Annotated in this window: 58 protein-coding genes and 1 tRNA gene (1 of these 59 only partly in view); 20 read left to right on the plus strand and 39 right to left on the minus strand. The window is 62.4% G+C overall.

Features of this window, described 5'->3' with window-relative positions:
* Positions 1 to 201: 201 nt before the first annotated feature.
* A complete protein-coding gene (locus Q1V51_RS00260; RefSeq protein WP_300551801.1) occupies positions 202 to 945 on the minus strand; it encodes an outer membrane lipoprotein carrier protein LolA in 744 nt (247 codons plus the stop codon).
* Between the two features lie 66 nt (positions 946 to 1011).
* Positions 1012 to 3429 (minus strand): DNA translocase FtsK 4TM domain-containing protein, encoded by a 2418-nt coding sequence (locus Q1V51_RS00265; RefSeq protein WP_300551596.1) that lies wholly within the window; start codon positions 3427 to 3429, stop codon positions 1012 to 1014.
* Between the two features lie 109 nt (positions 3430 to 3538).
* Here Q1V51_RS00265 and Q1V51_RS00270 point away from each other — a divergent pair, with 109 nt between their 5' ends.
* Entirely contained in the window at positions 3539 to 4813 is a 1275-nt protein-coding gene (locus Q1V51_RS00270) for a UbiH/UbiF/VisC/COQ6 family ubiquinone biosynthesis hydroxylase (protein ID WP_300551598.1), read from the plus strand.
* Positions 4814 to 4815: 2 nt separating this feature from the next.
* Here the strand turns inward: Q1V51_RS00270 and Q1V51_RS00275 are convergent, their stop codons facing one another.
* The 5 genes from Q1V51_RS00275 to Q1V51_RS00295 form a co-directional block, all read right to left on the minus strand.
* On the minus strand, positions 4816 to 5361 hold the full coding sequence (locus tag Q1V51_RS00275; protein WP_300551600.1) for a DsrE family protein: 546 nt from the start codon (positions 5359 to 5361) through the stop codon (positions 4816 to 4818).
* Positions 5362 to 5394: 33 nt separating this feature from the next.
* Positions 5395 to 5694: a DUF971 domain-containing protein gene (locus Q1V51_RS00280; protein ID WP_300551601.1), complete on the minus strand. Its 300-nt coding sequence runs from the start codon at positions 5692 to 5694 to the stop codon at positions 5395 to 5397.
* The gene (locus Q1V51_RS00285; protein ID WP_366522675.1) at positions 5694 to 5897 is read right to left on the minus strand and encodes a Trm112 family protein; all 204 of its coding nucleotides are present in this window, start codon (positions 5895 to 5897) and stop codon (positions 5694 to 5696) included. The genes Q1V51_RS00280 and Q1V51_RS00285 overlap by 1 nt, the downstream gene beginning before the upstream one ends.
* 14 nt (positions 5898 to 5911) lie before the next feature.
* Positions 5912 to 6823, minus strand: a complete 912-nt coding sequence (gene trxA, locus Q1V51_RS00290; protein WP_300551603.1) for a thioredoxin — start codon at positions 6821 to 6823, stop codon at positions 5912 to 5914.
* A 75-nt stretch (positions 6824 to 6898) separates the two neighbouring features.
* On the minus strand, positions 6899 to 7399 hold the full coding sequence (locus Q1V51_RS00295; protein ID WP_300551605.1) for a YbaK/EbsC family protein: 501 nt from the start codon (positions 7397 to 7399) through the stop codon (positions 6899 to 6901).
* A gap of 131 nt (positions 7400 to 7530) precedes the next feature.
* On the opposite strand from Q1V51_RS00295, the gene Q1V51_RS00300 reads away from it, so the two are divergent.
* Positions 7531 to 7605: transfer RNA gene (locus tag Q1V51_RS00300), tRNA-Gly, on the plus strand.
* Positions 7606 to 7669: 64 nt separating this feature from the next.
* Here Q1V51_RS00300 and Q1V51_RS00305 read toward each other — a convergent pair.
* From Q1V51_RS00305 to Q1V51_RS00315, 3 genes are all read right to left on the minus strand, one after another.
* Complete coding sequence (locus Q1V51_RS00305; protein ID WP_300551606.1) at positions 7670 to 7816, minus strand: hypothetical protein; 147 nt, start codon at positions 7814 to 7816, stop codon at positions 7670 to 7672.
* Positions 7817 to 7976: 160 nt separating this feature from the next.
* Positions 7977 to 8363, minus strand: a complete 387-nt coding sequence (locus Q1V51_RS00310; protein ID WP_300530161.1) for a helix-turn-helix transcriptional regulator — start codon at positions 8361 to 8363, stop codon at positions 7977 to 7979.
* Positions 8364 to 8370: 7 nt separating this feature from the next.
* Positions 8371 to 9384: a LysR family transcriptional regulator gene (locus tag Q1V51_RS00315; protein WP_300551607.1), complete on the minus strand. Its 1014-nt coding sequence runs from the start codon at positions 9382 to 9384 to the stop codon at positions 8371 to 8373.
* A 157-nt stretch (positions 9385 to 9541) separates the two neighbouring features.
* Between Q1V51_RS00315 and Q1V51_RS00320 the strand changes: the two genes are divergently transcribed.
* From Q1V51_RS00320 to Q1V51_RS00340, 5 genes are all read left to right on the plus strand, one after another.
* Positions 9542 to 10084 carry a hypothetical protein gene (locus Q1V51_RS00320; protein WP_300551609.1) on the plus strand — a complete coding sequence of 181 codons (543 nt, stop codon included), beginning with the start codon at positions 9542 to 9544 and terminating at the stop codon, positions 10082 to 10084.
* Complete coding sequence (locus Q1V51_RS00325) at positions 10081 to 10668, plus strand: GNAT family N-acetyltransferase (RefSeq protein ID WP_300551611.1); 588 nt, start codon at positions 10081 to 10083, stop codon at positions 10666 to 10668. The genes Q1V51_RS00320 and Q1V51_RS00325 overlap by 4 nt, the downstream gene beginning before the upstream one ends.
* Positions 10665 to 11225, plus strand: a complete 561-nt coding sequence (locus Q1V51_RS00330) for an isochorismatase family protein (RefSeq protein WP_300551613.1) — start codon at positions 10665 to 10667, stop codon at positions 11223 to 11225. Before Q1V51_RS00325 ends, Q1V51_RS00330 begins: the two co-directional genes overlap by 4 nt.
* Positions 11225 to 11473 (plus strand): hypothetical protein, encoded by a 249-nt coding sequence (locus Q1V51_RS00335; protein WP_300551614.1) that lies wholly within the window; start codon positions 11225 to 11227, stop codon positions 11471 to 11473. The genes Q1V51_RS00330 and Q1V51_RS00335 overlap by 1 nt, the downstream gene beginning before the upstream one ends.
* A gap of 642 nt (positions 11474 to 12115) precedes the next feature.
* Positions 12116 to 17047: an NAD-glutamate dehydrogenase gene (locus tag Q1V51_RS00340; RefSeq protein WP_300551616.1), complete on the plus strand. Its 4932-nt coding sequence runs from the start codon at positions 12116 to 12118 to the stop codon at positions 17045 to 17047.
* Here the strand turns inward: Q1V51_RS00340 and Q1V51_RS00345 are convergent.
* From Q1V51_RS00345 to htpX, 7 genes are all read right to left on the minus strand, one after another.
* Positions 17044 to 17910: a dienelactone hydrolase family protein gene (locus Q1V51_RS00345; protein WP_300551617.1), complete on the minus strand. Its 867-nt coding sequence runs from the start codon at positions 17908 to 17910 to the stop codon at positions 17044 to 17046. The genes Q1V51_RS00340 and Q1V51_RS00345 overlap by 4 nt on opposite strands.
* Before the next feature lie 54 nt (positions 17911 to 17964).
* Positions 17965 to 19560: a bifunctional phosphoribosylaminoimidazolecarboxamide formyltransferase/IMP cyclohydrolase gene (gene purH / locus Q1V51_RS00350; protein ID WP_300551619.1), complete on the minus strand. Its 1596-nt coding sequence runs from the start codon at positions 19558 to 19560 to the stop codon at positions 17965 to 17967.
* 43 nt (positions 19561 to 19603) lie between these two features.
* Positions 19604 to 21538: a polysaccharide biosynthesis protein gene (locus tag Q1V51_RS00355; protein WP_300551620.1), complete on the minus strand. Its 1935-nt coding sequence runs from the start codon at positions 21536 to 21538 to the stop codon at positions 19604 to 19606.
* Positions 21535 to 23301: a heparinase II/III family protein gene (locus Q1V51_RS00360; RefSeq protein ID WP_300551621.1), complete on the minus strand. Its 1767-nt coding sequence runs from the start codon at positions 23299 to 23301 to the stop codon at positions 21535 to 21537. Before Q1V51_RS00360 ends, Q1V51_RS00355 begins: the two co-directional genes overlap by 4 nt.
* A gap of 5 nt (positions 23302 to 23306) precedes the next feature.
* Positions 23307 to 23966, minus strand: a complete 660-nt coding sequence (gene rpe / locus Q1V51_RS00365; protein ID WP_300551623.1) for a ribulose-phosphate 3-epimerase — start codon at positions 23964 to 23966, stop codon at positions 23307 to 23309.
* A gap of 72 nt (positions 23967 to 24038) precedes the next feature.
* Positions 24039 to 25337, minus strand: coding sequence for an RsmB/NOP family class I SAM-dependent RNA methyltransferase (locus tag Q1V51_RS00370; RefSeq protein WP_300551625.1), 1299 nt, complete (start codon positions 25335 to 25337; stop codon positions 24039 to 24041).
* A 49-nt stretch (positions 25338 to 25386) separates the two neighbouring features.
* Positions 25387 to 26283: a zinc metalloprotease HtpX gene (htpX, locus tag Q1V51_RS00375; protein WP_300551627.1), complete on the minus strand. Its 897-nt coding sequence runs from the start codon at positions 26281 to 26283 to the stop codon at positions 25387 to 25389.
* 66 nt (positions 26284 to 26349) lie between these two features.
* Here htpX and Q1V51_RS00380 point away from each other — a divergent pair, with 66 nt between their 5' ends.
* Positions 26350 to 26592 (plus strand): DUF1674 domain-containing protein, encoded by a 243-nt coding sequence (locus Q1V51_RS00380; protein WP_300551629.1) that lies wholly within the window; start codon positions 26350 to 26352, stop codon positions 26590 to 26592.
* A gap of 8 nt (positions 26593 to 26600) precedes the next feature.
* On the opposite strand, the gene pyrF is transcribed toward Q1V51_RS00380, so the two are convergent.
* Both pyrF and Q1V51_RS00390 read right to left on the minus strand, forming a co-directional pair.
* Complete coding sequence (gene pyrF / locus Q1V51_RS00385) at positions 26601 to 27290, minus strand: orotidine-5'-phosphate decarboxylase (protein WP_300551631.1); 690 nt, start codon at positions 27288 to 27290, stop codon at positions 26601 to 26603.
* A gap of 43 nt (positions 27291 to 27333) precedes the next feature.
* Positions 27334 to 28161 (minus strand): SDR family oxidoreductase, encoded by an 828-nt coding sequence (locus tag Q1V51_RS00390; protein WP_300551633.1) that lies wholly within the window; start codon positions 28159 to 28161, stop codon positions 27334 to 27336.
* A gap of 181 nt (positions 28162 to 28342) precedes the next feature.
* Here Q1V51_RS00390 and Q1V51_RS00395 point away from each other — a divergent pair, with 181 nt between their 5' ends.
* The gene (locus tag Q1V51_RS00395; RefSeq protein WP_300551635.1) at positions 28343 to 29575 is read left to right on the plus strand and encodes an argininosuccinate synthase; all 1233 of its coding nucleotides are present in this window, start codon (positions 28343 to 28345) and stop codon (positions 29573 to 29575) included.
* Between the two features lie 212 nt (positions 29576 to 29787).
* The gene (locus Q1V51_RS00400) at positions 29788 to 30930 is read left to right on the plus strand and encodes a HAMP domain-containing sensor histidine kinase (RefSeq protein ID WP_300551637.1); all 1143 of its coding nucleotides are present in this window, start codon (positions 29788 to 29790) and stop codon (positions 30928 to 30930) included.
* Here Q1V51_RS00400 and thpR read toward each other — a convergent pair.
* Entirely contained in the window at positions 30927 to 31466 is a 540-nt protein-coding gene (thpR, locus tag Q1V51_RS00405; protein ID WP_300551639.1) for an RNA 2',3'-cyclic phosphodiesterase, read from the minus strand. The genes Q1V51_RS00400 and thpR overlap by 4 nt on opposite strands.
* A 188-nt stretch (positions 31467 to 31654) precedes the next feature.
* Between thpR and Q1V51_RS00410 the strand changes: the two genes are divergently transcribed.
* Positions 31655 to 32419, plus strand: coding sequence for a Bax inhibitor-1/YccA family protein (locus Q1V51_RS00410; RefSeq protein ID WP_300551641.1), 765 nt, complete (start codon positions 31655 to 31657; stop codon positions 32417 to 32419).
* 80 nt (positions 32420 to 32499) lie between these two features.
* Here Q1V51_RS00410 and Q1V51_RS00415 read toward each other — a convergent pair whose 3' ends face one another.
* Entirely contained in the window at positions 32500 to 32790 is a 291-nt protein-coding gene (locus Q1V51_RS00415) for a DUF2794 domain-containing protein (protein WP_366522676.1), read from the minus strand.
* Between the two features lie 357 nt (positions 32791 to 33147).
* Here Q1V51_RS00415 and Q1V51_RS00420 point away from each other — a divergent pair, with 357 nt between their 5' ends.
* From Q1V51_RS00420 to Q1V51_RS00440, 5 genes are read left to right on the plus strand one after another with little or no spacing between them, the layout of a single operon-like run.
* A complete protein-coding gene (locus Q1V51_RS00420; protein WP_300551645.1) occupies positions 33148 to 33885 on the plus strand; it encodes an ABC transporter ATP-binding protein in 738 nt (245 codons plus the stop codon).
* Entirely contained in the window at positions 33882 to 34625 is a 744-nt protein-coding gene (locus tag Q1V51_RS00425; protein ID WP_300551647.1) for an ABC transporter permease subunit, read from the plus strand. The genes Q1V51_RS00420 and Q1V51_RS00425 overlap by 4 nt, the downstream gene beginning before the upstream one ends.
* Complete coding sequence (locus tag Q1V51_RS00430) at positions 34622 to 36463, plus strand: Gldg family protein (RefSeq protein ID WP_300551648.1); 1842 nt, start codon at positions 34622 to 34624, stop codon at positions 36461 to 36463. The genes Q1V51_RS00425 and Q1V51_RS00430 overlap by 4 nt, the downstream gene beginning before the upstream one ends.
* A complete protein-coding gene (locus Q1V51_RS00435) occupies positions 36460 to 37509 on the plus strand; it encodes a DUF4340 domain-containing protein (RefSeq protein ID WP_300551649.1) in 1050 nt (349 codons plus the stop codon). The genes Q1V51_RS00430 and Q1V51_RS00435 overlap by 4 nt, the downstream gene beginning before the upstream one ends.
* Positions 37499 to 37876, plus strand: a complete 378-nt coding sequence (locus Q1V51_RS00440; protein ID WP_300551651.1) for a VOC family protein — start codon at positions 37499 to 37501, stop codon at positions 37874 to 37876. Before Q1V51_RS00435 ends, Q1V51_RS00440 begins: the two co-directional genes overlap by 11 nt.
* Positions 37877 to 37879: 3 nt before the next feature.
* Here Q1V51_RS00440 and Q1V51_RS00445 read toward each other — a convergent pair whose 3' ends face one another.
* Both Q1V51_RS00445 and Q1V51_RS00450 read right to left on the minus strand, forming a co-directional pair.
* Complete coding sequence (locus Q1V51_RS00445; protein ID WP_300551653.1) at positions 37880 to 38704, minus strand: LOG family protein; 825 nt, start codon at positions 38702 to 38704, stop codon at positions 37880 to 37882.
* A 33-nt stretch (positions 38705 to 38737) separates the two neighbouring features.
* Positions 38738 to 39190, minus strand: a complete 453-nt coding sequence (locus tag Q1V51_RS00450; RefSeq protein WP_300551655.1) for an MmcB family DNA repair protein — start codon at positions 39188 to 39190, stop codon at positions 38738 to 38740.
* 91 nt (positions 39191 to 39281) lie between these two features.
* On the opposite strand from Q1V51_RS00450, the gene Q1V51_RS00455 reads away from it, so the two are divergent.
* Positions 39282 to 39695 carry a metallopeptidase family protein gene (locus Q1V51_RS00455; protein WP_300551656.1) on the plus strand — a complete coding sequence of 138 codons (414 nt, stop codon included), beginning with the start codon at positions 39282 to 39284 and terminating at the stop codon, positions 39693 to 39695.
* A 15-nt stretch (positions 39696 to 39710) separates the two neighbouring features.
* On the opposite strand, the gene Q1V51_RS00460 is transcribed toward Q1V51_RS00455, so the two are convergent.
* From Q1V51_RS00460 to ffh, 6 genes are all read right to left on the minus strand, one after another.
* Entirely contained in the window at positions 39711 to 40415 is a 705-nt protein-coding gene (locus tag Q1V51_RS00460; RefSeq protein ID WP_300551657.1) for an NAD-dependent deacylase, read from the minus strand.
* A gap of 154 nt (positions 40416 to 40569) precedes the next feature.
* Positions 40570 to 40968: a 50S ribosomal protein L19 gene (gene rplS / locus Q1V51_RS00465; protein ID WP_300530229.1), complete on the minus strand. Its 399-nt coding sequence runs from the start codon at positions 40966 to 40968 to the stop codon at positions 40570 to 40572.
* Positions 40965 to 41702 carry a tRNA (guanosine(37)-N1)-methyltransferase TrmD gene (gene trmD, locus Q1V51_RS00470; protein WP_300551658.1) on the minus strand — a complete coding sequence of 246 codons (738 nt, stop codon included), beginning with the start codon at positions 41700 to 41702 and terminating at the stop codon, positions 40965 to 40967. The genes rplS and trmD overlap by 4 nt, the downstream gene beginning before the upstream one ends.
* Before the next feature lie 112 nt (positions 41703 to 41814).
* Positions 41815 to 42246, minus strand: coding sequence for a ribosome maturation factor RimM (gene rimM / locus Q1V51_RS00475; protein WP_300551659.1), 432 nt, complete (start codon positions 42244 to 42246; stop codon positions 41815 to 41817).
* 111 nt (positions 42247 to 42357) lie between these two features.
* A complete protein-coding gene (gene rpsP / locus Q1V51_RS00480; protein ID WP_300551661.1) occupies positions 42358 to 42849 on the minus strand; it encodes a 30S ribosomal protein S16 in 492 nt (163 codons plus the stop codon).
* A gap of 36 nt (positions 42850 to 42885) precedes the next feature.
* Positions 42886 to 44448 carry a signal recognition particle protein gene (gene ffh / locus Q1V51_RS00485; protein WP_300551662.1) on the minus strand — a complete coding sequence of 521 codons (1563 nt, stop codon included), beginning with the start codon at positions 44446 to 44448 and terminating at the stop codon, positions 42886 to 42888.
* 220 nt (positions 44449 to 44668) lie between these two features.
* Between ffh and Q1V51_RS00490 the strand changes: the two genes are divergently transcribed.
* On the plus strand, positions 44669 to 45598 hold the full coding sequence (locus Q1V51_RS00490; RefSeq protein WP_300551663.1) for a carbon-nitrogen hydrolase family protein: 930 nt from the start codon (positions 44669 to 44671) through the stop codon (positions 45596 to 45598).
* Here the strand turns inward: Q1V51_RS00490 and Q1V51_RS00495 are convergent.
* The 6 genes from Q1V51_RS00495 to Q1V51_RS00520 form a co-directional block, all read right to left on the minus strand.
* The gene (locus tag Q1V51_RS00495) at positions 45595 to 45795 is read right to left on the minus strand and encodes a hypothetical protein (protein ID WP_300551665.1); all 201 of its coding nucleotides are present in this window, start codon (positions 45793 to 45795) and stop codon (positions 45595 to 45597) included. The two genes, Q1V51_RS00490 and Q1V51_RS00495, sit on opposite strands and share 4 nt — an antisense overlap.
* 122 nt (positions 45796 to 45917) lie before the next feature.
* A complete protein-coding gene (locus Q1V51_RS00500) occupies positions 45918 to 46238 on the minus strand; it encodes a hypothetical protein (protein ID WP_300551666.1) in 321 nt (106 codons plus the stop codon).
* Positions 46239 to 46383: 145 nt separating this feature from the next.
* On the minus strand, positions 46384 to 47664 hold the full coding sequence (locus tag Q1V51_RS00505) for a dicarboxylate/amino acid:cation symporter (protein WP_300551668.1): 1281 nt from the start codon (positions 47662 to 47664) through the stop codon (positions 46384 to 46386).
* A 74-nt stretch (positions 47665 to 47738) separates the two neighbouring features.
* Complete coding sequence (locus Q1V51_RS00510; protein ID WP_300551670.1) at positions 47739 to 48044, minus strand: hypothetical protein; 306 nt, start codon at positions 48042 to 48044, stop codon at positions 47739 to 47741.
* A gap of 101 nt (positions 48045 to 48145) precedes the next feature.
* Positions 48146 to 48667, minus strand: coding sequence for a carboxymuconolactone decarboxylase family protein (locus Q1V51_RS00515; protein WP_300551672.1), 522 nt, complete (start codon positions 48665 to 48667; stop codon positions 48146 to 48148).
* A 143-nt stretch (positions 48668 to 48810) separates the two neighbouring features.
* Complete coding sequence (locus Q1V51_RS00520; RefSeq protein ID WP_300551674.1) at positions 48811 to 49356, minus strand: peroxiredoxin; 546 nt, start codon at positions 49354 to 49356, stop codon at positions 48811 to 48813.
* A gap of 125 nt (positions 49357 to 49481) precedes the next feature.
* On the opposite strand from Q1V51_RS00520, the gene Q1V51_RS00525 reads away from it, so the two are divergent.
* Positions 49482 to 50381 (plus strand): hydrogen peroxide-inducible genes activator, encoded by a 900-nt coding sequence (locus Q1V51_RS00525; RefSeq protein WP_300551676.1) that lies wholly within the window; start codon positions 49482 to 49484, stop codon positions 50379 to 50381.
* Here the strand turns inward: Q1V51_RS00525 and Q1V51_RS00530 are convergent.
* The 4 genes from Q1V51_RS00530 to Q1V51_RS00545 all read right to left on the minus strand — a co-directional run bounded on the left by Q1V51_RS00530 (position 50368) and on the right by Q1V51_RS00545 (position 54202).
* The gene (locus Q1V51_RS00530) at positions 50368 to 50751 is read right to left on the minus strand and encodes a hypothetical protein (protein ID WP_300551678.1); all 384 of its coding nucleotides are present in this window, start codon (positions 50749 to 50751) and stop codon (positions 50368 to 50370) included. The two genes, Q1V51_RS00525 and Q1V51_RS00530, sit on opposite strands and share 14 nt — an antisense overlap.
* A gap of 4 nt (positions 50752 to 50755) precedes the next feature.
* Positions 50756 to 52825: an ATP-binding protein gene (locus tag Q1V51_RS00535; protein WP_300551679.1), complete on the minus strand. Its 2070-nt coding sequence runs from the start codon at positions 52823 to 52825 to the stop codon at positions 50756 to 50758.
* A gap of 91 nt (positions 52826 to 52916) precedes the next feature.
* A complete protein-coding gene (gene arsC / locus Q1V51_RS00540; RefSeq protein ID WP_300551680.1) occupies positions 52917 to 53267 on the minus strand; it encodes an arsenate reductase (glutaredoxin) in 351 nt (116 codons plus the stop codon).
* Positions 53268 to 53353: 86 nt separating this feature from the next.
* The gene (locus Q1V51_RS00545; RefSeq protein ID WP_300551682.1) at positions 53354 to 54202 is read right to left on the minus strand and encodes a CoA ester lyase; all 849 of its coding nucleotides are present in this window, start codon (positions 54200 to 54202) and stop codon (positions 53354 to 53356) included.
* Between the two features lie 34 nt (positions 54203 to 54236).
* Here Q1V51_RS00545 and Q1V51_RS00550 point away from each other — a divergent pair, with 34 nt between their 5' ends.
* Positions 54237 to 54663 carry the start of a PfkB family carbohydrate kinase gene (locus Q1V51_RS00550; RefSeq protein WP_300551683.1) on the plus strand. Its footprint extends 440 nt past the window's final position, so the window shows 427 of its 867 coding nt (coding positions 1-427); its start codon is at positions 54237 to 54239; its stop codon lies beyond the right edge, outside the window.

Genomic DNA, 54663 nt, shown 5'->3' on the forward strand with positions numbered 1-54663 from the left:
GGGCGCAATGCCATGCACCAGTTTTCCAGCGCAGCGCCGGGAGGGGATCAATCCGGCGCGACTTCTGGGTCGGATCCGCAAGCGGGGGGACGACGCCGATCCATTTCGCCCATCAGTCAGCGTTACAATAACGCCACAGCAGATTTATTTCTGCAAATAAAAAATCCGAAAGAAATTGCCTGTGTCAATTTTGCATCAAAATTAGCGGCGGCCGCGGCGCGAATCGCGCTCATCCTCGGGGTCCGGAATAATGAACAGGCGCGGGCTAAGTCGCACATCCGTCTCGTGATCCTGCAGAATGATTCGCGTCATCTCGCCCAGGGCATCCGTGACGAACCATTCGCGCAACTCATAGCTCGGCTCCTCGAAAACGAACTGGATCTGACCGTCCATTTCGCCATTCGGGTCGCGTACCGTGAGATAGATCAGCCCAAATTCGCGCACGATCTGAGTAATTTCCGCATCGGCGGCGATATCGATCTCGTCCTTCAGCAGCCACCAGAGCGGGGTTGAGCGCAGCGGAGCGCGATCGACCGTTTCCAGCTTGCTGTCCTCCATCGCCACCGTGGTGCCGTCGGCAATCACCGTGATCGGGCTGGGATCATCATATTCAAACCGCAAACGGCCCGGGCGAGAGATCGACAACAGGCCCTCAAACCCCGCACCGCTCGGGGAGATCTGAAGGAAGCGCGCGCGCAGCGTCTGCATCGAATTGAGATAGGCATTGATCCCCGCAATCGCCGCCTGCTCGTTAAACACAGCCTCCGGCGCCAGCGTCGCAGCAGCGGGCTCGATACCAGTCTCGTCCGGCTGGTTTGCCACAGGGGTCGTAGTCTCCTGCACCAGAGCGGCCGCAAGCACCGGCACAGGGGCCGGATCATGAAGGGTTGCCGGTCCCGGTTCGGAGACCTGGATCAACAGGGCGGAAAGCAAGGTCGTAAACATGTCCGCCAAGCTGACCTGCTATTGCGGCGGGAGCAAGACCTGTGTGTTCATGGCCGGGTCAGGAAATCACTCGCCCGGTTCCGGCAGGAAGATCTCGCGGCGGCCAGCATGGTCGGCCGGGCCGATCATGCCCTCTTCCTCCAGGCGCTCAATCAGCGTTGCGGCGCGGTTATAGCCGATCGAGAGGCGGCGCTGGATATAGCTGGTCGAGGCCTTGCGGTCGCGCGCAACCAGGGCCACGGCCTGGTCAAACAGGGCGTCGCCGGAGCCTTCCTCTTCCATGCCCGGAATACCATCCTGGTCGTCCTCGCCGCCGGCGGTGACGGCCTCGAGATATTCCGGAGCACCCTGCTTCTTCAGGAAGCTGGCGACGTCCTCGACCTCGCGGTCAGAGACGAAGGGCCCGTGCAGGCGGCGCAGGCGGCCGCCAGAGGCCATGTAGAGCAGATCACCCATGCCGAGCAGCTGTTCCGCGCCCTGCTCGCCGAGAATGGTGCGGCTGTCGATCTTCGAGGTGACCGAATAGGAGATGCGGGTGGGGAAATTGGCCTTGATCGTGCCGGTGATGACGTCGACCGAAGGGCGCTGGGTGGCGGTGACGAGGTGAATACCGGCGGCGCGGGCCATTTGCGCCAGGCGCTGCACGGCGGCCTCGATCTCCTTGCCGGCGACCAGCATCAGATCGGCCATCTCGTCGATGACAACGACGATATACGGCATTTTCTCGGCTTCGATGGTCTCGGTTTCGAAGACTGGCTCGCCGGTTTCCTTGTCATAACCGGTCTGGACCGTGCGCGAGAGCGTCTCGCCCTTGGCCTGGGCTTCGGTCACGCGTTCATTGAAACCGGAGACATTGCGCACCCCGATCTTGGACATGCGCAGATAGCGGCTTTCCATCTCCCGTACGGCCCACTTCAGCGCCACCACAGCCTTTTTCGGCTCGGTGACAACAGGTGTCAGGAGGTGGGGAATGCCGTCATAGACCGAAAGTTCGAGCATTTTCGGGTCGATCATGATCATGCGGCACTCTTCCGGCGGCAGCCGGTAGAGCAGCGACAAGATCATGGCGTTGATGCCGACGGACTTGCCCGAACCGGTGGTCCCCGCGATCAAGAGGTGCGGCATGCGCGCGAGGTCGGCCACAAAAGGCTCACCGCCGATTGTTTCGCCGAGGGCGAGGGGCAGTTCCGCCTTGTGGTCCTCGAAGGCCTTGGCGTTGAGCAGGGCGCGCAGGAAGACGGTTTCGCGCTGGGCGTTGGGCAGTTCGATGCCGATCGCATTGCGGCCGGGGACGACGGCGACACGGGCGGCCGTGGTCGACATGGAGCGGGCAATATCATCGGCCAGATTGATTACGCGGGAGGATTTCACGCCCGGCGCCGGCTCGAATTCATACAATGTCACCACCGGGCCCGGGCGCACCTGGACGATCTCGCCCTTGACCCCGAAATCGGACAGCACACCCTGGAGCAGTTCGGCATTCTGGCGCAGAGCCGCCTCATCAACAGCATCATTGCGCACTGCCGGCTTGGTCAGCAGGTCGAGGCGGGGAAGTTTGAAGCCCTTGGACTTGGCGAAGGGCAAGGCACCCTGGGCTTCGCGGGCGTCGCGGCCGGACGGTTTGGCCTTCTTGGTGGCCTTGACCTTGACGTTTGAGGCCGGCGTCGCGGGGCTGTCGAGCGGCTCGTCCTCGATCGGATCGAAATCATTTTCATCGGCGGCCCGCATGGCCTTGCGCAGTGGCGCGTCCTCGCGCGCGCTGTCACCGCTGACCGGGTCCCGGCGCTCGACGGGGTCGCGGTCGCCGGAAAACATGCCGGCCGCGGCAGGTGCCAGTCCGCGGACGCGATCGCCCCAGACCCGCACCGTCGCCCAGGCGAGACCGGCGACATCGGCAGCGGAGGTGACATCGCTCGAGCGCAGTCCGAAGGTGAAGAAGATGCTGACACCGAGCAGGATCAAGCCGAAGACGGCGGCGATCAGGTTGGCGGCGGGCAGGTCAAGTGCCTGCGGTCCGCTGGCAATCCAGCCGAGCAGGATGTCACCGGCGGCACCACCAAGCCCGGCTGCAAAGGTCCAGCTTGCGGGCACCGGCAGGGCGGAAACCGCAATGGCAAAGCCGAGCGTACCGAGCAGGCCGAAGAGCCAGCGTAGCGGGGCGATCGAGCCCGAGCGCGGCCGCGGCATGCGCCAGATCAGGATGATACCCCAGACGATCCACGCGATCGCCGGACCGGCGGCGGCCCAGCCCAGGGTTTGCAGGGCGATATCGGACACGCCGGCACCATGGATGCCAAGCCAGTTCCGTACCTCACCTTCCGAGGCCACATTCCAGCTCGGATCGAGCGCATTATGCGTCAGCAGCGCGATCAGCAGGCAGGTGCCGGTGGCGAGCATGACAAATCCAGCGATCATATCGCGGGCACGCAGACGCCAGGCGGGCGGGCTGGCCGGTACGGACGAGTTGGAAACAGACTTCGACATAGCTCGGGATTTACCCTGCTGTGGGTTCAAAAGGGGTTAACAGAAGATAAAGCAGGCCGCGACGCCATGACCGCTTTTCTTGGGGCTGAAAGCGACTAATCTCCGCGCCATGACAGACAAGACACTTTTCGATGGCGATGCGGTCATTATCGGTGGCGGGCTGGCCGGGCTGACCCTGGCGCTGGGGCTGGAACAGGCGGGTCTGACGGTCGCCGTCGTCGACACCTTGCCGCTGGAAGACCGGTTGGCGCCGGAATATGACGGCCGGGCTTCGGCTCTTGCCTATACGTCCTGGCGCATGTTCGAGGCGCTTGGCGTTGCTGACCATCTCCGCCCCCACACGGAACGTATTGAACACATTCTGGTCTGTGATGGCCGGCCCTATGGCGGATCTCGCCCCGGCGGTCCCGGCCCCCACACCCTGCATTTTGACCGCCAGGAAATCAGTGACGGCCCCGATGGCGAGCCGCTCGGTTGGATGGCTGAGAACCGCCACACGCGACACGCACTGGTGAAGGTGCTCAAAGAGCGTGACCGGATTATGGCCATCGCCCCGGCCAAGGCGGCCGGATACGAGATTTTCCCCGATCATGGCGAGGTGACGCTGGAGAGCGGCGATACGCTTTGCGGTAAGCTGATCATTGCCTGTGACGGCAAGTTCTCGCGCACACGGGCCCAGGCCGGTGTTCGATCCTCAGGCTGGAATTACGGCCAGAAGGGTGTTGTCGCCACGGTGCGCCATGAACAGCCCAGCCAGGGCGTGGCCTATGAATATTTCCTGCCGGGCGGGCCTTTTGCTATCCTGCCACTTCCTGACAACCGGGCCTCCCTGGTCTGGACCGAGCGGGACAGGGTTGCGGATGCGCTGATGGCGGCCAGCGACGAGGTTTTCCAGCACGAGCTTGATAATCGCTTCGGTGATTTCCTCGGCAAGGTCGAGCCGGTCGGCCCGCGTTTCGCCTATCCGCTGGGTCTGCGTTATGCCGAGCGCTTCTGCGCGGAGCGTCTGGCTTTTGTGGGCGATGCTGCGCGCGGAATTCACCCGATTGCCGGCCAGGGCTTCAACCTGGGCATCCGCGATGCCGCGGCGCTTGCCGAGGTCTGTGGCGAAGCCAAGCGCACCGGACACGATATCGGCGCGTTGACGACGCTGAAACGCTATGAGGACTGGCGCAAGTTCGACAGCGCCACGCTGGCGGTCGGTACGGATCTGTTCAACCGGCTGTTTTCCAACGACATCGATCCGATCCGATCGGTCCGCGGCCTGGGCCTGTCGATCGTCAACAAGATCCCGCCAGCTCGCCGCTTCTTCATGCGACAGGCGGGTGGTGAGACCGGGGATCCGCCGAAACTGCTCAAGGGCGAGAAGCTCAGCGCTGCCTGAGGCTAGAACGGGTTCAGGGTATAGCCGTCCTGCTGCAGGATGGCGTGCGCCGTCATGGCAGACAGTGCCATGGTCACGCCGGGCAGTAATTCATCATTGTCGACGCCGTAATAGACGGCACTTTGACCACAGACATAGATCTCCACGCCATTCTCGATGAGTGCTGCGATCAGGGCTGCATTGGCGTTCTCTGCCCCGTCATGCCGTGCGCCATAGGTCGCGGTGTCGGCCACGTCGTGTATAGCACCACCATGGATGACGAGCGCGAGCCGCATGTTCTCGGCGGGGACCCCTGCCGCCGCATGCATGTTCAGGAAGCGGGCCGCAGTCACCAGGCGACGGTTGAGGCTGCCGGCCTCGCCCTCATCGGCAATGTCATAGCTGTGCCGGAACACCATGCCCTCGGGGATGGGCATTTCGTTTTCAATTGGGGCATGCGGGCCAAAACCCTCGATCAGCGGACCGGTTGAGAAGGTGTCGAAGCCTTGCGCCTGTACCGCTGCGCTGGTGAGCAAGGCGGCGGCAAGTGTGAGCAGGATTGAACGCATATTTCCCCCTTGAGGCCCGTGCCGGGCCCAATGTCAGGCTGCCTGGCCCAGGGCGTAAAGATAGTCCCAGGTGAACAGGCCGCTGTCATGGCCGTCATCAAAGACCAGGCGAACCGCATAGCGGCCCACCGGTTCGGCTGCCGTGACGAGCACGTTTTCCTTGCCGGTGACGGTCACTTTCTGATCCGGGCTATGGCCCTGGACCTCGGCTGACGGGCTTTCCACCCGCAGCGTCTCGAACGGGATGGCAAACTCCGCCCCGTCATCAAAACGGACATTCAGTGTCTTGTCCGCACGTGAGAAATTTAGGGATTGCGGCCAGGGACGGCTCATCAGCTGTCCTCCAGCTGACGCGCCTCTTCCGGCAGCATGATCGGAATGCCGTCACGGATCGGGTAGGCGAGGCCGGCGGCCTTTGAGACCAGTTCCTGGGCATCGGCATCGAATTCCAGCGTGGTGCGGGTCACCGGACAGACGAGGATCTCAAGCAGTTTGGGATCCACTTTCTGTTCCGGCGTGGTGTTGGTGTCGCTCATGATTTTGATCCCGGTCAGGCGAAGAGAATGGAAGACAGGCGGCGGCGGCCCTCGCGGGTGATTTCGCTCATCGGACCCGCCGCTTCGAAGACTTTCAGCAACAAGGTGCGTGCGGCCTGCTCATTCCATTCGCGGTCAAGCGCGGTGATCGCAAGCAACTGGTCTACGGCACCTTGCTGGTCATCTGCGGCCAGCAGGGCCTCGGCAAGCTCGAAACGGGCGTCCAGATCGGTACCGTTTGCGGCGACCTTGGCCTTGAGCGCCGCGGTTTCATCATCATCGGCCGGATCGCCACCGGCCAGTTCCAGCGCCGAGCGCACGCCGGCGACGGCCGGGTCGGACTGCTTGTCTTCGGGGATCTGGGCGAGGATCTGTTCAGCCTTGTCCGGCTGTCCGGCCTTGATGAAGACGCGGGCCATGCCGGCCAGCGCTGCAACATGCTGCGGATCGGTCTGCAATACACCGGAGAAGGCCTGGGCGGCCCCTTGCAGGTCACCGGCTTCAAGCGTTTTAAGACCAGCCTCGACCATGGCCTGGATCTCTGCCTCGCTGGGGCCTTCACCGGAGACGCGGCGGATGAAATCCTTGATCTGGCTGTCGGGCAGGGCGCCCATGAAGCCATCGACCGGCTGACCGTTCTTGAAGGCGAATACCGCCGGGATCGACTGCACGCGCAATTGCTGGGCGATGCCGGGGTTTTCATCGATATTGATCTTGACCAGTCGCACCGCGCCTTCCGCTTCGCGGACGGCCGCTTCAATAGCCGGTCCGAGCTGGCGGCAGGGGCCACACCAGGGCGCCCAGAAATCGACCAGGACCGGGACGTCCTTGGACGGTTCGACAACATCCTGCATGAAGGCCTGATCGGTGGAGTCCTTGACCAGTTCGTTGTTCATATTGTCGGCCGTGCCGTCCGTCAGCGTCATAACGCGATCCTCATTGAAGTCCCTTGGCCCTCTAAGTGGCCTTTCTGACCCCGCGGTGCAAGGCGGCGAAGCGTTCTATAGCAGAGCGCTGAAGTCGAACACGGCCGGTTCATGGCCGGTCAGGCGCGCGAATTTGAGCAGGTCCTGCGGCTTGATCGCGGTGGTCGCGGTGTTTTCCAGCGGATGGAAATTGACCGGATCATGCTGCATCAGCGCCTCATCGACAATGAAACGCACGCGCTGCTCGGTATCATTGAGCAGGGCAAAGGCAGTGACCGAGCCGGGCTGCACGCCCAGCGTCTCGTAAAGCAATTCCTCGCGACCAAAGGAGAGGCGCTGGCAATCGAAATGCTTGTGCAGCTGATTGATCCGGATCTCGCTTTCACCGAGAGCGGATATCAGCACAAGCCGGTCCTTCTTGTCTTTAAGGAACAGGTTCTTGGAATGTCCGCCTGGCAGCGCCGCCTTGATGTCGCGGCCCTCCTCCACGGTGAAGATGGGACGGTGCTCCGTTGTCACATGGTCGATGCCGTGACGGTCGAAGAAGCTGAAAAGATCGGCGCGGGTAATAGGCATGTGTGCTTTTCAAGCCTGCTTGCGGGCGCGGATCAAGCCATGTGCAAAAAGGACTCACCGAGGCTCTTGCAATCTCACCGGCTTTGCGCGATATACCCCGCTCCCCAGCGGGCCCCGGCTCGCGAGCATGAGCGGGCGTAGCTCAGGGGTAGAGCGTCACCTTGCCAAGGTGAATGTCGTGAGTTCGAATCTCATCGCCCGCTCCATTCTCTTCCCAGACAGAATGTTGAGTAACAGTCAGACGCTTTCGCGCCGACGCGCGTGGTTGTCCTAGAGCGGTGTGCGATCCAGGCTCTGGGCCGGTCGCTTGCGCTTGGCCTGCTTATCCATTTCACGCAGCTGGAAATGCGGATGCACCAGGCCCACAAGGGCGTAGAGCGGTTGCGGGGTCCGGGCGTCACGCTTGGCACGTCTCATGGCAGGTCTCCTTTCTCTCTATCTTTCCAGCCTGGCGACCGAGTGGGGCGCCACGAGGACGCGATTGGGGTGATTTCGTGAGGCGGCCTTGTGCTGTGGCCAAGAAAAAGCCGCGGAGCGAGATGCTCCGCGGCCTGTTTCCTGATCGTGAAACCCGATGCTATTCGGACAGCGAGCGCAGCAGGTCGATCACCCGGCGGCGGACCGTCTGGTCCTTGATGCCGGAAAACGCCGAGGCCAGGGCGAGACCGTCCGGGCTGGCGATAAAATCATAGAGTGTATCGCTCTCAGAGCCCTTGAGCTCGGAATCGCCACTCTCGTCGAGGCCTTCGAAGAAGTAGGCGACCGGAACTTCCATCACCTTGGCGACATGGAACAGACGGCTGGCGCCGATACGGTTGGTACCGCGCTCATACTTCTGGACCTGCTGGAAGGTGACGCCCAGCTTCTCGCCCAGCTCTGACTGGCTCATATCGAGCATGCTGCGACGCAAACGCAGACGAGCGCCCACATGCTGGTCGATACTGGTCGGTCCTCTAGCACTCATGTCATCCTCACTTTTGTGGTCTTATGACTTCTATGTCGCTGAATTCACTCGGATGACAAAACTCGTCTCTGAACCAAGGATTGTTTTTCCGTTCAAAGATTTCGCTAATCCAGTCACCCACACACTTAATTCGACCCACTCTGTGATTCTCCGGCATATATCTCAGCCAGAACCGGACATCCTGTTTGAAGTCATAGTCCAGAATCACGAGTTCATCGGGATAAAGTGCTGCTAAATAAGTAGGCGCCATGGCGATTCCTCCACCATGCCGCATTGTTTCGAACAAGACCGAACTGATGTCCGTACGAAAGTTATAGTTTATGTACGAGTCGACCGCCTCGACCCGGTCGCCCCACAACTCAAGGTCTCGATCATACTGCTGCAGCTTGAGAAATCTTAGGTTGAGCGCTTCATGCGCGGACTGCGGTGCGCCGTATGTATTAATAAATTCGCGCGACGCGAAGGGCATGAAGTGAAGCGATCCCAGCGCATCGGTGCGCGCATCCATATCCTTCTCAGGTACGAATGTAATCGACAGATCGGGGGCCCGGCCAAACGGTGCGCCATTGGGGTGCCCGTTTAAGGTCAGGTCGATACCGGGGTGAACGCGCATGAAGCGCGGGATGTGACGGGCCAGCCAGTAGGTCGACAATCCATCGGACACCTGGAGCCGGACCTCTCCGGTCGCCGACTTGTCGCTTCCGGCCACACGGGATTCCAGCTGCTGCGCCGAGCGCTGCATGGTGCGGGCATAATCAAGGGCGATTTCGCCGGCCTCGGTGAGGCTGACACCATCCGCGCGACGCACAATAAGTTGTGCCCCGAGGCGGCTTTCCAGTTGCCGCATCCGCTTGGATACTGTCGGCTGCTGGCAGCCGAGCACATTGGCCGCTGCGCTCATCGAGCCGGTGGTCGCAACGGCATGAAAGATCTGCAAGTCTTCCCAGTCGAAGACATTGCGTCTCAGGTCGATGGTTGTTTGCTGACTATCCACTATTCCAACTTCACTCAGGCCGTCCAATCGCCGAGCTGTTAACCATAGGACATGTCCTAACGAGCGTAGTCCTATGGAAGACTCAGTAGTCCACTCTAATCAAACAGCGGGATTTATTCAATTTCCGGTCGAAAGACTGGACCGGGTTCTTGGTCAATACGGATTTGAAAAAGTTAACGCTGAGGTGGTTGAGCCCTTTCATTCCCTGGCCGATGAATTGATCGAGGGCGAGATCGCCGATGCGGCGTCGATTGCCCGGGTCCAAAGCTGGACCGGCCGCTCCCTGCACCTGCGCTACAAGAAGGGCCGCCCCGACGCCTTGCTTGCCTCGATACCGCTCAGCGCGGCGGGCCGAGACGCGCTGCTCGACGGCCGTTTCGGCTTTGCCAATGCGCGGCGCGAATGGGTTTGCGGCCTCGATGAACGCGCTGAAGCGCTTTTGTCCTGGGGCATGGCCGGCCGGACACCGCTGGCTCAGCTCGCAGCCCTGAGGGGTCTCCTCGCCGGCTGGTTCCATTTCTATTCCGACGTTCCTGTCTATGCCCGCGCCCGCAGCCTGCAAGGTCAGGCGTTGATGAAGCGGCTGCTTTTCACACCGCTTGGAAACCCCGACGGCACGTCGCCGCTCTGGGGATCGACCCGCTTTCCCGCGGGTATTGCCCGCCGCCTTGGCACGATGCGTATGGCGGCGGAGGCCGAAGCGCCGGAACAGGAGGCAAGTGTATGACTGCGCCCGGAAATCCCGATGTAAATGTAACTGTCGCCCGAACCCTGGACCAGGTTGTCATGGCCATGACCCTGCGCGGGGTGATCTATCTCGGCGAACAGCTCGCCCCGTATACCGAAGAGTATGATGGCAATGACTTTGCTGCGGCGTCGCACCTGATCGCCTGGCAAGGCTCCGAGCCGGTCGGGGTGTTGCGCCTGCGCTGGTTCGCCGGTTTCGCCAAGGTCGAGCGCGCCGCTGTGCTCGAACCCTTCCGAAAGCATGGCGTGATGCGGGTGCTGATGCAGGAAGCCCTGCGCTACTCGGCCCGCCGAGGCTATACGCGCGTCCTTGGCCACGCCCAGCTTGACCGGGTCAAATACTGGCGCACGCACGGTTTTCGTATCCGCAAGGACCGGCCGGCCTTTGCCTTCTCCGACTACGAATATGTCGAGATTGAACGCATCGTCGAGCTGCCCGCCAATGCCATTTCGGCCGATACGGACCCGATGGTGCTGATCCGCCCGGATGGTGCCTGGGACGAACCCGGTCCGTTCGACCGCTCACTGGAACGCCTGCGCCGTGAAAAGGAGGCCGCGGCATGAGGCCCACACTCATCTTGCTCGACTGCCAATGCGAATGCGGAGGGGTGGCTGATCCGTCGCAACAACGGGTTATTGAGCGTATCACGCGCTTGCTCTCGACTGCGCGGCATCGCGGCTGGACCGTGATGCACAGCCAGTTCCAGGCCCCGGCTTCGCTGAATCCGATCCGCCTGCTTCCGGCAGCACCGATCCCGGCGCTCAAGCCGCTGGCGCGAGAACCCGTCTTCGTTCGGTCTGCTCTGTCGGCATATTCCGACCGCGATTTCGAGCCGCTGGTACAGCGCCAACAGGCCAGCCCGGTTTTCCTGGTCGGGTTTTCCGCACCGTTCTCGGTGCTCGCAACTGTCTTCGACTCCGTCGCGCGCGGTCAGCGCTTGACGGTCATACCAGAAGCCGTCGGCACATCACCGCTGGGGGCTCAAACCACCTCGAACGTCACCGCAGTGGCGCTCGAGCTGATCGGCCGGCTCACCCGGACCATCCCGTGGGATGCGGTGAAACGGGACTGGATCCAGGCCGAAGCATCAATCGCCAAGAAACAAATGGGACTGGGATAATGGCAGATACAAAAGACACGAAAACGATCCGCGTTGGGGTAGAACCGGGCACGGACCGCGATCGCCTGGCGCGTGCCGAACAGGCACTCGACAAGGCGCATACCGAGATTACGGCGCTCGATTTCGACGCCGAAGATCTGAAATACCTGATGGAGATCATCCGCCTCGGTGTGCGTCGTGCCCGCGTCGCTACCAACGAGCTCGCCATGACACCGGCCTCCGGTCCGGCTTCAACGCGCCACCACTAGCCCCGCTCATCATCCATGGGCGTGCGTTCTTTTCGTCGCGGGCTCTATTCCAATACCGAAGAACCCGCCCGCGACCTGCGTGCGGGTTCCTCTCTGGGTAGGCCTTTCGGGCTGATCACGCAGCTGTGACAGGATTTGGGGTGTAATCTCGTGATCGCATGCCCATATGGGCTGGAGCGACGGACGACGCGCCCGCCGCGTGCCTAATGCGAGGAAAGAATAATGGCGCGATTTATCTCTGTAGCGATTGCCGGGTTGATTATGACCAGTGTTATCGCGACCTGGTCTTGGATTCAGCCAACCAGTCTCTACATAAGTTAATAGGATACGGACCCGGGCGGCTTGATCCCCCTCCCCCCAAGACTTGCCGTCCGGGTTCGGTCTCCTGAACAGGCCTCTAACGTGCGTCCCCCCAGCCTGCCGATTGAGGTCTGCAGGCGCCGCCGGGTTCCCCTGTCCCTACCCGGCGGTGCCGCCCCGCCAAATTCCCCTAGTTTTTGCCGAAGTCTTTGCTGCAACGCACAAATTTGTGCGGCGCAAAGACATGGCTGGATTGCACTATTTGCGGTCCACAGCGCTTGCACCCGCCGAAAACAGGTCTAGGGTCGCCAAAGGATCCAATATCTCTAGGAGAAAGGTGCCATGGGGGCGGTCGTCGGAGTTGCGCACGCTTATTCGCGAGCGGAGTTCATGGAGGCGGCGCGCAGGCGCTGGCAAGAGCGTTTCGGCGCTGAATGCGGAGAGATCGGGAACTCCTTCTTTTCCCAGATATTCGACGACGCCTTGTCAGAAGACCTCGAGCGCGTGTCCGTAGAAGACCTTGCAGCGCTTGCGCTCGACTTCTGGGAATTCGGCGTGCGCCGGCCAGGCGACGACATCCTTGTTCGCATGCGCCCGGCAGTCCGGGTCGATGGCACCGAGATGCCGCGCTCCATTCTGGAGATTGTCGGCCGGGACCGGCCCTTCATCGTCGACAGTGTCATGGCCGAGATCGGTGCCCAGGGGCACGACATTATCGCCATGTTCCACCCGATCGTACAATGCCGCCGCGGCAGTGATGGCGATCGGGTCGAGACGGGTGGCCGGATTCTGCCGGAATCCATGATCCAGGTCCATTTACCGCCGCTCGACGAGCTGTCCCAACGCACGCTGATCGAAGGCGTCTCCGCGACGCTCGATGATGTCCGCGTCGCCGTGGAGGACTGGACCGATATGCGCGCGCAGATGGATGAGGCTATTGCCCATCTGGAAAACGCCACCACTCGCACGGCTCCCGAAGAATTGCAGGAATCGCTGGATTTCCTGCGCTGGCTCCGCGATGACCATTTCGCCTTCCTGGGCTGTAGGGTCTATGACTTCGAGGTCAATGAAGACGGTTCGATGGCGGACCGGCACCCGCGTGTGCGCGAGGAAACCGGCCGCGGCGTGCTGCGCGATCCCGATCGCCACGTCCTGCGCAAGGGTTCGGAACCGGCGGTGCTGACCCCGGCGATCGAAACCTTCCTGCGCGAACCGACACCGCTAATCGTGGCCAAGGCGAATATGAAGTCGCGCGTCCACCGTCGCGTCTACATGGATTATATCGGCGTCAAGCGTTACCGCGAGGACGGCGCCGTCATCGGCGAGGCCCGCTTTGTCGGCCTGTTCACCGCCGAAGCCTACGACCAGAGTGCCAGCGCCGTACCGCTGATCCGCCGCAAGGTCCGCCGCGTTCTCGAGCGCGCCGGCAAGACGCCGGGCACGCACAATGCCAAGAAGCTGCGCAATACGGTCGAGAACTATCCGCGCGACGAGCTGTTCCAGACCGATGAGGATGATCTGCTGGAAGTCAGCCTTGGCGTGCTGCACCTGAACGACCGGCCGCGCACCAAGCTCTTCCTCCGCCGCGACCAGTTCGACCGTTTCGTCTCCGCTCTGCTTTATGTGCCGCGCGACCGCTATAATTCGAAGGTCCGTGAACAGGCCGGCGAGCTGATCCGCGAGGCCTTCGATGGCCGTCTGTCGGCCTATTATCCGCAATTTGGCGACAGTCCTCTGGCCCGGGTCCACTTCATCATCGGCCTGAACCCGTTTGATCACCCCGAGCCCGATACCGAGGAGCTTGAACGCCGCGTCGCGCGTCTCGCTCGGACCTGGGAAGATGATTTCGAGACCCACGTCCGCCGCAATGCACCGGAAAAGGTACGTCTGCGCGCGCGCGCCTATGATGGTGCTTTCAAGGCCGGTTATCGCGAGCTTTATGATCCGGAAGAAGCGCTCGCCGACGTGCTCAAGATCGAGTCGCTGGATAATCCGCAACAGGTCGCCGTGCGCGTCTATCGGGAGCCGGAAGATGGCGATCATGAGCTGCGCCTGAAAATCTACCGCATTGAAAAGCCTGTCTCTTTGTCGCGCGTCATGCCGGTATTGGAGAATCTGGGTCTCCTTGTGGTCCAGGAAACCGGCTTCCCGGTAGACCGGCGCGGTGCCGATGGCGCCTCGAATGACCGTGCCTATGTGCATGATTTCGAGATGAAGTCCGAGGCCATTCGTGGCCGCGACCTGAATGAGATCGGTCCCGTGCTGGAAGAGGCGCTGCTGGCCATGGCCGAGCGCCGGGCCGAGGATGACGGGTTCAACCGCCTGATCGTCGAGATTGGCGTGAATTACCGCGAGGCGGCGTTCCTGCGCACCTGCGCGCGCTATCGCCAGCAGACCGGCCTTGATCCGTCACAGGCGATCCAGGAAGAGGCGCTGGCGACCTATCCGGATATTGCCCGCGGCCTGCTGGAGCTGACCCGGGTCAAGTTCGACCCGACCGCCTTTGATGACGACAGTGCTCGTGAGCAAGCGATCGAGGCGACCAGCGAGCGGCTGCGCGAGGCGCTCGATGCGGTGCCCAGTCTCGATCATGACCGGGCCTTGCGCCGCATTTTCCACCTGATCGAAGCCACTTTGCGCACCAATTTCTACCAGCGCGATGCCGACGGTCAGCCGAAATCCCGGATTTCGATCAAGATCGCCAGCGAGGAGCTGGAAGAATTGCCGCTGCCCAAGCCCTATCGCGAGATCTTCGTCTGGGCACCGGACGTGGAAGGCGTGCATATCCGCTTCGGCCCGGTCGCCCGTGGCGGCCTGCGCTGGTCGGACCGGCGCGATGATTTCCGCACGGAGGTGCTTGGCCTGGTGAAGGCGCAGCAGGTGAAGAATGCCGTCATCGTCCCGGTCGGATCCAAGGGCGGTTTCTATCCCAAAATGCTGCCGCGCGGCGGTTCGCGCGATGAGGTCTTCGAGGCCGGTCGTGAAGCCTACAAGACCTTTATCCGCGGCCTTCTCGACCTCACCGACAATATCGTCGATGACGTCGTCATTCGTCCGGCCGACACGCTCGCCTGGGATGCGGAAGACCCCTATCTCGTGGTTGCGGCGGACAAGGGAACGGCGACTTTCTCCGACACCGCCAACGGCTTGGCGGAGGACGAGTTCGATTTCTGGCTCGGCGATGCCTTCGCTTCGGGCGGTTCGGCCGGTTACGACCACAAGAAAATGGGGATCACGGCCCGCGGCGCTTGGGAGTCGGTGAAACGCCACTTCCGCGAGCTCGGCAAGGATATCCAGAGCGAACCCTTCACCGTCATCGGTGTGGGTGACATGTCCGGCGACGTGTTCGGCAATGGCATGCTGCTGTCGAAACAGATCCGCCTGGTCGCCGCCTTTGATCACCGCGATATCTTCATTGATCCGGATCCGGCCGACCCGGAACGGCTCTGGGATGAGCGCAAGCGCTTGTTCGACCTCGGCCGGTCCTCCTGGCAGGATTATGACAAGTCGCTGATTTCCAAGGGCGGCGGGATTTTCCCTCGGGCGTCCAAGGCGATCACGCTGACCCCGGAGATCAAGGCGCTGACCGGTCTCAAGGCGGAGGCGGTAAGCCCGACGGATCTGATCACGGCGCTGCTCAAATCGCCCTCCGAACTCCTCTGGTTCGGCGGTATCGGGACCTATGTCAAAGCTACCCATGAGCAGCACTGGGAGGTCGGTGACAAGACCAATGATGCGCTGCGTATCAATGCAGTCGAGGTCGGCGCCAAAGTCATCGGGGAGGGCGCCAATCTGGGCTTCACCCAGGAAGCGCGCATCGAGTTCTGCAAGCATGGCGGCCGTGCCAATGCGGATTTCGTCGACAACTCGGCAGGCGTCGACAGTTCTGACCATGAGGTCAATATCAAGATCCTGCTGCGCCCGATGGTGCGCGGCGGTGAAATGGCTCGTGATGTCCGGGATTCGCTGCTGGAGTCGATGACGGACAATGTCGCCGACAATGTGCTCAAGCATAATTACGAGCAGACCCTGGCGCTGACCCTGGCCGAGCGGACGGCGGTCGCTGACCTCGATGCTCATGAGCGTTTCATGAGCCGGCTCGAAGATCAGGGCCTGCTCGACCGTGAAGTCGAATTCCTGCCCAATAGCGAAGCCGTACGGGCGCTCAAGGAGCGTGGTGCCGGATTGACCCGGCCCGAACTCGCGGTGCTCCTGTCCTATGCCAAGATCACCTTGTTTGATCAGCTCGTGGCCTGTGATGTGCCGGATGATCCGCATTTCACCGATATGCTGGTGAACTACTTCCCGAATGCGCTGCACAAATTCTCAGACAATATGCAGGGGCACCGGCTGAAGCGCGAGATTATCTCGACCGTTCTGGCCAATGAGATGATCAATCTGGGCGGGCCGACCTTCATCCACCGGGCGATCGACTCCACCACCGCGACGGTTCCGTCCATTGCCCGCGCCTTTGAAGCCGGCCGGCAGATTTTCGGCTATGCCGATCTGACCGACCGTATCAACAAGCTGGACAATATCGCGCCGGCCTCGGTGCAGATGCAGCTCCATGAAGAAATCATCCGTCTCCTGCGCCGTCAGACCTACTGGATCGTGCGCCGCAACCGCAATCACAACCCGACCAAGCCGGAGCCGATCTCTAGCGTGATCGAGGCCTATCGCCCGGGCGTGCAGCAATTGCGCTCCATGGTGCATGAGATCATTTCCAATCATGAGCGCAAAGGTGTGGCAGCGCGTCGTGACGGATTTGTCGAGGCCGGGGCGCCGGAAGACCTGGCCCAGGCCGTGGCGGAACTACGTCCGCTGACGTCCTCGACCGATGTCATCGACATGGCTCTGACCAGCGACTGGCCGCTCGCTTCGACGGCTTACCTCTATCACGCCATGGGGGCCCGCTTCCGCTTTGACCGCCTGCGCGGCAAGGGTCAGGAAGTTGTCTCTGAGTTGCACTGGGATCGTCTCGCCGTACGTCGCCTGATGGAGGACTTCTACGCCAGCCAGCAGGCCTGTACGGCCTCCGCGATGCGCTTTGCCCTGCAGGCGGGCGGATCGCTGGCGGCTGGCGTCGAGAACCCGGATCGTGACTGGGCCGATGCGCTCGTTGAAGCCTGGAACATGATCAATGAGGAAGAGGCCGGACGGGTCGATATGGTGCAGCGCCAGCTCGACAGCTCCGGTCCCTGGACCCTGTCCAAACTGGCTATCGCCTCGACCCAGCTGGGCGAGATGGCCGCCGTCGCGGAACCGCAGGGCTAGGACGGCTCGAAATAGCGATTGAGCAAAGTGGTGACATGGGCCCGGGCCCGTGCCGCCGCTTCTGCATCGTAACGGATGCGCGGATCATTCGGCGGATTGGGTTCGTCGAAGGCGTGGCTCAGACCGCCCCAGACCTGGTATTCCACCGCACCACCCTCTGCCTTGGCGTCGGCCAGGACATCGACACAGGCCTGCGTCGGCACCACCTGGTCGGAGCCGGACAGCACGGCATGCACCGGGATTGCCCCGGGCAATGGGCCAGCATCATGACGGGCGAGAAAGCCGCAATAGGGATAGAAGGCGATGGCCAGCCGGACGCCCGGAAGGCCGGGTTCGACACCTGTCAATGAAGGCGCGGCGCGACCTTCGGCGTTGAAGCTGACCGCATCGAGCACGGCCCAGCCGCCATGGCTCCATCCGATCAGGGCGAGGCGTTCTGCATCGATGCCGGGCTCGGCCGCAGCCAGCTCGATCGCGGCGCGCACATCGGCGGCGCGCTCCTGACCCCACAGGCGCTGAGCCGTGCAGACCTGGGTCATGGCCCCGAAGCGTCCGATCCCGCGCGCTTCGTTGGAGCCGACCTTGAGCACGGCATAGCCCGCATCCAGGGCGGCCCGGGCATAGTCTTCCTGCAATTGCCGCAATCCGCCGCAACCATGAAACATGATCAGGGCCGGTACGGCGTCTGTCGCGTTTTCAGGCAGGTAGATACGGGTGCTTGGTGTGATCAGGTCGACCTGTTGGCTCAGTGTGCGCTTCGGTACGGACCAGCCCGTCGCATTGCCAACGGCACAGCCGGACAGGCCCAGAACAATGAGAAGCAAAGGGCTTGCAGCCCACAGGATCCAGCGCGGCGGTTTCATGAGCGAAAACCTGCCGCGCCGACCTCAGCGGGTCAATGTAAGCTTCATTTACGCCTAGTGGCGGAAATGGCGCATGCCGGTGAAGACCATGGCGATGCCAGCTTCGTCCGCCGCGGCGATGACTTCTTCGTCGCGGATCGAGCCGCCCGGCTGGATGACCGCCGTGGCGCCGGCTTCGGCGGCGGCGTGCAGGCCGTCCGCAAACGGGAAGAAGGCGTCAGAGGCACAGACAGAGCCCTGCGTGCGCGGCGTGTCCCAGCCGTTTTCCTCGGCCGTGGCTTGGGCCTTGCGCACCGCCAGGCGGGCAGCTTCCAGGCGGCTGGTCTGACCCATGCCGATACCGGCGGTGACACCGTTCTGGGCGTAGACGATGGCGTTCGATTTGACGTGTTTGACAACTTTCCAGGCAAACAGCAGATCGCGCAGTTCCGCCTCGCTCGGTGCGCGCTGGGTGACGGTCTTGAGCTGGTCAGCGGTGACGCTGCCGATATCGCGTTCCTGGACCAGGAGACCGCCGGCTACCGTCTTGGTCAGCCAGCCGGACTGGGCCGCGTCCGGCATGCCGCCGGTCAGCAGAACGCGCAGGTTCGACTTGGCCGAAAGTACGGCGAGGGCATCCTCGTCCGCGGCCGGAGCGATCACCACTTCGGTGAAGATTTTCACCAGCTCACCGGCGGTTTCCGCGTCCAGCGGGCGGTTCATGGCGACGATCCCGCCAAAGGCCGAGATCGGGTCGGCGGCGAAGGCTTTCTCATAGGCGCCGGTCAGGGTGTCGTGCTGGGCCACGCCGCACGGATTGGCGTGTTTGACGATGACGACGGCGGCCCGGTCGGCCGAGTCGAACTCACCGGCCAGTTCAAAGGCCGCGTCGGCATCAGCCAGATTGTTATAGCTCAGCGCCTTGCCCTGGGCCTGGCGGGCGGTGGCGATGCCCGGCCGGGTTTCGCTCGAGGCATAGAAGGCCGCGCGCTGGTGCGGGTTCTCGCCATAGCGAAGCGCTTGCTGCAAGCCGCCGCCAAAGGCTCGGAAGTCCGGTGCCGGCGTGTCGAGCTGTTCGGCAAACCAGCCAGAGATCGCCGCATCATAGGCGGCGGTGCGGGCATAGGCCTTGGCGGCCAGGCGCTTTCGCAGCTCCAGCGAAGTCGAGCCGTCATTGGCGTCCATATCGGCCAGGACCTGGTCGAGATCCGCGCCATCGACACAGACATTGACCCAGGCATGGTTCTTGGCCGCCGCACGGATCATGGCCGGGCCGCCGATATCGATATTCTCGACGCAGGTGGCTTCGTCGGCACCGCGCGCGACCGTGTCCTCGAACGGGTAGAGATTGACGTAGAGCAGGTCGATATGGGGGATGGCGTGCTCGGCCATTGCCTCACGGTCTTCCGGGTGGTCACGGCGCCCCAACAGCCCGCCATGCACGCGCGGATGCAGCGTTTTCAGGCGGCCATCCATCATTTCCGGGAATTCGGTGACCTCGGCGACATCACGGGCCTCCAGGCCCGCCTCGGTCAGGGCGCGCAGCGTGCCTCCGGTCGAGAGCAGTTCGACGCCCGCATCCCGCAGCTTGCCAGCGCGTTCAATCAGGCCGGACTTGTCGGATACGGAAATCAGCGCACGGCGAATGGGGACGAGATCCATGGCGGACATGCGGGCAGCTCCCTGCTGGCTCAAATTCGAAATGCGCGGCCTATCACGGCGCGCCGGATGGGGAAAGCTCCTGAACAGCAGGAGAAGAGTTTTGCGGCGTCAGTCCGCCAACCTGTTTCAGTGCCGCCTGCATGGCGACCAGGTCATTACGCCGCGCCGCGTCGAGCAGGCGCTCGAGTACCGCATCGACCGCGGCCTGTTCCGGCGCCGGGCCATTGATCGACCAGACACCGTCGATTTCGGTCTCGCAAGTCTGCTCGAAGGCATAGATGAGCGCTTCATGGCGTTTCTCGCCCGGTCGCAGACCGATGACGCGGATCGTTCCTGGAGCATCTGGATCCAGTCCGCGCAGACGGAGCAGTTGGCGGGCGAGGCGCAGGATCGAGACCGGTTCGCCCATGTCAAACACGTAGAGCGTGCCGTTGAGCTCGGGGTCAGCCGCGGTCTGTGCGGCTGCCGCCAGAACCAGACCTGAGGCCTCGCCGACGGTCATGAAATAGCGCGTCGCTTCCTTGTCTGTCACCGTCACCGACTGACCGGTCTCGATCTGCTGCTCGAACAGGGGAACGACTGATCCTGTCGAGCCGAGCACATTGCCGAACCGGACAATACAGATACGGGTCTTATCGCCCTTACGCGCCTCGGCCTGGGCCAGCAGTTCGGCAGCGCGTTTGGTGGTGCCCATGACATTGGTCGGTTCAACGGCCTTGTCGGTCGAGATCAGGGTCAGGATCTTGACGCCATGCTTCCGCGCCATCTCGATAGTGTAAGATGTGCCGAGCACATTGGTACGTACGGCCTCGCCCGGATTCATCTCGCTCATGGGCACGTGTTTGAGAGCGGCAGCGTGCAGGACGACGTCCGGTTTTTCCTCGCCGAACACCTTGTCCAGCCGGTCCGGGTCTCGGACATCGGCCAGCACCGCGCGCCAGCTGCAATTAGGCTGGGTCCGGCGCATTTCCATGTCGATCTCGTAGAGATTGGCCTCGGAGGCATCGAGCAGGATGAGACGTTCGGGGTTGAGCTGAGCGGCCAGACGTACGAGTTCCGAGCCGATTGTTCCGCCGGCGCCCGTCACCAGGACGCGCTTTCCCTCGATCAGTGGCCGGGCCGGTTTGAGATCGGGGGTACGGGGTGGGCGGTTGAGCAGGTCTGCGGTTTCTACCGACGAGAAAGCACCGGGCCCCTTCGCCGGGCGCGCCCGTGAAAGCTTGGCTCCGGTCACCGAGGCGATACGGATCAGCGCATTCACGACTTCGACATTGGTCCGCTCCCCGGCGAGCACGATCCGCGGGGCAATCTTCTCGGCGCTGGATAGCTTGTAGAGCGCGTCGGGCAGGGCATCGAGCCCCCCGAGCACCGGAACACCGCGGATAGAGCGCCCGGTCAGCGCCGCATTCGGTTCGACAAGACCCTTGGGGCGGAACGGGGAAGACCCATTTCGGCGCGCCAGATCGCGCAGGGCATCGTCGAGATCGACCTGGCTCCCGACCAGAATGGCGGCGGGCTTTTGCCGGTCCTCGAAGCGGAAGGCCGTGCGCAGGCCCTGAGTATACCAGGCGGTCACCACCATGCGGGCACCGAGCAGCAGGCCGATCAGGATCGGGATCTCGATCAGGATGCTGGTGCGCGGAAAACCATCGAGGCGGTTGATCAGAAAGAGGACGGGCAAGAAGACGAGATTGGCGACACCGACGGCCTGGACAATGCGGGCCGCGTCATTGAGCGCGGTATAGCGCCAGACACCTCGGTGCAGGCCTTGCAGTGGGAAGACGATGGCACAGGACAGGGCGAAGATGGTGACCGCCTGCAGGGCGATCCCGTCGGGAGCTGGCGTATCATGATAGTAATAGCGGATCGTGACGGCGATCCACATCGCCACCGCGCCAGCTGCTAGATCGTACAGGGCCACCCATCCCATGGTGGTCCAGTTGCTTTGCAGCGGTCCCTCACTAGGGTTTGGACGCGGCGTACTCACTCAGCCTCCCCTCCGGCTCCGCCAACGCGGCCAAGGCGTTGGAAAGCCCAGCGTACACGATTTGGCGGCTTGTCGCCTGCCCCATAGGATTCCGCCTCACCAAAGATGACAATCTGCTGGCTGCGCTGGGGCGGCCCGCCGGCGGCGAGATAGACGGAACGTTCTAGGGTTAGAGGCCCCCCATCTGTCCGGAAGCGCCAACCATCTCCATTGGGCTGCACCAGAAGCGCGCTCATATTGTCACGCGACAGCGAGGCCCGCACATCGGGGTGAAGATGGAAACGTACGGCAAATCGCAGCCGGCGATCGACATCCTCCGGCGGCCCATCCTCGACCGGGCGGTATAGCGCATCCTCACCGCGCAGATCGCCGCCATCGGCGGCCAGGAAGATGCGGCGCCGGTGCAACAGGCCAAAGCGTTCGCGATAACCCTCATGGGCGCCTTCAAGCCAGACGCCCATATCGCCTTCATTGCGGCGGGCGGTGACCTGCCCCGGCCGGGTGGCCAGGCGGGGCCCAAGCAGATTGCGCTGCCATCCTGGTGGCAGAAGGCGGGCCGAGGAGCCCTCTTCCAGGACCAGCGTGGAGTGTGCCGCCGTGGCACGAACGGCTTCGCGCCAGTTCGAGGCCTGGTCGTCATGCCAGCCGCAATTAACGATGAGGCGGCCGCCCGGCGTGCACATTTCAATGGCCAGGGCGCTGGCGTGAGCAGCGGTGCTCAGCGCGCCACGCGGCGCATCACCGACATCGAACAGCACAGTGGCCCCGCCCGCTTCGGAGCGATGATAGCCGGAATGGGGCGCAAAGCCGAAGGGTTTCGCCGGCTTCTCATCGCGCGCGAGAGCTGCGGCCAATGCTGCGCGGTCACCTTCGCCACTGCCGTGAAAGGCCGCCAGTCCGCCATCGGCCATTTCGAAAAAGCGCGTCATCGGGCGCAGCCGGTCGATCGCCTTTTGCAGGCTGACCGGCACCGGCAATTGTGCATACTCGGCCGCATCGCGCAGCGTCACAAGGTCTATCAGGGCTTCCATGGTCGCCCGTGGGGAGCGCGTCACATGACCGCCATCTGGCAGGATCTGACGCTCCACTTCGCGCGCCAAGACTCCGAGCCCGGACTTGTAGAGGCCCGACTGGCGCGGCAGGCACAGGCCCGACAGGCTCAGGGCGACAGCGCAGCGCAAGCGGACCGGTCCGTCATTGGCGAGGTTGATGGCGCGCTTGAGATAGTGGACCTGCCGGTTCAGGGCGCGTAGCCGGGTACGGCGGGCCTTGTCCGGCTCGCCGGTATCGCCGAATAGGACCTCACCACAGCGCAGCCAGTTTAGGATCCGCGAGGACAGAACACCGTGCGACCAGGCGAAACTGTTCCAGCTGCCGAACTTGGCGATCCAGGCATCGACCAGGCGGCGCGCTTCTGCGGCGCCGTCATGCTGTTCCGCGGCGATGACATGGCGCAGCCAGCCAAAGCCGTGAAGACGGGTGGCGAAGGTCCGGCTCGGGGCGAGCATGGCCCAGATGTCAGCCCCGGCCTGTGCGCTCAGCTGATCTCCGGCGAAGGCAAACCGCCCGTCGCACATGGCATCACCGCGTTCGCTGTCCGGGCTGTAGAAATCGTCGGGTAGCTGATCGAGACCATCACCGGGCAGGCTGGCGGCCGGCAATAGGCGCGGCAGGCCGAGCGCATTGATAGTGGACGAAGCCTCACGCCGCACGGCCAGCCAGCTTGCGCTGGCGTAATCGGAAAAGCCGACCGCGCGCGCCATTGGGCTCAGCCTCGCAGTGTCTGGATGTTGTCAGCGTAGGCAGCCGGGCCGCCCTTGAACACGGCCGAGCCGGCCACGAGGGCCTTTGCGCCGGCGTCCACGCACTGGCGGGCGGTCTGGGCATTCACGCCGCCATCCACCTCGATCAGGGTCGAAAGACCACGTTTTTCGATCCAGGCCGCGAGCGTCTCGATCTTGCGCAGCTGGCTGGTAATGAAGCTCTGGCCGCCAAAGCCCGGATTGACGCTCATGATCAGGATCAGATCGAGCTCCTCGAGCATGTAGTCGAGCGTTTCCGCGGACGTGGACGGGTTGAGGGCGGCGCCGGCCTTGCAACCGAGCGCCTTGATCGACTGGACGGTGCGGTGAAAGTGCGGACCGGCTTCCGGGTGGGCCGTGATGATATCAGCCCCGGCTTCGGCGAAGGCCTCGAGATAGGGATCGACCGGCTCGATCATCAGGTGCACATCGAACGGCTTGTCCGAGTGCGGACGCAGGGCTTTGACCACTCCCGGCCCGATCGTCAGATTGGGCACGAAATGCCCGTCCATGACGTCGATATGGATCCAGTCGGCGCCAGCAGCGTCGATGGCGCGGACCTCCTCGCCGAGCTTGGCGAAATCGGCGGAGAGGATGGAAGGCGAGATAATCGGTGATTGCGGCATGGGGAAACCGGATATCAGTGCGTCAGACAGGGTGCAAGCAGGCCTGCCTGCTCGGTATAAACAAGCGTCAAATCAAGCTGATTTTCGCAGCCTTGCAATGAAAAACCCGTCGAGTGAGCCGTGCTCGCGCCACATCGCCGGGGTCAGGCGCAAATGCCCGCGCTCATTGATCGCCTCTTCCAGTCCCGGAACTTCCTCTGGGCGCACCTTGTCGGTCTTCAGGCTCTTGTCGCGCTTGAGCACGTCGGAGATCAGGTATTCGCCCTCCTCGGGCTCCAGCGAGCAGGTGCACAGGATCATGCGTCCGCCGGGCTTGAGCAGTTTTGAGGCGGCACGCGCCAGATCGCGCTGCACACCTGCGAAACGCCGGATATCGGCCTCGGTCTTGATCCACGGGCTTTCCGGGTGGCGTCGCAGCGTGCCGGTCGCGGAACAGGGCGCGTCGAGCAGAACGGCATCGACCTTCTCTTCGCGGCTGTAATTGCGCGCATCGGCAATCTCGACCGTGGCCTTGAGGCCGGTGCGCTCGAGATTTTCGAGCAGCCGCTTCATGCGGGGTTCTGAGCTGTCGACGGCAATGACATCGGCGCCAGCGGCCGCGAGCTGCATGGTCTTGCCGCCTGGCGCTGCACACAGATCGATAATGCTCTGCCCGGCTTCCGGCTCGAGCAGTTTGACGGGCAGGGCTGCGGCGGCATCCTGGGCCCACCAGGCGCCATCCTTATAGCCAGGCAATTGCGCGACCTGGCCGACGGTGGCCCGGCGCAGCGTGCCGGTCGGCAGGATATCGGCTTCCAGCTCCTTGGCCCAGTGGTCCGTTTTGCTGCCATCGCGCAGGCTGAAATCAAGCGGCGGGGTATCCAGCCCGGCCGCCGCGAAACGGCTGAGCTGGCCGGGGCCATAGGTCTTGCGCCAACGCGCGCGCAGCCAATCTGGGATGTTTTCAGACGGCGGCAGCTTTCCAGCGATCGCCTTGCCTTCCTTGGCGACGCGGCGCAGCACGGCATTGATCACGCTCTTGAACTTGATCGCATCCTGGCGGTCTTCCGCCAGCTTCATGGCCGTCGAAACGGCGGCATGGGGCGGGGTGTCTAGCCACAACAGCTGGGTCGCGCCGGTGACCAGGATGGCCTGGACTGACCGGGTTGAGCCATCCAGCGGGCGGGTCAGGAAGGAATTGAGCACTTTCGTCGTCTGGCCCAGGCGGCGAAAACTTGTGGCCAGGAGCAAGCGCGCAAAGGCCTTGTCACGCGGGGTCAGGGCGTTGAAACCGCGCAGGGTTTCCAGCGCCGGCTCAAGCGTGCGGCGGTCCTTGGTGATGCGGATATAGGCGTCGACCGCAAAGCGGCGGGGATCTTTATCGTCCGTCATGGCCGCGCAGCTAGCACGCCGCGCCTTCCCCGTCTAATCGCAAGGGCCGCTAGCCCCAGGGTCCGCGCGGTCCCCAGGGACCGGAACGGACCGGTGCGGCGGCCCCCGCCATCTTGCGCAACTGATCGATGCGGTTGGCCGTATCGGGGTGGGTCGAGAACAGATTATCCATGCGCTGACCGTTGAGCGGATTGATGATGAACATGTGGGCCGTGGCCGGATTGCGCTCGGCCTGTTCATTCACGGTCTGACGAGCGCTGCGCTCGATCTTCTCAAGCGCTGAGGCGAGGGCCATCGGATTGCCGTGGATTTCCGCACCCACGCGGTCGGCTTCGTACTCGCGTGAGCGGGAGATCGCCGATTGCACGAGCATCGCCGCCATTGGAGCAAAGATCATGAGCGCGATCGTGCCCAGCAGCCCGGCGCGGTTATTGCCGCCGAAAAAGAGAGCGAAATTGGCCAGCATGCCGATGGCACCGGCCAGGGTGGCGGTCACGGTCATGGTCAGCGTATCGCGGTTTTTTACATGCGCCAGCTCGTGCGCCATGACGCCCTGCACCTCTTCCCGGTTGAGGCGGTTGAGCAGGCCGCTCGTCGCGGCGACAGCGGCGTGCTGCGGGTCACGGCCGGTGGCAAAGGCATTGGGCTGGTCTGTGTCGATGACATATATGCGCGGCTCGGGCATCTGCGCCTTGAAGGCGAGCGCTTTTACATCCGACGCATATTGGCGCAGGCGCTGGTCGCGCTCATCGACGCGGATCTCCCTTGCGCCATGCATGCGCAGAACGGCATCGGCGGAATTCCACCAGGCGAAGAGATTCATGCCCGCAGCGAAGACCAGGGCGATCATGGCACCGCCCGCGCCTCCGAGCATGTAGCCAATGCCCATGAAAAGCGCGGTCATGCCCGCCAGGAGGAAGAAGGTGCGCAGCGTATTGCCGGTCATGCGGTGAGACTCTCGGATCAGTGTTTGCCGTTTTGCCTTTGCAGGCATTTCGCCTATTTAGTTGGTATGACCGAGACACCCGATCAAGGGGGGAATACCCCCGGTGAAATCCCTGCCGCCACGGTGGAAAATGCTGCGCCTGGCAAGGCGCTGAGCCCGGCTGCCAAGCGGGCGCTGGAAGAAGCCGCGGCCCGCCGCGCGGCTCAAGCTGAAACGGAAGTCATGCCGGACGAGCAGGGCGGTCCGAAAGGTCCGGAGCCGACCCGATTCGGTGACTGGGAACGCAAGGGCATTGTCAGCGACTTCTGACGTCGCCTCTAGCCCGCCATTTCTGCTGTGATGGCGCGTGCCGCTGCAGCGGGGTCGGGTGCGGCGTTGATGGGCCGGCCAACGACCAGATGGGTCGAGCCATTGCGGATCGCATCACCCGGCGTGACCACGCGTTTCTGATCGCCTGCATCGGCGCCTGCGGGCCGGATGCCCGGCGTGACAATCAGGAAGCCATTGCCAAACCGTTCCCGGATTTCGGGCGCTTCCTGGGCGCTGGCAACAATGCCGTCAATCCCCGCCTCCAGGCTCTGCTCGACCCGGCGCAGGACCAGGTCGCGCGCCTTGAAGCCATAGCCCATTTCCTCGAGCATTTCGTCGTCATAACAGGTCATCACCGTGACCCCGAGGATTTTCAGGTCCGATCCCTCGCGGCCGGTATGGGCGGCCCGCATGACAGCGGGCTCGGCATGCACGGTCAAAAGATCGGCCCCGGCGGTGACGATGGAGCGCGTGGCTTTTTCAACCGTGGCCGGAATGTCGTGCAGTTTGTAATCGAGGAAGACCTGCTTGTCGGCAGCCTTGAGCTCGCGGGCGAGATCCATCCCGCCAATGGGCAGGAGCTGCAGGCCGATTTTGTAGAAGCTGACACTCTCGCCGAGCGTTTGCACGAGCGAGCGGGCGTCGCCGGTGGAGGGAAGGTCCAGCGCGGCGATCAGGCGGGGATCAGATTGGCTCATAAAGCGCGATTTTAGGCTGTCGCGATGCGATTTGGCAAGTTGGTTAGCCGGCACTTTTCTCCGCTGCTTCCTCACCGGTATTGCGCAGGTTGGCGCTTTGGCGGTCCATTAGCCACATGGAGGCCGGGCCGGGCAGAACCTGGTTCAGACCGGTGAGGAATTTCCACCACAGGCCCGGTACGCAGACCACCTGGTTGCGCTGCAGGGCGTCGTAGCCGGCCTTGGCCACCTCTTCCGCTTCCAACCACCAGAATTTCGGCATTTTGGACACCAGCTTGCGCGTATTGTTGACGTCATGGAATTCCGAGTAGGTCAGGCCCGGACACAGGGCGGAGACATGGATGCCCGCCGCTTTCCCTTCCAGATGTAGGGATTGCGAGAACTTGATAAGCGCCGACTTGACCGAGGAATACAAGGTGTGCCCGCGCGAGCCTGGCATGATGCCGGCGACCGAGGCGACGTTAAGAATACGGCCATAGCCGCGCTCTTCCATGCCCGGCATGACCCGGTGCACCAGCTCGCAATAGCTCGTGTACATTAGCTGGATGAAGTCGGACTGCTGTTTCCAGGTCGTGCGAGTATAGGTGCCCGGCAGGCCGAAGCCGGCGTTATTGACCAGCGCGTCAATCTGCCGTTCACGGCTTTCAACGGCATCGACAATGGCCTTGGGCGCGGCCGGATCATTGAGGTCGGCGGCAATGACCAGGGTGTCGATGCGGTGTTGTTCCTCAAGCTGGTCGGCCAGGGCGCGCAGGCGATCCTCGCGCCGGGCAACGAGGGCCAGGTCCCAGCCATTGGCGGCGAATTCCTGAGCGAGGGCTTTGCCGATACCGGAGGAGGCTCCGGTGATGAGCGAGAGGCGGCGGGACATGACAGGCTCCTGTTCTTACGCTGCCTAGTTGAGGCGAATTTTCGCGCTTGTCCAGCCGGGCTGCAGCCCATTCCCGCATTGCGAAACCGCTTCTCCGGAGGCCACCTGCCAGCGCAACGGCTTGTCATGGAAGGCATAGAGGTTTAGGCGAGCGGGAACAGCTTGTCCGGAGACCTTCGTCATGACCACCTCGCGCCCTATCAACAAGATCGTCCTTGCCTATTCCGGTGGACTGGATACGTCGGTCATCCTGAAATGGCTGCAGGAAGAGTATAATGCCGAGGTCGTCACTTTTACCGCCGATCTGGGTCAGGGCGAGGAGCTGGGCCCGGCCCGGGAAAAAGCTGAAGCGGCCGGCGTATCCGAGATTTTCATTGAGGATTTGCGCGAGGAATTCGTGCGCGATTACGTCTACCCGATGGTGCGCGCCAATGCCGTCTATGAGGGGCTTTACCTGCTCGGCACCTCGATCGCCCGGCCGCTGATCTCCAAGCGGCTGGTTGAAATTGCGCACGAGACCGGCGCCGATGCCGTGGCGCACGGTGCGACCGGCAAGGGTAATGACCAGGTCCGTTTCGAGCTCGGCGTCTATGCTCTCGATCCGGAATTGCGGGTGATCGCGCCCTGGCGCGAATGGGAGCTGACCTCGCGGACCAAACTGATCGAGTACGCGGAATCGCGCGGTATTGATGTACCGACCGACAAGCGCGGTGAAGCGCCTTTCTCCGTCGACGCCAATCTCTGGCACACCTCCTCCGAGGGCAAAATGCTCGAGGATCCGTCGGAAGAAGCCTTCGAGATGGTCTACCAGCGCACGCTGCGCCCGGAAGATGCGCCGGACCAGCCGGAATACATCACCCTCGACTTCGAAGCCGGCGACGCGATCGCTCTGAATGGCCAAGCCATGTCGCCGGCAACCCTGCTGACGGCGCTCAACGAACTGGGTCGCCGTCACGGGATTGGCCGTCTCGACCTCGTCGAGAACCGCTTTGTCGGCATGAAGTCGCGCGGCATTTACGAGACGCCAGGCGGGGAAATCCTGATGGCTGCGCATCGCGGCATCGAGCAACTCACGCTTGATCGGGGCGCCGGCCACCTCAAGGACGAGCTGATGCCGCGCTACGCCAAGCTGGTCTATGAGGGCTTCTGGTTCTCGCCGGAACGCGAGATGCTGCAGGCGGCGATCGACCGGAGTCAGGAGTTTGTCAGTGGGGAAGTGCGTCTCAAGCTCTACAAGGGCAGCGTCAATGTTGTCGGCCGCTCCTCGCCGGCCTCGCTCTACTCGCTCGAGCACGTCACCTTCGAAGATGATGACGTCTACGACCAAAAGGACGCTCAGGGCTTCATTCGTCTCAATGCCCTGCGTCTGCAATTGCTGGCACAGCGCCGCCGCCGGCTCGGACGCAACGACTGATTTCAGCGCCCTCTCCGGCCGGTCCAAACCGGCCGGAGGTCAAATTGCGGAATACAAGCGGGCTCATGAAATATTCGTAGGCGACGCTAGGGCTTTACTCGCTTGCCCGAGAGCGCGAGGCTTATTTCGGGCCAAAACCTGAAGTTAATTTCGTTTTAATAGGCTGGAGCGAGTGTGTGCCCCGTGCTTTGGGGGAGCCGGATAGGTAGGCAATGATCTTGGACCCGGTGCTCGTAACGAGCGTCCTCGATTTATTCTACGCCGCTGTGACAATCATGGTGATTGTCCTGCTGATCCGCTGCGCTCAAACGCCCGCCCTTTCTGAGCTCCGTGGCGACTTCTTCCTGATCATGATCGGCCTGTTTCTCAGGCTCGGATTCTATGCCTTTGATCTGATAACCCTTGTCCTCGGCCCGGGGCTGGTGGGCATCGACCAGGCCCTCGCTTTCTCGCGCTATCTGCACGAAGACGTTCAGCCCCCGATCAATTTCATCTCGGCGATCTTCATGATTGTGGGTTTCCTGCAGCTCCTGCGCCGGCTGATCACGATGTTTGGCCGTATGCAGCGCTCCGAGGCGGCCTTGCGCCAGGAACTCGGCAGCCGCTCCGATGCCGAGACCGAGTTGATCGCCAAGGCCGAGCGCCAGCGCGTTAGCAATCGCTCCAAATCTGAATTCCTAGTGGGTATCAGCCATGAGCTTAGAACGCCGCTGAACGGGATCATCGGCCTGGCCAGCCTGATGTCGAATACAGACATGACGGGCGATCAGCGCAAGCTCCTGACAACACTTGAGCAATCCGCCAAGGCCATGCTCACCCGGGTCAATGATGTGCTCGAGTTGGCGCGGCTGGAGAGCGGGCAGATCGAGCTACGGACCCAGTCATTCTCTCCGTGCGAACTCTCTCGCAATGTCGAGGCGCTGTACCAGCCTTTCGCAAGCGAGAAGGGGCTGGACCTGAAAACCAAGTGCACTGATGACGCCCAGGGCCTGGTCATCGGCGATGTGGTTCTGGTCAAGCAGGCGCTGAACAATCTCGTCTCCAATGCCATCAAGTACACGCCGTCCGGCTCTGTCCTGATCGAGACTGACGTGCACGCTGCGGCGGCCGAGCGGCTGTGGCTTCAGATCTGGATCAGCGATACCGGGGTGGGAATGGAACCGGTTATTGCTGAACGCGTCGCGGATCCCAACCACGTCATCAATGAGGGCGAAACCGGGCTGGGTCTCGCCATCGCAAGCCGCATTGTCCGGCTGCTCAATGGGCGGCTGCTGATCGAGCCTAACCGCCAGACCGGCACAAGGATCGGTTTCCAGGTCCAGGTTCAGATCGAGCCGGAAGCGGATGACGACTAGCCCAACGGGTAGTCAGCCAGGTTCTCATACAGATTGCTGTCGCCGCGCCTCGGCCAGCTGCGATAAAGCGAGAAATGGGTCACGGCGAGCGGCTCGATGCGGAAATTCGCGGTGCGTTCGACAAAGCGTCGCAGGCGGTCTTCCGGGGTGCCCCTCAGATAGGCCAAGGTTACATGCGGTTTGTAATTTCGCGTCTCCGCCTCCAGGCCCGTCCGGCGGGCGGCCCGCTCGCAACGATGCTGCAGGTAGAGGAGGGCGTCGCTGGGGACTACCCCGAGCCAGAGCGCGCGCGGTTCAGCCCGGCCGAACCAGCCACTGCCATGAATGTCCAGGGTAAAAGGCGGCAGGCTGATGGCAGACAGCTCGCCATCGAGATCCTTGATCTGGCGTTCGTCGACATCGCCAAAGAAGCGCAGCGTAACATGCAGGTTTGCCGGCGGCCGCCAGCGCGCTCCGGCGACGCCGCGTTGCAGGCGGCTGATTTCTGGCCGGACCTCCTGCGGCAGGCCGATGGCGGCAAACAAACGCATGACCATCCCAATTTTCCTGACTTCTCAGATGCGTGCCTGATCTAGGCTCAGTTCGCCACGATGTCACACCTTTAATAGGGGATAAGGGGGGACGCGGACCCCCTTCCGTCCCGCCTTGCCATTTTTGTCCAAGGTGACGATATTATGCGGCAAAGCGCCTATCGTGGCGTGATTGCAATCGTGAGAAGTAAGCAATGAATGATTTTTCGCGTCCCTACGGCGCCGCGCCGTCCATGGACATGTCTGTCGATGCTGGCCTGCGCAGCTTCATGCTGGGCGTATACAACAAGATGGCCCTCGGCCTCCTGATCTCGGCTGCGATCGCTTATGCGGTCGGTACCTTTGCCCCGCTGACCCAGCTGGTCTTTGGTACTCCACTGCTCTTCGTTGTGCAGTGGGGTCCGCTGGCATTGCTGCTTGGTTCGGCCTTCCTGATGCGCAACCCGTCACCGATGAGTAGCGCACTCCTGTACTGGACCATTGTCGCCCTGATTGGCGCCAGCCTCAGCTTCTGGGTCATCATGGCGACGTCCGGCCAGGCGGCCCAGACCGTCGGTGGCCGTACGCTTCAGGTCGATTTCGGCACTATTGCCCAAGCCTTCCTGATCACCGCCTCGTCCTTCCTGGCGCTGTCCTTCTTCGGCTACACCACCAAACGTGACCTGTCGCCGATCAGCAGTTTCCTGTTCATGGCGATGATCGGTGCCATCTTGCTTGGCCTGGCGAATGCCTTCTTCTTCCAGTCCGGCATTCTCGAGCTGGGCCTGCAGCTCATCGTGCTGCTGCTGATGGCGGGCGTCATCGCCTGGCAGACCCAGGATCTGAAAGTCATGTACTACCAGATCTCCGGTGATCAGCGCTCCATGGCTGTTATGACCAATATGGGCGCCCTGAACCTGTACATCGCCTTCGTGAACATGTTCCAGATCATCCTCTCGCTGCTCGGTAGCCGTGAATAGGGTCTGGCACTTCGCCAACAGAAAACCCCCGGGGCGCGTCGCCCCGGGGGTTTTTCTTTGCCGGTGACCTGACAGTGCCGCTAGTCGATCACTGTGAACTTCTTCTTGTCGAAGACCTTGAGCACCTGGGCCAGGTCGTGGCCGCGCCTGAGGATCTGGCCGCCTAGAGCCACCACCTTGTACTCGCCCTGCTTGTTGCGGTCAGCCGGTGTCTTGATCACGGAGTAGACCGGAATCTCGCTGGCGCGGCGGAAGATCGAGAAAATGGCGCAGTCCTTCAACCCGTCGATGGCGTAATCCTTCCACTCGCCCTGGGCCACGAGGCGACCATAGACGCGCAGGATCTGATCCAGTTCGCGGCGGTGCCACATGACGCTGGCGCTAGCGGATTTCCCGGGTTGAGAGCTCTCGAACACACAAATTCTCCTGACAGTTGTGTCGCACAAATTAGCTTACAAAGTTTTCACGGGTTTGCCCAAAAGTCGCCGCAATCCCGGCACCATGCCGCCACAGGTGGCCTCCACCGTCCTCCTCGTCGGCCGGACGCATCAAGGCTTCAGGTCCTGGTTTTAGACAGCCCCCCCAGCCCCCCGGATCTCGGAGCTGCGGCCGGTCGACACCCATCCTTAACCCCTTCAATCCGCAACTTGCTTTGCCGCTGCTTTGGCTCTGGCCAAGTGCGTCCGGTCGCGCTAACGCTAATGTCCCGCTGACCTGAGCACTGCCCCATGCTGGTTGCCGACAACCTGGTTAAAAGCTTCGAGACCAAACGCGCCGTACAGGGTGTCAGCTTCACCCTTGAAAAGGGCGAGGTGCTGGGTTTCCTTGGTCCTAACGGAGCAGGCAAGACCACCACGATGCGCATGCTGGCCGGCTGTCTTGAGCCCGATGCCGGTATCGCCTCGATCGCCGGATATAATTGTGTCGAGGCCCGCCTGGAGGCGCAGGCCCGGCTGGGTTTCCTTCCTGAAGGCGCGCCCGCCTACCCGGCTATGACGCCCCGGGGTTTCGTTAAATTCGGCTTGCGCGCCCGTGGCTTCCGTAGCGATGCCCTGGACCGCGCCTGTGAACTGGCGATCGAGCGCGTGCGTCTTGCCGAGGCGGCGGACCAGCCGATCGGGACGTTGTCCAAGGGCTTCAAACGCCGTGCCGCCCTCGCTGCTGCAATCGCTCATGACCCGGCCGTTCTGATCCTGGATGAACCGACCGATGGACTGGATCCCAATCAGAAGGACGGCGTTCGCGCCCTGATCCGCGAAATGGCGCCGGACAAGGCGATCATCATCTCCACCCATATCCTCGAGGAAGTCCCCGCGGTGTGCAGCCGCGCGATCGTCATCGCAGCGGGCAAGGTCTTGTTCGACGGTACACCGCATGCGCTGGAACAGAAGGGCCGGGACGGCTCGGTAGAGAGTGCCTTCCGGGCGCTGACACTGGAGCCGGAGACGCGGGAGAGTGCCGCGTGATACATGCCCTCCATGCCGTCTACCGGCGCGAACTCCTGGCCTATTTCCAGACCCCGCTGGCCTATGTCTTCCTGGCGGTCTTCGCCAGCGCCGCCCCGGCCCTGGCCTTCCATATGGGCCGCTTCTTCGACACCAACCGGGCCGACCTCGCGCCCCTTTTCGACTACATGCCCTGGCTGTTATTGATCCTGATGCCGGCCCTGGCCATGCGCAGCTGGGCCGAGGAGCGCGATCGCGGCACGCTGGAATTCCTGATGGCGCTTCCGATCCCGCTCTGGGCCTCGACCCTGGGCAAATTCCTCGCTGCCTGGAGCGTTGCGGCGCTTGCCTTGGTGCTGACCTTCCCAATGTGGATTGCAGTCAATTATCTCGGCAATCCGGACAATGCCGCCATCCTGACCGGCTATTTCGGCGCCCTGCTGCTGGCCGGGGGTTATCTGGCCCTGGGCCAGGCTCTGTCGGCCACAACCTCGAACCAGGTGGTGGCCTTTGTTCTGGGCACCAGCGCCTGTTTCCTGTTGACCATGACCGGCCTGCCGATCGTCCTTGCCGTAGTCGGTGATAATGCACCGGCTGCTATCTCCGAATTCATCGCCGGGCTGAGCGCGCTGGAGCATTACAATGCCTTCCGCAACGGGGTGATCGCGCTGACCGATGTGGCCTTCTTCATCGGCCTGATCATTGCCTCGCTGGCCTGTGCCGGCGTGCTGATCGCCGAACGGCGCGGGGGTGGGCGATGAAACGCGCACTCTATCTGCCCCTGATGCTGACCAGCATTGTTGTGCTCTTCCTGGCCGGAAATCACCTGGTCAGCCAGGGTCCCGCTGGCGTCCGGCTCGACCTGACCCAGAATGGGCTCTACCGCCTGTCGCCCGGATCCGAAGACATTCTCGACCGCCTCAATGAACCGGTCGAATGGCGATTCTATTATTCCCGCGCCCTGGCGGCCGATTATCCCGCGATCCGCAGTTACGCCACTCGCGTACGTGAATTCCTGCGCGGTTATGAAAAGCGCTCGGGCGGGCGGCTGGAACTGATCGAGATCGATCCACAGCCCTTCTCCGAGGATGAGGACCTGGCGCTGTCGGCTGGTCTGACCCCGATCCCGACCGATACAGGCGAGACCATCTTCTTTGGCCTGGTCGCGCGCAATTCGATCGATCAGCAGGCGGTCATTCCCTTGTTCGACCCGGAAATGGAGGCGCGGCTCGAATACGATCTGACCCGGACCATTGCCGATATCGAGCGCACCCGGACACCGCGGCTGGCCATCCTCACCAGCCTGCCGATCTCGCCCGATGATGGCGCCCCCAACCGCTTTGTGCGCGAGCTCGCCGGGGCCTATGAAATCGACTGGGTGGAGCACGATTTCGATAACCTGCCCGATGTCGAGGTTCTGCTGGCCCTACACCCGGCCGAACTCGGCGCGGCCCAGGCTTATCGCATCGATCAGTTCCTGATGCGCGGCGGGCGATTGATCCTGTTTCTCGACCCGATGGCCCACATGGCGCTGCGCCCGGGGCCGGACGGACTGCCGCCGCTCGACGCCCAGCGCGGGTCCAGTTTCGAACCGCTGCTGGCGCATTGGGGTATGAATTGGGACGAGACTGTCGTCGCCATGGACCGTTCGCTCGGCCTGGAAGTCCAGGTCGTCGAGGCGGATGGCCGGCCGCGCTCTAGGACCTATCCGCTCTGGTTCGCCCTCAGCCCGGCCCAGCTCAACAGCGATGACCGGGCCACCTCGGCGCTTGATCTCGGCATCAATCTCGGCTCGCCCGGCGCCCTGTTCTTCAATCCGGGGACTGGGGTGGAGCTGCTGCCGCTGCTGACGACCAGCCCTGAAGGGGCGCTGCTGGATGCCGATATCGCCGCTGGTTCACCCTCGCCAGACCAGTTGCTGCGCGATTACGAGCGCGCGCCGCAGCCATTGGTGCTGGGCGGGCGGCTGCGTGGGCGGTTCTCGACGGCCTTTCCCGAAGGACCCCCGGCCGAGGGCGGTTTCTTCAATCCTGCCGACCATCTGGCCGAGGCCGGGCGCAGCGGCGAAGTGGCGATCATCGCCGACGCAGACTGGCTCGATGATACCTTCTATGTCCGCCGAGATGCGGTCGGCAGCGAACTCATCGTCGCCGACAATCTGAACCTGGCGATGAACTTGGTTGATGCCGCCTTCGGTGACGAGGCCCTGGTGCGGCTGCGTTCGCGCACGCCCTCTGACCGGCCCATGCTGCGCGTCGAAGCGCTGCGCGCGCAGGCCGAGGAGCGCTATTTCGAGACCCAGAGCCGGCTGGAAAGCGAGATCAGTGCCGCTGAAGCCGAGCTTGAACGCCTGCAGGGCACGGGCGGCACATCGGCGCTCTATGGCGGCGATCAGCAGCTGCGTAGTGATGCGCTGGCCCTGCGGGCACAGATCAGCGATGCGCGCCGGCAATTGCGCGATGTAGAGCGAGACTTCCGGCAGGATATCGATGCCCTCGACGCATCCCTGCAGTTCTGGACCATTGGCGTCCCGCCGGCCCTGGTGATTTTCGGCGCGATCCTGGGCAGTCTGGTACGGCGGCGGAGGCGTAAGCCATGAGTCAGCCGATCGACAAACAGCGTGCCCGGCACATTCTCATCGTCGGCGGTCTCGCTCTCGCAGCATTTGTGCTGGCCGTCACGGTTTCCGTGCTCGACGCCCGGCGCGGATGGCAGCCTGTCATGGAAGGCCCGGTGTTCACGGCCTGGACGGAACAGGCCTCGGCCGTCGCCGAGATCGAAGTTACCCATGGTGAAGACCGCTTCACCGTGGTCCGGAGCGGCAATGTCTGGGTCATGCCGAGCCGGGACAACTACCCGGTCCGTGCCGATATAATCGCCGGCCTTGATGGCTTGCTGTCCGGCCTCGCCTATAGCGGTGTGCGGACCGCCGACCCGGCCAAATACACGGCTCTCGGCCTGGCCGAACCCGGTGAATCCGGTGGCGGTGCCCGCCTCGTTGTGCGCGATGTAGATGGTGCAGTCCTGGTCGAGATGCTGGCTGGTGAAACGCGTGGTCGGACGATGTATTTCCGCCTGCCTGGCGAGCCGCACAGTTTCGCCGCCGATCTGGCCGACGGCACCAGCGCCGCGGCCCTGACCCAGTCCGCCGACCAATGGCTCGATCTGGGTTTCCTTGAACTGGGCCGGACATCGATTGCCCGGGTTCGCATCCAGCCGGAAACCGGCCCCGCTTATACGCTGGAACGCCCGGCCCGATCGGCCCGTAATTTCGCCTTGCGCGAACCCGCCGGCTGGACTCCGATCACCGCCGGGGCCGGCAATGGCCCCGCGGGAAGTTTGGGCCGTATCCGCTTCCGGGATGTGCGGCTCACGGAACGCCTGACGGGCGCGATCGTCGGATCACATACGGCAGAGACGTTTGAAGGGCTTGAGGTCACGCTCGACATCATCGCCCAGGGCGAGACGCGCTGGGCCCGGATCCGGACCCGGGCGCTGACCGATGATGCCGCCCAGGCGGCCGCGCTGCTTGCCGAGCAGAGCGAGGGCTGGGCTTATCTCCTTAGCGACCTGGCCCTCGACCGGCTCTTGCGGCCGCTCGGGGAGATCGCTGATCCGCGAGCTGGAGGACCGGATGCGCCTTAACCAGATCACCATACCGGTCACCGATCTGGCGCGTTCGCGCAGTTTCTATCGCCGGCTCGGTTTTCGGCTCCTCGTCGATAGCCCGCACTATGCCCGTTTCCTTGCCCCGGAGGGTGACACCACCTTCTCCCTGCAAGTCGCAGACGGTCCGGTATCCACCGGTGCGGTGATCTATCTGGAATGTGACAAGGTTGATATCGAGGTCGCGCGTCTGCGCGACCGCGGTTTTGAATTCGAGAACGAGCCGGAAGACATGGGCTGGCTCTGGCGCGAAGCGATCCTGAAAGACCCCGACGGGCACAAGATCAAGATCTATCACGCCGGAAAGAACCGTATCGACCCCCCCTGGCGCGTCGAGGAGGACTAGGAACTACATCCGTCCGCCCGGCTCGGGCAGGGCGTGTTCGGCCAGTTCCCTGGTGATGTAGGCGAAGGCGTCATCGATATCATCGGTGCGATAGAGCAGGTCGAGATCGCCAGCGCTGATCGTGCCGAACTCCACCATGGCGTCCAGGTTTAGGATCTTGTCCCAATACTCGGTGCCGAAGAGCACGACTGGCAGGCGCTTGGTCATTTTCTGTGTCTGCAGCAGGGTCAGGGTCTCGAATAGTTCATCCAGCGTCCCGAACCCGCCCGGCATGATCACCAGGGCCTTGGCCGGGTAGAGGAACCAGAATTTGCGGGTGAAGAAGTAGTGGAATTCAAAGCTGAGATGCTCGGTCACCCAGGGATTATTGCCGGCTTCGAAGGGCAGGGAGATGCCCAGCCCCACGGTTTCGCCGCCGGCTTCGGCCGCGCCGCGATTGGCGGCCTCCATAATCCCCGGTCCGGCACCGGTGCAGATCACGAAACGGCGGCCGCCCTCATCACTGATCTCGTCTGACCAGCGGGTGAGGCGCGCGGCCAGTTCGCGCGTGGCCTCGTAATACTTCGTCAGGCCGAGCTTTTTCTGGGCCAGGCTGTCATCATCCCCGGCGGCCTTCAGGGCGGCGATCTCGGCTTCGACATCTACGCGATCGGCGATCCGCGCCGATCCGAAGAACAGGATGGTGTCCTTCACATTGTGGTCTTCGAACCGGTTCTGAGGGTCGAGATATTCGGCCAGGATCCGGACCGGCCGCGCCTGGGGGCTGCGGATAAAACGGTCATCGCGATAGGCCTTAGACGGCGTTTGATAGGGCTTTTTGGAGGACATGCTTGTCCCCTTTCTTGTTCTTGTTGCGGGGTATCAATCTTCGCCGGCGCGCATCAGCCGGTCCGCGGCGGCGCGGGCGAAGCGCAGCGTGACCGCCTTGCGACGGGCAGCAGCGAGTTTCTGCATCGGGCTTTCGCGCACAATGGCGCCGCCGAACCCGTCGGCGATGATCAGGCCGGTATCGGCCGGGATGAGGTCGTGCGGGAAGCGCTGGGAGACGGCGAAATAGAACATGTCGCAGAACTCGCCATACTCGTTCCACTTGTTGTCGGCGCGATAGTCGGCAGTCCCCGATTTGACTTCGATAATCGCCACCTCCCCCTTGCGCCCAACGCAGAAGAGATCGGCGCGGCGGCCCCCCGGGAGAGAGAATTCAGGAATGGCGCTATAGCCCAATTGCCAGAACAGGCGCGCGGCACCGCGCATCAGGGCCTGGGCATCGTCGATATCGGGGTTCTGGGCCGAGGCCACGTCCTGCAACTGCATGCTGGAACTATGTTCCACATTTGTTCGGGTGGCAAGCTGATGGGTCAAAGTTCCCATTGGCGCGGCGGGCTCGGCAACCTACATAGCGGACATGTATCCGCACCAGATTCCCGATCCGCTGGCCATCACCTCTGCCGATTTCGAGCGCATGGCCATGCGTGCCTTCGAGGCCCTGCCGGAGCCGATGCGGGCGCTGAGCCGGGATGTCGAGATCTTCATCGCCGATTTCGCCGCGCAGGACGTGCTAGACGAGTTCGAGATGACCGATCCGTATGAACTCACCGGTCTCTACAGCGGTGTCGACCTGACGCAGAAGTCGGTCACCCATCCCCAGACTTTCCCGGACCGGGTGTTTCTCTACCGCCTTCCGATCCTGTCGGAATGGGTGGCGCGCGGTGATGAAACGATCGAACACCTCATCCAGCACGTCCTGATACACGAAATTGGCCACCATTTCGGACTCTCGGATGAGGATATGCACGCGATCGAGGACGGATTACGTTAACCCTTGATTAAGGACTCAGCCCACCATCTCTGCCACCCAGGCCGGAACTGCCTGTGTAGCCTGGCCATTTCGCACTTCGTCGAAGACCGGTGAGGTGTCGGTTGTTTCCAGGTTGATCTCGATACAACGCGCACCCGCCTCCTTGGCCAGCTGGCTGAAACCGGCAGCCGGATAGACGGTTCCCGACGTGCCGATGGCAACGAAGAGGTCGCAGGTCGAGAGCTGGTCGAAGATCAGGTCCATCTCCATCGGCATTTCACCGAACCAGACGATATGCGGCCGCAAACCACCCGCCCGGCGGCAATTGAGGCAGGGCAGGGCTGTGGTGATCTCGTCAAAGGCATCATGCACATAGCCGCAATGTTCGCAGCGCATCTTGGCCAGCTCGCCATGCATGTGGATCAGCCGTTCCGAGCCGGCCTTGTCGTGCAGATCGTCGACATTCTGGGTCACCAGCAGGAACTCGCCGCCGCGCGTGATCCAGGCCCTCTCCAGTTCGACCAGGGCGTGGTGGGCGGCATTGGGCGTTGAGGTTTTCAGCCCGGCCCGGCGCGCATTGTAGAAGGCGTGCACTTCTTCCGGCTTGGCGGCAAAGGCTTCCGGTGTCGCCAGCTCACGCCAGTCGAATTTCGCCCACAGGCCGTCGGGATCACGGAAAGTGCCGAGCCCGGACTCTGCGGAGATTCCTGCGCCTGTGAGAATGATGAGGTTGGAGGTCATATTGTGGAGCTGCCGGGGCTGTGACGCGTTTTGTGAAGGTCGAGGCGGCTCAGTTTAGGCCATCCCACGCCCCCGCCCAAAAACTCATTCCCCAATACACAAAAAACCCGCCGGCTTACGCCGACGGGTGTTTTGTTCGCGATGAAGCGGGGCCTTAGCCCTTTTTCTTCGGCTCGCGGCGTTCGATGCCGTGACCGGTGGTGCGCTCGGCGATACGCGCGGACTTACCGCGGCGGTCACGCAGATAGTAGAGCTTGGCGCGACGGACTTTACCGCGACGCTTGACTTCGATCTTCTCGATCATCGGCGAGTAGACCGGGAAGACGCGCTCGACACCTTCACCGAAGGAGATCTTGCGGACGGTGTAGCTCTCATTGAGGCCGCCGCCGGACTTGGCGATGCAGACGCCTTCGAAGACCTGGACGCGTTCGCGCTCGCCCTCTTTGATGCGGACGTGGACGCGCAGGGTGTCACCAGCGTCGAACTGCGGCAATTCCTTATCACCGAGGACGCGGGCGGCTTCTTCTTGTTCAAGCTGCTCGATCATGTTCATCGTGCATTCTCCTTGCGCCGTTTGAACCGCTCGTAAAGGTCCGGCCGGCGCGCCTTTGTAATCTCTTTCGCCTGTTCTCGGCGCCAGGTCTCGATCTGACCATGGTGCCCCGATAACAGGACCTCCGGGATCTCCCTGTCCTCCCATACCCGCGGTCGGGTGTAGTGAGGATATTCGAGGAGATCGCCCTCGAAACTCTCATCTTCGGCCGAAGCCGGGTCACCGAGTACGCCGGGGAGCAATCTCACGCAGGCTTCAATAAGAAGCTGCGCGGGCGCCTCGCCCCCGGCCAGAACGGCATCGCCGACACTGACCTCTTCCATTTCGCGGGCCTCGATGACCCTTTGATCGAGGCCTTCGAAACGTCCGCAAAACACGACAACACCGGGACCCGCCGCCCATTCCCGAACCTGGGCCTGGGTGATGGGCTTGCCCCTCGGTGTCACATGGATCAGCGGCCGTTTCTCACCTTGCCAGCGAGACTGTACCGCATCGATCGCTTCCGCTGCGACATCCGGCCTGAGCACCATACCAGCGCCTCCGCCGGCCGGGGTGTCGTCCACGGAGCGGTGCTTATGACGGGAAAAATCCCGGATGTCCACAGTTTCTAGCGCCCAAATCGAGCGATTCGCAGCTGTCTGGATGATGGATACACCCAAAGGGCCGGGAAAGGCGTCCGGGAAGAGCGTCAGGGCCGTGGCGGTCCAGGGGATTTGGGGTGCGGCGTCACTCATCGTCCAGCTCATCCCGGTCACGATCCCCCTCCACCTCTTCGAGCGGGTCGATCGTGACCACGCCTTCGCTGATGGAGATGTGGGGGACTTGTTCGCGGCTGAAGGGGATCATTCAGGCGCCGCGGCGATCCGGGCTGTCGACGATCTCGAGGAGGTCGCCACCGCCGAAATCATGCACCGCCTTGATGCGGCCCATGGGTGAGCCGTCCAGGGTCTGGACTTTCAGGCCCAACAGGTCGGAATGATAGAATTCATCCTCGTCCAGCTCGGGCAGGGCCGAGCGGGGTACGTAGAGCTTGGTGCCGCGGGCGGCCTGGGCCTGTTCGCGGGTGAGGTTTTCCTTGAAGGCGACGACAAACACATCCTTGGCCCGGCGATGGCGGGCCGGGGTGAAGAGGGTCTTGCCCGTCTTGTCGAGGAAGGGTCCGTAAGCAAAGGCCGCTTCCGGTTCGCCGGTGAAGCTTTTCACCTTGCACTCGCCCTTTACGCCATGCGCACCGGCGATCGCGGCCACGAATACGAGATCGGACGAGGGTTTGGACATTGGTGTGTCCTGCAAACTCTCCTCATCCTGACGAAAGTCAGGACCCCGATTGCGTTGATCGCATCTTTTCGAGGTCCCGGCTTTCGCCGGAATGAGGAAGGATCAAAAGTCCTATTCGGACTTTTCTTCTTCCGCAGCAGCGTCTTCGGCCGGAGCCTCTTCAGCCGGAGCCTCTTCAGCCTGAGCTTCAGCCGCAGCGGCTTCAGCTTCTGCAGCAGCAGCTTCAGCAGCGGCCTTGGCTTCGGCTTCAGCTTCCTTGCGAGCGGCCTCTTTTTCAGCCTTTTCTTCCAGGCGCTCCTTGGCCTTGATACCCGGCTCACCCTTGTTCGGGTTGTTGCCAGCTTCCCAAGCCCAGGCGTCAGCCTCGATCTGGTGGATGAAGCGGCCAACACGGTCGGTCGGCTTGGCGCCTTTGGCGATCCAGGCCTTGACCTTTTCCATGTCCAGCTTCACGCGCTCGCCGTCTTTCGGGAGCATCGGGTTGTAGGTGCCGATCTTCTCGATGAAGCGGCCATCGCGCGGCATGCGGCTGTCGGCGACAACGATACGGTAGTAGGGACGCTTCTTGGCGCCACCACGGGCGAGACGAATTTTCAGAGCCATATTGGTAGTCCTTGGTTTAGTCGTTTGAATTCAGGGTTATTTCTTAGGCAGACCGATCGGCAGGCCGTCCGGTCCGAGTTGAGGTGATCCACCGAGGCCGGGAAGACCCTGCGGTGCCTGGCCGCCGCCGCCGAGGCCCGGCAGCTGCGCCCCGCCGGGCGCCTTGCCGCCCAGCAAATCCTGTGTCGCCTTGCCGAGATCGGCCGGGTTCATGCCGGCTGCGCCCGGGGGCATGCCGCCCGGCATTCCGCCGCCCATGCCGCCCATCATGCCGGCGAGACCGCCGCGGCCTTTCTTGCCGGCCTTTTTCATCATGTCGGCCATCTGGCGGTGCATCTTGATCAGCTTGTTGACGTCCGCGACCTGGACGCCGGCACCCGCGGCGATCCGCTTCTTGCGGCTGGCCTTGAGGATTTCCGGCTTGGCGCGTTCCTGCTTGGTCATCGACAGGATGATGGCTTCCTGGCGCGACAGCATCTTGTCGTCCATGCCGGCCGCCGCCGCCTGGGCCTTGGCGGCTTTGTTCATGCCCGGCAAGAGCCCCATAATCCCGCCGAGACCGCCCATTTTCTTGAGCTGGCCGAACTGTTCGCGCAGGTCTTCCAGGTCGAACTTGCCCTTGGCCATTTTCTTGGCCATGCGCTCGGCTTTGTCCTGGTCGATCTCGGCCGCAGCCTTTTCCACCAGGGAGACGATATCGCCGCGGCCGAGAATACGGCCGGCGAGGCGTTTCGCGTCAAAAGCATCCAGCCCGTCGGGCTTTTCCGAGACGCCGAGGAATTTGATCGGCAGACCGGTGACATGGCGCATGGACAGGGCGGCACCGCCACGGCCATCACCATCCATTCGCGTGAGAACCAGACCGGTCAGCGGCAGGCGCTCATGGAAGCGTTTGGCGGTCTCGACCGCGTCCTGACCGGTCAGGCTGTCGGCGACGAGCAGGGTTTCGTGCGGACGCGTGGCATCGGCAATTGACTGCGCCTCGGCCATCATATCCTCGTCGATCGAGGTGCGGCCGGCGGTGTCGAGAATGACGACGTCATAGCCCTGCAGCTTGCCCGCGCTCATCGCCCGCTTGGCGATATCAACGGCGCGCTGGCCCTCGACGATCGGCAGGAAGCCGACGCCAACCTGTCCGGCCAGCTGCTGCAGCTGTTCCATGGCCGCAGGGCGGCGCGTGTCGAGCGAGGCGAGAAGAACTTTTTTCTTGTGCTGCTCGGTGATTTTCTTGGCCAGCTTGGCCGAGGTCGTGGTTTTACCCGAGCCTTGCAGGCCGGCCATCAAAATGGCGACCGGCGGTTCACCTTCCAGGTTCAGGCCTTCCGGCTCGCCTTCGCCGCCGAGCAGGTCGACGAGGGCGTCATGGACGATCTTGACGACTTGCTGGCCCGGGGCGATCGACTTGATGACGTCTTCACCGACCGCGCGTTCGCGGATGAAGGAGGTCGCCGTCTTGACCACGGGCAGGGCGACATCGGCTTCCAGAAGTGCGACGCGGATCTCGCGCAGGGCCGCATCGACATCCTTTTCCGACAGGACGCCGCGTCCTGTCAGCCGGTCGAATACTCCACCCAGTCGTTCTGTTAGCGCGTCGAACATGCGTTCGCCTTCCTCAAATCCGTTTCATCCACAAGCCAATCGGCATAGACCATTGGCTCCGCTGAGCGAAACCTTCGCCGAGCGGAGTTCTCGCCTGCCTCCCTTTCCCGGAGCTTTTGGCCCATATGGGAAGATGTGCAGGTAAGACAAGCGTCAGAGCTTGCGTGATGAAGCGCGCCGTCTACGCCTCTTGTCCAGAAGAGTCAAGGAAAGGACCCTTATGAGCCAGACCGTCAACGCCGCCATCGTGCAATGCGGCTCAGTCCTGTTCGATACGCCGGCGACGCTGGAGCGGCTGGAACACTTCGCCCGTGAGGCGGCCGGTGCGGATCTGATCGCCTTCCCGGAGGCCTTTATCGGCGGCTATCCCAAAGGGCATGATTTCGGCGCCCGGGTCGGATCACGCTCGCCGGAAGGACGGGACTGGTTCGCGCGCTATTTCGAGGCCGCGATTGATGTGCCGGGACCGGAATGCGCCCGTATCGGTGAGGCGGCAAAGGCGGCCGGCGCCTGGCTGGTTACGGGTGTGATCGAGCGCGAGGGCGGCACGCTGTATTGTTCCGTTCTGACCTTTGCGCCTGATGGCAGCCTGGCCAATCGCCGCCGCAAGCTGATGCCAACGGCGATGGAGCGGCTGATCTGGGGCTTTGGCGACGGCTCGACCCTGAGGGCAACACCGACTCCCTTCGGCCCGGTCAGTGCCCTGATCTGCTGGGAGAATTTCATGCCGCTGGCGCGCGCGGCCTTTTATGCGCAACAGCCTGCCATTCACTGCGCCCCCACCGTGGATGATCGCGAGAGCTGGCTGCCGCTGATGCGCACGATTGCCATGGAAGGGCGTTGCTTCGTGCTCTCGGCCAACCAGTATTTCACCCGCGCCGACGCACCGGCCGATTTCCATCCTATCCAGGGTGATGATCCGGGCACCGTCCTGATCCATGGCGGATCCTGTATCGTCTCGCCGATGGGCGAGGTGCTGGCCGAGCCGGTCTTTGGACGCGATTGCGTTCTGGCTGCAAAGCTCGATCTCGGCGAGATTGCCCGCGGCAAATATGATTTCGACGTCACCGGTCATTACGGCCGGCCGGACGTGTTGCAGCTTTCGGTGAATACGCAGGCTCAAGCGGCTGTGGTGCGCCGGGACGACTAGTTCCGGATCGCCGTGTCAGCGTTGCTGGCCATGACCGGTGCGGTCACGGGCTGGACGCCCTGGGCGATGTGCAGGGAGCGCGGTCCGTCCTGGCTGGCCAGCAGACCGCCATAGAGGGACGCTGCGACTGCACCAAGGGTGAGCCACAAAAGAGCGAATTTCATGAAGGTACGAACGCTTGACTGGGTTCGGGCCATGACACTCCTCCTCGTGCTTTGGGCACACGCCGAGTCCACCGCGAGTCGCTTAACAGGTTACTACTTTTGGGGGTCAAAAGCCAAACGTCGTTAATTTCGGCTGAATTTTGCGAAACTTGGACTCAAGCTTTCGCGGCCTCGCGCAGCGCCTTGTAGAGCTTGTGTCCGCGCAGGACGAACCACAGACCGGTCCAGACATTGCCGAGGACAAAAATCGGCAGAATCCAGAAAATGCGGACAAGATTGGAACGTTCCGTCCAGGCGATAATGATCGCGCCGAGTATGAAGCCGAGATAGAGATCCCACATGGTGACGATCCCCCAGGGATCGGAGAACAGCCAGTCGCCCGCTCCGCCGAAGTCGCCAGTCCTGATCGCCCAGGCAATAAGGGCGACCAGGACCAATGAGGGTGCAAGGACGATAAGGCGGATAGTCGGGGGCATACCGCCACTCCTTGCTCGGAACGTGACGATATACGGGGCAAGTTTCCGGCTGGATCACCGGAGCTGCAGAAAAATGCTTTAGACAGCCGGAACCGGTCTGGCGAATGCCCGCCAGGACCGGCCCGGGATTGTGGAGAGCGGGCTGTTAGATGACGGCCGGAGTCTTGAAGGTTTCCTCGTCGAGCTCGCCTTCCGACTTCGCCACCGCGGTCGCGACGGCGGCATCACCGGTCACGTTCACAGCCGTGCGGGCCATATCCATGATGCGGTCGACCGGTAGGATGAGGCCGATGATGATGGCGGTGTGCTCCGGCGTGACGCCGAAGGTTTCCAGCACAATTGCAAGCAGGAAAAGAGAAGCCGAGGGAATACCCGCGGCGCCGATGGAGACGATGGCCGCAGTCAGGGCGATCATCAGGTAATTCATCAGCGTCAGCTCATAGCCGAAGGCCTGGGCGGTAAACAGCGCCAGAATACCGAGATAAAGCGCCGTGCCGTCCATATTGATGGTCGCACCAAGCGGCAGGACAGAGCCGGAGACCGACTTCTTGATGCCCAGGTTGTCAGTAGCGTTGGTGATGGTCACCGGCAGGGTCGCCGAGGAGGAGGCGGTCGAGTAGGCAACGGCAATGGCGTCGGTCATGCCGCGGAAGAAGCGGATTAGCGGCAGATTCAGGATGATACGGATCAAGATGCCGTAGGTGATGAGGGCATGTGCGAACAGGCCGATATAGACGGCGACGATTAGGGTCAGGATCGACTGCAGGGCCCCCAGACCCTGGCTCGCCGCGGTGTATGCGACCAGTGCGAAAACGCCGAACGGAGCTACTTCCATAACGAAATGCGTGACTTTGAGCACGACGTCGGAGGCCGAATTGAACAGGTCTGCGACCGGCTTGCCGGCTTTTCCGCTCATCAGAATGCCGATGCCGAACAGAAGCGAGATGAAGATGATGGCGAGCACATCGCCGTCCGCGAGCGCCTGAACCGGGTTCTGGGGAACAATCGACAACAACCGGTCGACAATGGGTTCGGGCTCGCCCTGGATCATGTCACCGCGCGGGGCGACATTGTCGAGATTGGCGCCATCACCCGGGCGCAGCAGTGTGCCCATGGTCAGGCCGATGATATTGGCGAAGAAGGTGGTGATCAGATAGAGACCGATGGTCTTCAGGCCGAGGGAGCCGAGCTTGGCCGGCGCGCCCATAGCGACGACGCCGGCGATCAGCGTGGTGAAGATCAGGGGTACGATCAACATGCGGATCAGGTTGATGAAGAGCAGGCCGACCGGGCGAACATAGGCGTCGATCCAGGCCGCCGCCGCTTCTTGTCCCATGCCCTGAGACAGGGTCAGACCGAACACAATGCCCAGCACCAGTGCCAGCAAAACACGCTGCCACAGCTTAATCTTGAACCACCAGCTCATCGAAATCCCCTCTCGCGCGGCGCTCGCGCGTTAATCACGTTCGGGGTGGCACACTAGTGGGTCGGACCGGAGGGTCAATCTTTGCGGCGCAACTGACCGATAAGGCGGGACAGGAGGCCCCAGGCCGACATGGCCAGCCCGGCAAAGCCCGCGATGCGCAAAATGGCCTGAATGTCGGAGCCGGCCATCGCCTCGGCCCAGCCCAGCAGCAGAATGGCGACTACCGCCGGGCAACACAGGCGTGCCCAGCTGACATCATCATAACGCCGGGCGCTGCGCACGGTTTCACTGGAAAACCACCCGAACGCGGAATGCGTCGAGCGGCCTTCGAGCTTGGCGCGCCGCGGTAGCGGGTCGAGGGTTCTGTCCAGAAGCGACATGCCCTCATTATACGGATTAAAAAAAAGATCGCAAGGTGGCCGCTAACCCGCGTCGACGAACACCTTTGCGACCATTTCATGAACTCACGAATTAACGTGTTTTACGCTTCCGCGCGCATCACCGCGGAGACTGCATTGATCACCGCGCCGATGCGGACAGCGGCCTGGACCTGGCTTGCGGTAACGCCGTGCTTGCGCAGCTCAGCTTCGTGCGCGTCCATGCACATGCCGCAGCCATTAATCGCGGACACGGCCATGGACCAAAGCTCGAAATCCGCTTTCTCGACACCCGGGGCGCCGATCACATTCATGCGCAGCTTGGCCGGCAGGGTGGCGTATTCCTTATTCGTCACCAGGTGAGCGAAGCGGTAATAGACATTGTTCATGCCCATGATCGCAGAGGCAGCCTGCGCGGCTTTCAGCGCTTCCGGGCTCAGCACGGCTTCAGCTTCCGCCTTGATCGCGGCCAGTGTGGTCGGTTCACCCACAGCGTGGGCCGATGCGAGGAAAGTGCCCCACTTCTTCTGATCATCCAGCTCGGTTTCGCGGGCCAGGGATGACAGGTTCAGCTTCAGATCCTTGGCGTATTCGGGAAGTGCGCCCTTAAGGGAGTCGAGGCTCATGGCATATTCCTTTCGCAAGTAACTCGCAGTCGCAAATATAGGGGCTGATAAACCCCGGAACCGGTCCAGCGGGGGTGGCCGGAGGGTTCCGGGGTTTCAGGTAGGCGCTCCGACGGGGGTCGGAACGCCACTACTCGGAGCTCTTAGAGCGTTTCACCACCGACCGGGCGGTTACACGGGCACAGCTCGTCCGTCTGCAGGGCGTCGAGAACGCGCAGCGTGTCTTCCGGGTTACGGCCAACATTGAGGTTGGTGACGTAGACGTGCTGGATGACATTGTGCGGGTCGACGATGAAGGTGGCGCGGTATGCAACGCCTTCTTCGGAGCGGATGCCGAGGCTGTCGATCAGGGAGCCGGTCGTGTCAGCGAACTGCCACATGCCGAGCTTGTCCAGGTCCGGGTGCTCGCGGCGCCAGGCCAGCTTACAGAATTCATTGTCCGAGGAGCCGCCCATGACGACTGCATCACGATCGGCGAACTCTTCAGCCAGGTTGGCGAAGGCGACGATTTCGGTCGGGCAGACGAAGGTGAAGTCCTTCGGATAGAAGAAGATGACCTTCCACTTGCCCTCAAAGCTGTCCTGGTTGACGGCCTCGAAAGCGGACTCGCCGTTTTCTTCATGGGCGTTGAAGCCCGGCTTGACGCCAACGATTTCAAATTCAGGCAGCTTTTCGCCAATACCCAACATGATATTCTCCGTAAAAAGAAGCGGCCCGTCGCGGACCGCAATGACGCGATGGCCGCGATATGCTGGCATGTGAGAAATAAATCAAATGGATTGTTTTTTTGATATCCATAGGCCATGTCTATAACATGATCGCTCTTCCCACTTTGCGCCAACTCCAATTTCTGCTCGCCCTGACCGAACATGGCAGTTTCAGCCGGGCCGCCGAGGCCGTGCATGTCACACAGCCAACGCTCAGCGCGGCGATCAAGGAGCTGGAGACGATATTGGGCACGACGCTTGTCGAGCGGGGTGCCCGCGGTGCGGTGCTGACGCCGGCCGGAGTGGCCGTGGTCGATCGCGCCCGCCGAGTCATGGCTGAGGCCGAGGATCTCGTTGTCGCCGCCCAGGCCGCGGGTGAGCCCTTGTCCGGCTCCTTCAAGCTCGGGGTCATCCCGACGATTGCGCCTTTCCTGCTGCCGCGGGTCTTGCCGCGCTTGCGCGAACGCTATGCCGATCTCGAACTCTTCCTGCGTGAGGATCTGACCGGCCGCCTCTATGAGGCCCTGCGCGAGCGGCGCCTCGATGCTGCGCTGATCGCCCTGCCTTATGACGCGCCGATGATCGAAAGCGTGTCGCTGGGCTCGGACGAGTTCTTGTTCGCCTGTTCACCGGAACACAAGCTGGCCAGCAAGGAGCCGCTCGAGGCCGAGGACCTGCGCGGTGAGAGCCTGTTGCTGCTGGAAGATGGTCACTGTCTGCGCGATCATGCCCTGTCGGCCTGTTCGGCCGGAGAGGCGCGGTCCGACTTTGCCGCCACCAGTCTTCACACCCTGGTCCAGATGGTGAAGTCCGGCATGGGTGCGACCCTCTTGCCGAAAATGGCAGTCGATGCTGGCCTGGTCGATCAGATGGGTTTGGTTGTGCACGCCTTCGATCCGCCCGTCGCGGGGCGCGAAATTGGTATCGCCTGGCGCAAGGGGTCGGCACGGTCGGAGGAAGCGCGTCAGATCGGCGAGGAAATCCGCAAACTGCTTAAGTCTGGTTAGTGGTCTCTGCGGCGCTGAGGATCGGGCCCAGCGTGTCCGGATTCAACAGCTCCAGCTTGTCGATCGGCCCCTTGATTTCGAACGGGTACTCATCGAATTCGAGCCCCGGATCATAGGCGGTCATCAACACGACCCGCCCTTTATATCCCGCTTCCGCCAGCATCGGCAGGGTTTCGGAATAATCGTTATAGGGCGGGATGCGGCGATCGAGAAAAACTAGCGGGTATTGAGTTGGCCCGGCCTCAATGAAATCACGCAAGGTGGCGTGCCCGACAAAGTCACAGCCGGACGATATTTCATTGCCGATCTCCGACAGGAGGACGATTTCGACGGGATCGTCATCTACGACGGCGATAAGAGCTTTGGCCAAGGGGTCAGACCTGTTCGACTTCACTGAGTCGCAAGATTAGCCCCTCAATCAGTTCGCTCAAGTTCAGCGGCTTGGAAAATTGCGCATCCACGCCCAACTCATTGAGACGCAGGCGAGTCGAGGCGGTCGCATCCGCTGTCACCGTGAAGATCGGAATATGCCGGTCTGCATGCCCGGATGCGCGAATGGTTTTTACCACCTCATCACCGGACAGGACGGGCATTTGCAGGTCCAGTAGGATCGCATCGATACCGCCTTGACGCCAGATATCTAAGGCCACTGAGCCGTTCTCGGCGGTACGGGTTGCGAAACCTTCAAGCTCCAATGCCTCAACCAACAGGGCGCGATTATGGTCGATATCCTCGACCACAAGAATGGTCTTCGCCGGGGAGGTGTCGGCAGAAGCCTGGCTGGCCGGCGCTTTGTCCAGCTTGCCCAGAGCGGGTCGGCAAAAACGCAGGGGCAGCTCAAACCAGAAACACGTGCCCTCGCCCTCGGTGCTTTCGAAACCGATTTCGCCATCATAAAGATTGATGATCTCGCGGGAGATCGCCAGGCCGAGTCCGGCGCCGCCGTGTTCGCGGGTGTTGGATATGTCGGCCTGCGTGAAGCGCTCGAACAGGCCGGCGTGCTTGTCCGGCGGAATTCCGACTCCGGTGTCGACAACCTCGAAACGGATTCGGCTCAGGGCGCCGGGCAGGGCGCGGATAGTCACGGAGCCCGTTTCGGTGAACTTCACCGCATTACCGGCCATATTGACCAGCACCTGGCGGATCCGTTTCTCATCGCCTGCAACCGTCCGGTCGACGGTTCTTGCGATATCGATATGGACCTCCAGCCCCTTTTCCTGCGCCGGGCCCAGTATCGTGTCGGCCGCTGCGTGGACCATATCGCTGATGGAGAAGGGTTTGCGTTCGAGGTCGATCCGACCGGACTCGATGCGGGCGATGTCGAGCACGTCATCGATCAGGCTGAGCAGGACCTCGCCGGACGACAGGATTGTCTCGGTGTAGAATTCCTGCCGGCTGGTTAGATCGGATCTGCGAAGCAATTGCGCCATGCCCAGCACCCCGTTTAGTGGCGTGCGGATCTCATGGCTGATATTGGCGAGAAATTGCGACTTGGCAGCATTGGCGGTTTCAGCGGTTCGGCGCTCGGTCTTGAGCTGATCGCGCAAATGTATGTCGTCGGTAATATCCCAGTTGCAGCCGACCATTTTGATCGGCTGGCCCTCGACCTCCAGAATGCGTGCCGCAGCTCGCAACCAGCGAACCTCGCCGCCAGGACGAATGATACGGTGCTCGGAAAAGAAGTTTTTGCGCTCCTTTAGCGCTTCTTGAAAAGCGGCATTGGCACCCTCGACATCGTCTGGGTGAAGCGCCGCTTCCCAGTCGGCATAGCGCAGAATTTTTCCATCGGCCGGGAGTCCAAAGAGCTCATACTGCTGCTCGTCCCAGAACACGATGTCATTGAGGAGATCGTAATCCCAGACGCCGATGCTGGACGCCTCGAGGGCGATATCAAGCCGCCGCGAGGTGATGGCGAGTTCATTCCGCAGGGCTTCCTCGCGGCCTTTGATGCGATCGACGGCGTAGGCTCCGGCGACCAGCCTTGGTTCAACGGCCTGAAATAGTTCCAGCACGGCTTTCGGCTCCCCCGGCATGTTCGTCCAAAGGGCAGCGATCAAGCCGAAGCAACTGCCATCTTCGTGATTGAGCGGCATGCCGACATAGGAGTTCAGGTCGAAATCCCGCAGATCGGTATCGCTCGGGAAGTCGTCTTGCAGCCCGCCTAGCCGCAAGAACGGCTTGTTGTTGGCGAAGACCTGTTCGCAGGGCGTGCCCCGGAGAGGATAGGAATAGGCGGTGGCCTGACCGCTCACATCATAAATGGCGTAGGCTTCAACTGTCTTCTGATAGCCGCTAATCCGGCTGACAAGGACCATGGCCGCGTCGGTGATCTCACCAACAGCGGTAACGAATTCATGTAGATAGCTGGATTCAGGGGTCGCGACGAGCCGCAGGGCCACATCACTTAGATAATTCTCGGCGACTTTACTCAGCGACTTGCCCAAAGCCTTGCCTCCGCATCTGATTCGACTGGAATCATAGCGTGGGCAGGGCGTTGCAGCGATTCATATAAAACCTGCAGCGGGCGGCGAATTGTTAGAAAAGCTCGAGGACCTGCTCTGGCGGCCTTCCGATCATGGCGCTATCGCCATGGATCACAACCGGACGTTCGATCAGGCGCGGATATTCGGTCATGGCTTTCAGGAGCGCGTCTTCATCCTCGACGGCCTTGAGGCCCAGATCGCGATAATCCGCTTCATTCTTGCGCAGCCATTCATGCGCGGAGCTGTATCCAAGTTTGGCCATGACATCGCGCAGCTCGCTGATATTTGGCGTATCGGTCATATATTCGCGGACGTCCAACTCTCCGCCACGCGCTTCCAGCAGGGCCAGGGTCTGGCGTGACTTCGAGCAGCGCGGATTGTGCCAAATAATCGTTTTCGTCATGGTTTTTCCTTCGATCGCCGCGATGAAACCCGAATTCGGGGGCTCAAATCAAGTTTGCGCCTGCGTTTGCCGCGTTGCGCGCAGGTTCAGGAATCGTTGTCACTGCCGTGCGCAAGCAGGGCCCGGGCGGCCTCCAGATGCAGCCGTTCGACCATATCCCCATCGAGCGAGATGACGCCCTTGCCGGCGTTTTCCGGTGCCGCAAATGCCGCGATGATACGGGCGGCCTGCTCCAGCTCTGCCGAGGTCGGGCCGAAATACGAATGTGCCAGGTCGACCTGATTGGGGTGGATCAGGGATTTGCCATCAAAACCGAGGCGATGGCCCTGTTCGGCTTCCTGGCGAAAGCCTTTTGGGTCGAGAAAGTGATTGTAAACGCCATCGAGCGCGTACAGGCCATTGGCGCGGGCCGCGCAAACCGTCTGCACCAGGTGAGGCAGCAGAGCCTGTCGCTCCGCGTCCGGCAGGCAGCGAAGCTCGTTGCACAAATCATTCGTACCCGCGATCAGGCCGGCCAGGCCGGTTCCAGTTGCTGAGGCAATGCCGGCGAGGTTGAGCAAGGCGCGCGGGGTTTCGATCATGGCCCATATCGGTGTGGAAACGCCGTGTGAGCTCAGGGCCTGCCGTGCCGAGTGGAGATCGCCGACCTGGTCGACTTTCGGCAGCACGATCGCATCGGCCCGGCAGGCCGCGCGAACATCATCCTGGCCCCAGGGTGTGTCTAGGTCATTGATCCGCACAGCCCGGATGGCGCCGGATGTCTCCCAGCTGGACAGGGCCTTCTCGACGGCTTCGCGGCCGTCCGCCTTCTCTTCCGGACCGAGGGCATCCTCCAGGTCGAGGATGAGCATGTCGGCTCCCAGACCGGCGGCCTTCTGGATGGCGCGCGGTTTGGAGGCCGGAACAAACAAGGCAGAGCGGATCAGGCGTTTCATGAGGACTTTCCGGGATTGAGCGAAGCGCTATAGCATGGATTACATGCCGATGGCGCTTCTGCTTTCCAGTCATGTTGCCGGATCCATGGTCGGCGGCGGCGTGACGCAACGCGTGCTCAATGCCGCGAAAATCGACACCATGCTGGTGCCGACGGTTCTGTTCGGCCGCCACCCCGGCTGGGGCCAGCCGGGCGGGGGGGTGGTCGAGGGCGACGTCTTTCAGGGGATGTTGTCCGGTATTGCCGATCAGGGCCTTCTCAACCTGACCGATGTCCTGCTCACCGGATATTTCGCCGATGTCGGCCAGATATTCGACACGGCCGCGGTGATAGATGCCGTGCGGAAATCCCCGCGCCAGCATGGCGGCATAAAGGCCTATGCCCGCGAACCACTGACCGTGATTGACCCGATCATGGGCGACGCACCGGGCGGTTTGTACGTCGCTCCGGCCATTGCGGCCG

This window comes from Maricaulis sp., from assembly GCF_030149235.1.
Classification (GTDB): Bacteria; Pseudomonadota; Alphaproteobacteria; order Caulobacterales; family Maricaulaceae; genus Maricaulis.

Coding starts and splice junctions, on each gene's coding strand:
- Q1V51_RS00260 (WP_300551801.1), bottom strand. CDS start 945: ATGTTTACGACCTTGCTTTCCGCCCTGTTGATCCAGGTCTCCGAACCG.
- Q1V51_RS00265 (WP_300551596.1), bottom strand. CDS start 3,429: ATGTCGAAGTCTGTTTCCAACTCGTCCGTACCGGCCAGCCCGCCCGCC.
- Q1V51_RS00270 (WP_300551598.1), top strand. CDS start 3,539: ATGACAGACAAGACACTTTTCGATGGCGATGCGGTCATTATCGGTGGC.
- Q1V51_RS00275 (WP_300551600.1), bottom strand. CDS start 5,361: ATGCGTTCAATCCTGCTCACACTTGCCGCCGCCTTGCTCACCAGCGCA.
- Q1V51_RS00280 (WP_300551601.1), bottom strand. CDS start 5,694: ATGAGCCGTCCCTGGCCGCAATCCCTAAATTTCTCACGTGCGGACAAG.
- Q1V51_RS00285 (WP_366522675.1), bottom strand. CDS start 5,897: ATGAGCGACACCAACACCACGCCGGAACAGAAAGTGGATCCCAAACTG.
- trxA (WP_300551603.1), bottom strand. CDS start 6,823: ATGACGCTGACGGACGGCACGGCCGACAATATGAACAACGAACTGGTC.
- Q1V51_RS00295 (WP_300551605.1), bottom strand. CDS start 7,399: ATGCCTATTACCCGCGCCGATCTTTTCAGCTTCTTCGACCGTCACGGC.
- Q1V51_RS00305 (WP_300551606.1), bottom strand. CDS start 7,816: ATGAGACGTGCCAAGCGTGACGCCCGGACCCCGCAACCGCTCTACGCC.
- Q1V51_RS00310 (WP_300530161.1), bottom strand. CDS start 8,363: ATGAGTGCTAGAGGACCGACCAGTATCGACCAGCATGTGGGCGCTCGT.
- Q1V51_RS00325 (WP_300551611.1), top strand. CDS start 10,081: ATGACTGCGCCCGGAAATCCCGATGTAAATGTAACTGTCGCCCGAACC.
- Q1V51_RS00330 (WP_300551613.1), top strand. CDS start 10,665: ATGAGGCCCACACTCATCTTGCTCGACTGCCAATGCGAATGCGGAGGG.
- Q1V51_RS00335 (WP_300551614.1), top strand. CDS start 11,225: ATGGCAGATACAAAAGACACGAAAACGATCCGCGTTGGGGTAGAACCG.
- Q1V51_RS00340 (WP_300551616.1), top strand. CDS start 12,116: ATGGGGGCGGTCGTCGGAGTTGCGCACGCTTATTCGCGAGCGGAGTTC.
- Q1V51_RS00345 (WP_300551617.1), bottom strand. CDS start 17,910: ATGAAACCGCCGCGCTGGATCCTGTGGGCTGCAAGCCCTTTGCTTCTC.
- purH (WP_300551619.1), bottom strand. CDS start 19,560: ATGTCCGCCATGGATCTCGTCCCCATTCGCCGTGCGCTGATTTCCGTA.
- Q1V51_RS00360 (WP_300551621.1), bottom strand. CDS start 23,301: ATGGCGCGCGCGGTCGGCTTTTCCGATTACGCCAGCGCAAGCTGGCTG.
- rpe (WP_300551623.1), bottom strand. CDS start 23,966: ATGCCGCAATCACCGATTATCTCGCCTTCCATCCTCTCCGCCGATTTC.
- Q1V51_RS00370 (WP_300551625.1), bottom strand. CDS start 25,337: ATGACGGACGATAAAGATCCCCGCCGCTTTGCGGTCGACGCCTATATC.
- htpX (WP_300551627.1), bottom strand. CDS start 26,283: ATGACCGGCAATACGCTGCGCACCTTCTTCCTCCTGGCGGGCATGACC.
- Q1V51_RS00380 (WP_300551629.1), top strand. CDS start 26,350: ATGACCGAGACACCCGATCAAGGGGGGAATACCCCCGGTGAAATCCCT.
- pyrF (WP_300551631.1), bottom strand. CDS start 27,290: ATGAGCCAATCTGATCCCCGCCTGATCGCCGCGCTGGACCTTCCCTCC.
- Q1V51_RS00390 (WP_300551633.1), bottom strand. CDS start 28,161: ATGTCCCGCCGCCTCTCGCTCATCACCGGAGCCTCCTCCGGTATCGGC.
- Q1V51_RS00395 (WP_300551635.1), top strand. CDS start 28,343: ATGACCACCTCGCGCCCTATCAACAAGATCGTCCTTGCCTATTCCGGT.
- Q1V51_RS00400 (WP_300551637.1), top strand. CDS start 29,788: ATGATCTTGGACCCGGTGCTCGTAACGAGCGTCCTCGATTTATTCTAC.
- thpR (WP_300551639.1), bottom strand. CDS start 31,466: ATGGTCATGCGTTTGTTTGCCGCCATCGGCCTGCCGCAGGAGGTCCGG.
- Q1V51_RS00410 (WP_300551641.1), top strand. CDS start 31,655: ATGAATGATTTTTCGCGTCCCTACGGCGCCGCGCCGTCCATGGACATG.
- Q1V51_RS00415 (WP_366522676.1), bottom strand. CDS start 32,790: ATGTGGCACCGCCGCGAACTGGATCAGATCCTGCGCGTCTATGGTCGC.
- Q1V51_RS00420 (WP_300551645.1), top strand. CDS start 33,148: ATGCTGGTTGCCGACAACCTGGTTAAAAGCTTCGAGACCAAACGCGCC.
- Q1V51_RS00430 (WP_300551648.1), top strand. CDS start 34,622: ATGAAACGCGCACTCTATCTGCCCCTGATGCTGACCAGCATTGTTGTG.
- Q1V51_RS00435 (WP_300551649.1), top strand. CDS start 36,460: ATGAGTCAGCCGATCGACAAACAGCGTGCCCGGCACATTCTCATCGTC.
- Q1V51_RS00440 (WP_300551651.1), top strand. CDS start 37,499: ATGCGCCTTAACCAGATCACCATACCGGTCACCGATCTGGCGCGTTCG.
- Q1V51_RS00445 (WP_300551653.1), bottom strand. CDS start 38,704: ATGTCCTCCAAAAAGCCCTATCAAACGCCGTCTAAGGCCTATCGCGAT.
- Q1V51_RS00450 (WP_300551655.1), bottom strand. CDS start 39,190: ATGCAGTTGCAGGACGTGGCCTCGGCCCAGAACCCCGATATCGACGAT.
- Q1V51_RS00455 (WP_300551656.1), top strand. CDS start 39,282: ATGTATCCGCACCAGATTCCCGATCCGCTGGCCATCACCTCTGCCGAT.
- Q1V51_RS00460 (WP_300551657.1), bottom strand. CDS start 40,415: ATGACCTCCAACCTCATCATTCTCACAGGCGCAGGAATCTCCGCAGAG.
- rplS (WP_300530229.1), bottom strand. CDS start 40,968: ATGAACATGATCGAGCAGCTTGAACAAGAAGAAGCCGCCCGCGTCCTC.
- trmD (WP_300551658.1), bottom strand. CDS start 41,702: ATGAGTGACGCCGCACCCCAAATCCCCTGGACCGCCACGGCCCTGACG.
- rimM (WP_300551659.1), bottom strand. CDS start 42,246: ATGTCCAAACCCTCGTCCGATCTCGTATTCGTGGCCGCGATCGCCGGT.
- rpsP (WP_300551661.1), bottom strand. CDS start 42,849: ATGGCTCTGAAAATTCGTCTCGCCCGTGGTGGCGCCAAGAAGCGTCCC.
- ffh (WP_300551662.1), bottom strand. CDS start 44,448: ATGTTCGACGCGCTAACAGAACGACTGGGTGGAGTATTCGACCGGCTG.
- Q1V51_RS00490 (WP_300551663.1), top strand. CDS start 44,669: ATGAGCCAGACCGTCAACGCCGCCATCGTGCAATGCGGCTCAGTCCTG.
- Q1V51_RS00495 (WP_300551665.1), bottom strand. CDS start 45,795: ATGGCCCGAACCCAGTCAAGCGTTCGTACCTTCATGAAATTCGCTCTT.
- Q1V51_RS00500 (WP_300551666.1), bottom strand. CDS start 46,238: ATGCCCCCGACTATCCGCCTTATCGTCCTTGCACCCTCATTGGTCCTG.
- Q1V51_RS00505 (WP_300551668.1), bottom strand. CDS start 47,664: ATGAGCTGGTGGTTCAAGATTAAGCTGTGGCAGCGTGTTTTGCTGGCA.
- Q1V51_RS00510 (WP_300551670.1), bottom strand. CDS start 48,044: ATGTCGCTTCTGGACAGAACCCTCGACCCGCTACCGCGGCGCGCCAAG.
- Q1V51_RS00515 (WP_300551672.1), bottom strand. CDS start 48,667: ATGAGCCTCGACTCCCTTAAGGGCGCACTTCCCGAATACGCCAAGGAT.
- Q1V51_RS00520 (WP_300551674.1), bottom strand. CDS start 49,356: ATGTTGGGTATTGGCGAAAAGCTGCCTGAATTTGAAATCGTTGGCGTC.
- Q1V51_RS00525 (WP_300551676.1), top strand. CDS start 49,482: ATGATCGCTCTTCCCACTTTGCGCCAACTCCAATTTCTGCTCGCCCTG.
- arsC (WP_300551680.1), bottom strand. CDS start 53,267: ATGACGAAAACGATTATTTGGCACAATCCGCGCTGCTCGAAGTCACGC.
- Q1V51_RS00545 (WP_300551682.1), bottom strand. CDS start 54,202: ATGAAACGCCTGATCCGCTCTGCCTTGTTTGTTCCGGCCTCCAAACCG.